This window comes from Geodermatophilus maliterrae (assembly GCF_041018925.1).
GTDB lineage: Bacteria > Actinomycetota > Actinomycetes > Mycobacteriales > Geodermatophilaceae > Geodermatophilus > Geodermatophilus maliterrae.
Map to the genome: position 1 here is coordinate 1 of NZ_JBFNXQ010000036.1, position 46,733 is coordinate 46,733.

At 75.3% G+C, this 46,733-nt stretch carries 52 protein-coding genes; 13 read left to right on the top strand and 39 right to left on the bottom strand.

Annotated features, from left to right (window positions below; all coding sequences use genetic code 11):
- The 14 genes from ABQ292_RS12755 to pyrR form a co-directional block, all read right to left on the bottom strand.
- The coding region (locus tag ABQ292_RS12755; protein WP_369206865.1) for a hypothetical protein at positions 1-189 on the bottom strand (189 nt) is incomplete at its 3' end.
- 1 nt (position 190) lies between these two features.
- Positions 191-571 carry a hypothetical protein gene (locus tag ABQ292_RS12760; protein ID WP_369206867.1) on the bottom strand — a complete coding sequence of 127 codons (381 nt, stop codon included), beginning with the start codon at positions 569-571 and terminating at the stop codon, positions 191-193.
- 58 nt (positions 572-629) lie between these two features.
- Positions 630-1,826 (bottom strand): methionine adenosyltransferase, encoded by a 1,197-nt coding sequence (gene metK, locus ABQ292_RS12765; protein WP_369206869.1) that lies wholly within the window; start codon positions 1,824-1,826, stop codon positions 630-632.
- Between the two features lie 145 nt (positions 1,827-1,971).
- Positions 1,972-3,183, bottom strand: a complete 1,212-nt coding sequence (gene coaBC / locus ABQ292_RS12770) for a bifunctional phosphopantothenoylcysteine decarboxylase/phosphopantothenate--cysteine ligase CoaBC (RefSeq protein WP_369206871.1) — start codon at positions 3,181-3,183, stop codon at positions 1,972-1,974.
- Between the two features lie 132 nt (positions 3,184-3,315).
- The gene (gene rpoZ / locus ABQ292_RS12775; RefSeq protein WP_012949163.1) at positions 3,316-3,579 is read right to left on the bottom strand and encodes a DNA-directed RNA polymerase subunit omega; all 264 of its coding nucleotides are present in this window, start codon (positions 3,577-3,579) and stop codon (positions 3,316-3,318) included.
- Positions 3,580-3,635: 56 nt separating this feature from the next.
- A complete protein-coding gene (gmk, locus tag ABQ292_RS12780; protein WP_369206875.1) occupies positions 3,636-4,241 on the bottom strand; it encodes a guanylate kinase in 606 nt (201 codons plus the stop codon).
- 56 nt (positions 4,242-4,297) lie between these two features.
- Positions 4,298-4,654, bottom strand: a complete 357-nt coding sequence (mihF, locus tag ABQ292_RS12785) for an integration host factor, actinobacterial type (protein ID WP_204690438.1) — start codon at positions 4,652-4,654, stop codon at positions 4,298-4,300.
- Between the two features lie 374 nt (positions 4,655-5,028).
- Entirely contained in the window at positions 5,029-5,907 is an 879-nt protein-coding gene (pyrF, locus tag ABQ292_RS12790; protein WP_369206877.1) for an orotidine-5'-phosphate decarboxylase, read from the bottom strand.
- A gap of 73 nt (positions 5,908-5,980) precedes the next feature.
- Positions 5,981-7,342: a beta/alpha barrel domain-containing protein gene (locus ABQ292_RS12795; protein WP_369206879.1), complete on the bottom strand. Its 1,362-nt coding sequence runs from the start codon at positions 7,340-7,342 to the stop codon at positions 5,981-5,983.
- Positions 7,339-10,632 (bottom strand): carbamoyl-phosphate synthase large subunit, encoded by a 3,294-nt coding sequence (carB, locus tag ABQ292_RS12800; protein WP_369206881.1) that lies wholly within the window; start codon positions 10,630-10,632, stop codon positions 7,339-7,341. Before carB ends, ABQ292_RS12795 begins: the two co-directional genes overlap by 4 nt.
- Positions 10,632-11,798, bottom strand: coding sequence for a glutamine-hydrolyzing carbamoyl-phosphate synthase small subunit (gene carA, locus ABQ292_RS12805; RefSeq protein ID WP_369206883.1), 1,167 nt, complete (start codon positions 11,796-11,798; stop codon positions 10,632-10,634). The genes carB and carA overlap by 1 nt, the downstream gene beginning before the upstream one ends.
- Complete coding sequence (locus ABQ292_RS12810; protein WP_369206885.1) at positions 11,795-13,084, bottom strand: dihydroorotase; 1,290 nt, start codon at positions 13,082-13,084, stop codon at positions 11,795-11,797. The genes carA and ABQ292_RS12810 overlap by 4 nt, the downstream gene beginning before the upstream one ends.
- On the bottom strand, positions 13,081-14,001 hold the full coding sequence (locus tag ABQ292_RS12815) for an aspartate carbamoyltransferase catalytic subunit (RefSeq protein WP_369206887.1): 921 nt from the start codon (positions 13,999-14,001) through the stop codon (positions 13,081-13,083). Before ABQ292_RS12815 ends, ABQ292_RS12810 begins: the two co-directional genes overlap by 4 nt.
- Positions 13,998-14,576, bottom strand: a complete 579-nt coding sequence (gene pyrR, locus ABQ292_RS12820; protein WP_369206889.1) for a bifunctional pyr operon transcriptional regulator/uracil phosphoribosyltransferase PyrR — start codon at positions 14,574-14,576, stop codon at positions 13,998-14,000. The genes ABQ292_RS12815 and pyrR overlap by 4 nt, the downstream gene beginning before the upstream one ends.
- Before the next feature lie 230 nt (positions 14,577-14,806).
- Here pyrR and bldD point away from each other — a divergent pair, with 230 nt between their 5' ends.
- Together bldD and ABQ292_RS12830 are read left to right on the top strand one after the other, a co-directional pair.
- Positions 14,807-15,346: a transcriptional regulator BldD gene (gene bldD, locus ABQ292_RS12825; RefSeq protein ID WP_369206891.1), complete on the top strand. Its 540-nt coding sequence runs from the start codon at positions 14,807-14,809 to the stop codon at positions 15,344-15,346.
- A 252-nt stretch (positions 15,347-15,598) separates the two neighbouring features.
- The gene (locus tag ABQ292_RS12830) at positions 15,599-15,748 is read left to right on the top strand and encodes a hypothetical protein (RefSeq protein WP_369206893.1); all 150 of its coding nucleotides are present in this window, start codon (positions 15,599-15,601) and stop codon (positions 15,746-15,748) included.
- A 7-nt stretch (positions 15,749-15,755) separates the two neighbouring features.
- Here ABQ292_RS12830 and nusB read toward each other — a convergent pair whose 3' ends face one another.
- The 15 genes from nusB to ABQ292_RS12905 form a co-directional block, all read right to left on the bottom strand.
- On the bottom strand, positions 15,756-16,166 hold the full coding sequence (gene nusB / locus ABQ292_RS12835; protein ID WP_369206895.1) for a transcription antitermination factor NusB: 411 nt from the start codon (positions 16,164-16,166) through the stop codon (positions 15,756-15,758).
- 21 nt (positions 16,167-16,187) lie between these two features.
- Positions 16,188-16,748, bottom strand: coding sequence for an elongation factor P (gene efp, locus ABQ292_RS12840; RefSeq protein ID WP_369206897.1), 561 nt, complete (start codon positions 16,746-16,748; stop codon positions 16,188-16,190).
- Complete coding sequence (locus tag ABQ292_RS12845) at positions 16,749-17,864, bottom strand: M24 family metallopeptidase (RefSeq protein ID WP_369206899.1); 1,116 nt, start codon at positions 17,862-17,864, stop codon at positions 16,749-16,751. It abuts the gene before it with no gap.
- Positions 17,861-18,295: a type II 3-dehydroquinate dehydratase gene (gene aroQ / locus ABQ292_RS12850; protein WP_369206901.1), complete on the bottom strand. Its 435-nt coding sequence runs from the start codon at positions 18,293-18,295 to the stop codon at positions 17,861-17,863. Before aroQ ends, ABQ292_RS12845 begins: the two co-directional genes overlap by 4 nt.
- Positions 18,292-19,353, bottom strand: a complete 1,062-nt coding sequence (gene aroB / locus ABQ292_RS12855) for a 3-dehydroquinate synthase (protein WP_369206903.1) — start codon at positions 19,351-19,353, stop codon at positions 18,292-18,294. Before aroB ends, aroQ begins: the two co-directional genes overlap by 4 nt.
- Positions 19,350-19,913 (bottom strand): shikimate kinase, encoded by a 564-nt coding sequence (locus tag ABQ292_RS12860; RefSeq protein ID WP_369206905.1) that lies wholly within the window; start codon positions 19,911-19,913, stop codon positions 19,350-19,352. The genes aroB and ABQ292_RS12860 overlap by 4 nt, the downstream gene beginning before the upstream one ends.
- Positions 19,913-21,091 carry a chorismate synthase gene (gene aroC / locus ABQ292_RS12865; RefSeq protein WP_369206907.1) on the bottom strand — a complete coding sequence of 393 codons (1,179 nt, stop codon included), beginning with the start codon at positions 21,089-21,091 and terminating at the stop codon, positions 19,913-19,915. Before aroC ends, ABQ292_RS12860 begins: the two co-directional genes overlap by 1 nt.
- Before the next feature lie 75 nt (positions 21,092-21,166).
- On the bottom strand, positions 21,167-21,832 hold the full coding sequence (locus tag ABQ292_RS12870; protein ID WP_369206909.1) for a prepilin peptidase: 666 nt from the start codon (positions 21,830-21,832) through the stop codon (positions 21,167-21,169).
- A gap of 10 nt (positions 21,833-21,842) precedes the next feature.
- Positions 21,843-22,664, bottom strand: a complete 822-nt coding sequence (locus tag ABQ292_RS12875; RefSeq protein WP_369206911.1) for a shikimate dehydrogenase — start codon at positions 22,662-22,664, stop codon at positions 21,843-21,845.
- A gap of 7 nt (positions 22,665-22,671) precedes the next feature.
- Positions 22,672-24,468, bottom strand: a complete 1,797-nt coding sequence (mltG, locus tag ABQ292_RS12880; protein WP_369206913.1) for an endolytic transglycosylase MltG — start codon at positions 24,466-24,468, stop codon at positions 22,672-22,674.
- 76 nt (positions 24,469-24,544) lie between these two features.
- Positions 24,545-25,204: a Holliday junction resolvase RuvX gene (gene ruvX / locus ABQ292_RS12885; RefSeq protein WP_369206915.1), complete on the bottom strand. Its 660-nt coding sequence runs from the start codon at positions 25,202-25,204 to the stop codon at positions 24,545-24,547.
- A 5-nt stretch (positions 25,205-25,209) separates the two neighbouring features.
- Positions 25,210-27,912, bottom strand: coding sequence for an alanine--tRNA ligase (gene alaS / locus ABQ292_RS12890; RefSeq protein WP_369206917.1), 2,703 nt, complete (start codon positions 27,910-27,912; stop codon positions 25,210-25,212).
- A gap of 60 nt (positions 27,913-27,972) precedes the next feature.
- Entirely contained in the window at positions 27,973-28,302 is a 330-nt protein-coding gene (locus ABQ292_RS12895) for a hypothetical protein (RefSeq protein WP_369206919.1), read from the bottom strand.
- Positions 28,302-28,727, bottom strand: a complete 426-nt coding sequence (locus ABQ292_RS12900; protein WP_369206921.1) for a DUF948 domain-containing protein — start codon at positions 28,725-28,727, stop codon at positions 28,302-28,304. Before ABQ292_RS12900 ends, ABQ292_RS12895 begins: the two co-directional genes overlap by 1 nt.
- A 91-nt stretch (positions 28,728-28,818) precedes the next feature.
- Entirely contained in the window at positions 28,819-30,153 is a 1,335-nt protein-coding gene (locus tag ABQ292_RS12905) for a replication-associated recombination protein A (protein WP_369206923.1), read from the bottom strand.
- Between the two features lie 36 nt (positions 30,154-30,189).
- Here ABQ292_RS12905 and ABQ292_RS12910 point away from each other — a divergent pair, with 36 nt between their 5' ends.
- Positions 30,190-31,047 (top strand): aldo/keto reductase, encoded by an 858-nt coding sequence (locus ABQ292_RS12910; RefSeq protein ID WP_369206925.1) that lies wholly within the window; start codon positions 30,190-30,192, stop codon positions 31,045-31,047.
- A 72-nt stretch (positions 31,048-31,119) separates the two neighbouring features.
- Here ABQ292_RS12910 and ABQ292_RS12915 read toward each other — a convergent pair whose 3' ends face one another.
- The 6 genes from ABQ292_RS12915 to ABQ292_RS12940 all read right to left on the bottom strand — a co-directional run bounded on the left by ABQ292_RS12915 (position 31,120) and on the right by ABQ292_RS12940 (position 36,928).
- Entirely contained in the window at positions 31,120-31,839 is a 720-nt protein-coding gene (locus ABQ292_RS12915; RefSeq protein WP_499803322.1) for a type IV toxin-antitoxin system AbiEi family antitoxin, read from the bottom strand.
- A 6-nt stretch (positions 31,840-31,845) separates the two neighbouring features.
- On the bottom strand, positions 31,846-32,004 hold the full coding sequence (locus ABQ292_RS12920; RefSeq protein ID WP_369206929.1) for a hypothetical protein: 159 nt from the start codon (positions 32,002-32,004) through the stop codon (positions 31,846-31,848).
- Positions 32,005-32,184: 180 nt separating this feature from the next.
- Positions 32,185-33,960, bottom strand: a complete 1,776-nt coding sequence (aspS, locus tag ABQ292_RS12925; protein ID WP_369206931.1) for an aspartate--tRNA ligase — start codon at positions 33,958-33,960, stop codon at positions 32,185-32,187.
- A 42-nt stretch (positions 33,961-34,002) separates the two neighbouring features.
- Positions 34,003-34,983, bottom strand: coding sequence for an aldo/keto reductase (locus ABQ292_RS12930; RefSeq protein ID WP_369206933.1), 981 nt, complete (start codon positions 34,981-34,983; stop codon positions 34,003-34,005).
- Positions 34,983-36,245, bottom strand: coding sequence for a histidine--tRNA ligase (gene hisS / locus ABQ292_RS12935; protein ID WP_369206935.1), 1,263 nt, complete (start codon positions 36,243-36,245; stop codon positions 34,983-34,985). Before hisS ends, ABQ292_RS12930 begins: the two co-directional genes overlap by 1 nt.
- Positions 36,242-36,928 carry an MBL fold metallo-hydrolase gene (locus ABQ292_RS12940; protein ID WP_369206937.1) on the bottom strand — a complete coding sequence of 229 codons (687 nt, stop codon included), beginning with the start codon at positions 36,926-36,928 and terminating at the stop codon, positions 36,242-36,244. Before ABQ292_RS12940 ends, hisS begins: the two co-directional genes overlap by 4 nt.
- 168 nt (positions 36,929-37,096) lie before the next feature.
- Between ABQ292_RS12940 and ABQ292_RS12945 the strand changes: the two genes are divergently transcribed.
- From ABQ292_RS12945 to ABQ292_RS12955, 3 genes are read left to right on the top strand one after another with little or no spacing between them, the layout of a single operon-like run.
- On the top strand, positions 37,097-37,945 hold the full coding sequence (locus tag ABQ292_RS12945; protein ID WP_369206940.1) for a peptidylprolyl isomerase: 849 nt from the start codon (positions 37,097-37,099) through the stop codon (positions 37,943-37,945).
- Positions 37,942-38,661: a peptidylprolyl isomerase gene (locus ABQ292_RS12950; protein WP_369206942.1), complete on the top strand. Its 720-nt coding sequence runs from the start codon at positions 37,942-37,944 to the stop codon at positions 38,659-38,661. Before ABQ292_RS12945 ends, ABQ292_RS12950 begins: the two co-directional genes overlap by 4 nt.
- Positions 38,658-39,302, top strand: a complete 645-nt coding sequence (locus tag ABQ292_RS12955; protein ID WP_369206944.1) for a class I SAM-dependent methyltransferase — start codon at positions 38,658-38,660, stop codon at positions 39,300-39,302. The genes ABQ292_RS12950 and ABQ292_RS12955 overlap by 4 nt, the downstream gene beginning before the upstream one ends.
- A 6-nt stretch (positions 39,303-39,308) precedes the next feature.
- Here the strand turns inward: ABQ292_RS12955 and ABQ292_RS12960 are convergent, their stop codons facing one another.
- Together ABQ292_RS12960 and ABQ292_RS12965 are read right to left on the bottom strand one after the other, a co-directional pair.
- Positions 39,309-39,818, bottom strand: a complete 510-nt coding sequence (locus ABQ292_RS12960; protein WP_369206946.1) for an Asp23/Gls24 family envelope stress response protein — start codon at positions 39,816-39,818, stop codon at positions 39,309-39,311.
- Positions 39,809-40,447, bottom strand: coding sequence for an RNA polymerase sigma factor (locus ABQ292_RS12965; RefSeq protein WP_369206966.1), 639 nt, complete (start codon positions 40,445-40,447; stop codon positions 39,809-39,811). Before ABQ292_RS12965 ends, ABQ292_RS12960 begins: the two co-directional genes overlap by 10 nt.
- Before the next feature lie 162 nt (positions 40,448-40,609).
- Here ABQ292_RS12965 and ABQ292_RS12970 point away from each other — a divergent pair, with 162 nt between their 5' ends.
- The 7 genes from ABQ292_RS12970 to ABQ292_RS13000 are packed head-to-tail and all read left to right on the top strand — an operon-like array spanning position 40,610 to position 43,533.
- Positions 40,610-41,095: an Asp23/Gls24 family envelope stress response protein gene (locus tag ABQ292_RS12970; RefSeq protein WP_369206949.1), complete on the top strand. Its 486-nt coding sequence runs from the start codon at positions 40,610-40,612 to the stop codon at positions 41,093-41,095.
- Positions 41,092-41,424, top strand: a complete 333-nt coding sequence (locus ABQ292_RS12975) for a hypothetical protein (RefSeq protein ID WP_369206951.1) — start codon at positions 41,092-41,094, stop codon at positions 41,422-41,424. The genes ABQ292_RS12970 and ABQ292_RS12975 overlap by 4 nt, the downstream gene beginning before the upstream one ends.
- Positions 41,421-41,702: a hypothetical protein gene (locus ABQ292_RS12980; RefSeq protein ID WP_369206953.1), complete on the top strand. Its 282-nt coding sequence runs from the start codon at positions 41,421-41,423 to the stop codon at positions 41,700-41,702. Before ABQ292_RS12975 ends, ABQ292_RS12980 begins: the two co-directional genes overlap by 4 nt.
- Positions 41,703-41,725: 23 nt before the next feature.
- The gene (locus ABQ292_RS12985; protein ID WP_369206955.1) at positions 41,726-41,908 is read left to right on the top strand and encodes a hypothetical protein; all 183 of its coding nucleotides are present in this window, start codon (positions 41,726-41,728) and stop codon (positions 41,906-41,908) included.
- Complete coding sequence (locus ABQ292_RS12990) at positions 41,905-42,348, top strand: Asp23/Gls24 family envelope stress response protein (protein ID WP_369206957.1); 444 nt, start codon at positions 41,905-41,907, stop codon at positions 42,346-42,348. Before ABQ292_RS12985 ends, ABQ292_RS12990 begins: the two co-directional genes overlap by 4 nt.
- A 1-nt stretch (position 42,349) precedes the next feature.
- The gene (locus ABQ292_RS12995; RefSeq protein WP_369206959.1) at positions 42,350-42,886 is read left to right on the top strand and encodes a DUF6286 domain-containing protein; all 537 of its coding nucleotides are present in this window, start codon (positions 42,350-42,352) and stop codon (positions 42,884-42,886) included.
- The gene (locus ABQ292_RS13000; protein ID WP_369206961.1) at positions 42,883-43,533 is read left to right on the top strand and encodes an alkaline shock response membrane anchor protein AmaP; all 651 of its coding nucleotides are present in this window, start codon (positions 42,883-42,885) and stop codon (positions 43,531-43,533) included. Before ABQ292_RS12995 ends, ABQ292_RS13000 begins: the two co-directional genes overlap by 4 nt.
- Here ABQ292_RS13000 and ABQ292_RS13005 read toward each other — a convergent pair.
- Together ABQ292_RS13005 and ABQ292_RS13010 are read right to left on the bottom strand one after the other, a co-directional pair.
- Positions 43,530-45,956 carry a RelA/SpoT family protein gene (locus ABQ292_RS13005; RefSeq protein WP_369206963.1) on the bottom strand — a complete coding sequence of 809 codons (2,427 nt, stop codon included), beginning with the start codon at positions 45,954-45,956 and terminating at the stop codon, positions 43,530-43,532. The two genes, ABQ292_RS13000 and ABQ292_RS13005, sit on opposite strands and share 4 nt — an antisense overlap.
- A gap of 91 nt (positions 45,957-46,047) precedes the next feature.
- Complete coding sequence (locus tag ABQ292_RS13010) at positions 46,048-46,644, bottom strand: adenine phosphoribosyltransferase (RefSeq protein WP_369206964.1); 597 nt, start codon at positions 46,642-46,644, stop codon at positions 46,048-46,050.
- Positions 46,645-46,733: the final 89 nt, after the last annotated feature.

Consider the following 46,733-nt stretch of genomic DNA (forward strand, 5'->3'; position numbering starts at 1 on the left):
CAGCGACCAGCCCGCGCTGCCGCCGAAGGAGAGCCGACGCACCCAGCCGCGCGCCTCGGCGTCGAGCAGTGCCTCGTCGACGGCGTCGCGGTCGAGCCGGAAGCGGCCGGCGACGCGCGCCGTCGTCGGGAAGCCCAGCACCCGCACGCCGTGCAGCGCCAGGTCCTCGGTGGCGGAGCGGTGCGCCATCTCAGCCCCGCCCCTCGACGCGGCCGCTCACCCGGTCGAAGCGCTGCTGCGCCGCCTGGGGGGAGGCCAGCCCGAGGGCGGCGGAGATGCGCGGCCAGGACAGGCCGCAGGCACGCGCGGTGAGCAGCAGCCCCGCCTCGAGCTGGTCGGCCTCGGCGCGGACGGCGGGCAGCAGCGCGAGGGCGGCCAGCAGCACGTCGCCGTCGGCGTCCTCTCCCCCGGCCCGCCACAGGGCGAACCGGACGAGGTCGGCCGCCGACGGCGGCTGGGCGCCGTGCAGCCACGGCGGCCGCGGGAGACCGGCGGCGCCCGCCTCGAGGAGGCGGGCACGGGCTGCCGCCTCGCGCGCCGCCCGGGCCTGGTCGTCGTCCGCAGGTGCCACGACGACCAGGCTGGGATCTCAACAGGTCGTTGTCAACGACCTGTTGAGGACTGAGGGGTCAAGCGCCGACGGCGGAGCGCAGCGCGTCGACGCGGTCGGTGCGCTCCCAGGGCAGCTCGACGTCCGTGCGGCCGAAGTGGCCGTAGGCGGCGGTCGGCCCGTAGATCGGCCGCAGCAGGTCCAGGTCGCGCACGATGGCACCCGGGCGCAGGTCGAACACCGTCATGACCGCCTTCTCGAGGACGTCGTCGGCGACGGTGCCGGTGCCGTGGGTGTCGACGAACAGGCCCACCGGGTGGGCCGCGCCGATCGCGTAGGCGACCTGCACCTCGCAGCGGCGGGCCAGTCCCGCGGCGACGACGTTCTTCGCCACCCAGCGCATCGCGTAGGCCCCCGACCGGTCGACCTTCGACGGGTCCTTGCCGGAGAACGCGCCGCCGCCGTGGCGGGCCATGCCGCCGTACGTGTCGACGATGATCTTGCGGCCGGTCAGGCCGGCGTCGCCCATCGGGCCGCCGATGACGAACTTGCCGGTCGGGTTGACCAACAGCCGGTGACCGGTGGTGGGCAGGCCGAGCGCGGCGAGCTCGGGCTCGACGACGAGCTCCTCGACGTCCGGGGTGAGCAGTTGCTCGATGGAGATGTCCTCGGCGTGCTGCGAGGAGACGACCACGGTGTCGACGCCGACCGGCCGGTCGTCCTCGTAGATCACGGTGACCTGGGTCTTGCCGTCGGGCCGCAGGTAGGGCACCGAGCCGTCCTTGCGGACCGTCGAGAGCCGCCGGGCCAGCCGGTGGGCCAGCGCGATCGGCAGCGGCATGAGCTCGGGCGTCTCGTCGGTGGCGTAGCCGAACATCAGGCCCTGGTCGCCGGCGCCCTGCCGCTCGATCTCGTCCTCGGTGTCGCCGGCGGTGCGCGCCTCGTAGCCGGTGTCGACGCCCTGGGCGATGTCGGGCGACTGGGCGCCGATGGAGACGCTGACCCCGCAGGAGGCGCCGTCGAAGCCCTTGCGCGAGGAGTCGTAGCCGATGCCGAGGATGGTCTTCCGGACGACGTCGGCGATGTCGACGTAGCCGGCGGTGGTGACCTCGCCGGCGATGTGCACCTGACCGGTGGTGATCATCGTCTCGACGGCGACCCGGCTGCGCGGGTCCTGCCCGAGCATCTGGTCGAGGATCGCGTCGCTGATCTGGTCGGCGATCTTGTCGGGGTGGCCCTCGGTCACCGACTCGGAGGTGAAGAGGCGGCGTGACACTCGGTTCTCCCTGTTTCGGTGACTGCTGCGGTGACTGCTGCGGTGACGAGGTGGCGGCCGGTGGTCCGGCCGTCGGGTCACGTTACCGGCGTGTCCCGGCGGTCGGCAGCGCGCGGGGGGTCAGGGCGGGTGGGCGGGCGGCGGCTCACGGCAGCCGCGGCAGGACGGCCTCCCACACGGCCGCGGCGACGGCGTCCTTGCTGCCGCGCGGCACCTCGGTGGCGGTGCCGTCGGCGGCGAGCACGACCGCGGCGTTGTCGGGTCGGCCGAACACGCCGCCGCCGGAGACGTCGTTGACCACCAGCAGGTCGCAGCCCTTGCGGGCGAGCTTGGCGCGGGCGTGGGCGAGCACGTCGCCGGTGTCGTCGCCGGTCTCGGCGGCGAACCCGACCACCAGCTGGCCGGGCGTGCGCTTGGTGACCAGCTCGGCGAGCACGTCGGGGTTGCGCACCAGCGGCACGCTGTCGGGCTCGCGGGCGCTGTCCTTCTTCAGCTTGGTGGCCGCGACCGACGCGGGCCGGAAGTCGGCGACCGCGGCGGTCATGACGACGACGTCGGCCTCCGGTGCCTCGGCCAGCACCGCGGTGCGCAGCTCCTCCGCCGTCCCCACCGGCACCACGCGGACGCCGAAGGGAGCCGGCGCGTCGACGTTGGCCGCCACCAGGACCACCTCGGCGCCCCGGGCGGCGGCCACCCGGGCCAGCGCCCAGCCCTGCTTGCCCGACGAGCGGTTGCCGAGGTAGCGCACCGGGTCGAGCGGCTCGCGGGTGCCGCCGGCGCTGACCACCACCCGTCGGCCGGTGAGGTCGGCGCGCAGCACGTCGCCGCCCGCGGCGAGCACGACCTGCGCCAGCGCGGCGACGTCGGTGGGCTCGGGCAGCCGGCCGGGCCCGGAGTCGGGGCCGGTCAGCCGGCCGACCGCGGGCGGCAGCACGACCGACCCGCGGCGGCGCAGCGTGGCGACGTTGTCCTGGGTGGCCGGGTGCAGCCACATCTCGGTGTGCATGGCGGGGACGAACACGACCGGGCAGTGCGCGGTCAGCAGGGTGGCGGTGAGCAGGTCGTCGGCGCGGCCCCCGGCGGCGCGGGCGAGCAGGTCCGCCGTGGCGGGCGCGACGACGACGAGGTCGGCGGTCTGCCCGATCCGCACGTGCGCGACCTCGGGGACGTGGGACCACACGTCGGTGGTGACGGGGTTGCCCGACAGCGCCTCGAAGGTGGCCGCGCCGACGAAGTGCAGCGCCGACTCGGTCGGCACGACACGCACCTCGTGCCCCGCCTCGGTCAGCGCCCGCAGCAGCAGCGCCGCCTTGTACGCGGCCACGCCGCCGCCCACGCCCAGCACGATCCGGCTCATGCGCACGATCCTCCCGCAGACACGACGACGCCCCCGGCACAGGCCAGGGGCGTCACTCGCAAGAGCCTGGAACGGCCCCGTCGCAGGGCCCCGCCGCGAGCCTGCGAGCGGCGGGGGCGACGGGGTCCTTGCTCAGTTCTCGCCGGCGGTGTGGGTGAGCAGACCCTCGTTGATCTCGCGCAGCGCGATCGAGAGGGGCTTCTCCTGGGGGGCGGTGTCGACGAGCGGGCCGACGTACTCGAGCAGGCCCTCGGAGAGCTGGCTGTAGTAGGCGTTGATCTGCCGCGCGCGCTTGGCGGCGAAGATCACCAGGCCGTACTTGCTGCTGGTGCGCTCGAGCAGCTCGTCGATCGGCGGGTTGGTGATGCCCTCGGGGGCGGGTGCGACTCCGGACACGGGCGGGCGTGCTCCTCGTTCGATCGGCGGGAGTGGTGGGGCCTCGGACGGCCCGGTCACTCGGAGGCGCCGACCGCCCTACCGGACGACGGCGCAGTCAGCAAGCCTACCAACTCGTCGGCGGCCCGGACGACGTCGTCGTTGACGACCACGACGTCGAACTCCCCCGCGGCGTCCAGCTCGGCCTGCGCGATGGCCAGCCGGCGCTCCTGCACGGCCGGCGGCTCGGAGCCGCGGCCGGCCAGCCGGCTCCTCAGCTCGGCCCACGACGGCGGCGCCAGGAAGACCAGCTGCGCCTCCGGAGCGCGCGCACGCACCTGGCGGGCGCCCTGCAGCTCGATCTCGAGGAGCGCCGGCGCCCCGGTGGCGAGTCGCTCGCGCACCGGGGCGGCCGGCGTGCCGTAACGGTTGCCGGCGTACTCGGCCCACTCCAGCAGGCCGTCCTCGGCGACCAGCCGGTCGAACTCGGCGTCGGTGAGGAAGGAGTAGTGCACCCCGTCGACCTCGCCGGGCCGGCGGGCCCGGGTGGTCACCGACACCGACACCCACACCTCCGGGTACCGGCGGCGGACCTCGGCGACGACGGTGCCCTTGCCGACCCCCGAGGGGCCGGAGAGCACCGTCAGGCGCGCCGGGGCGGGGGGCTGGGGTGCACTGGGCAACGCGTCGTCCTCGTCCGTACTGCCGGCGTCGTCGGGGTGTCGGGTGCGCCCCCGGGTCAGGCGGTCGAGTCGGCGGGCACCTGCTCGGCGACCACCTGCTCACCGCCGAACTCCGACTCGAGCGCCCGACGCTGGTTCGCACCCAGGCCGCGCACCCGGCGGGTCGGGGAGATCTCGAGCCGCTCCATGATCTTCGCAGCCCGTGCCTTGCCGACACCGGGCAGGCTCTCCAGGACCGCGGAGACCCGCATCTTGCCGATCACCTCGTCGGTCTCGCCCTGGCGGAGGACGTCACCGACCGTGGTGCCCTTGCTCTTGAGCCGCTCGCGGAGCTCGGCGCGCGCCTTGCGGGCGGCAGCGGCCTTCTCCAGCGCGGCGGCGCGCTGTTCCGGGGACAGGTCAGGGAGGGGCATGGTGCGTCCGATCGTGTCGTCGCCGGGGACGTCCCCGGCGTCTCTGTGCGCTGTCTCGAGGGGTTGTCGGTGCCCGTGGTCTCGAGCCCGGCGATCAACCTAGTAACCGGGAATCCGCAGGTCACGCCCACATCGGCGCGCCTCTTCGATCTCCCCTCGGCCACTGATCACGCAACGTGTGCCCTGGTCGTGACGCTCCGGAATCGACGCAGTTCACGAAGTATACGGAACGCATTCGTTCTCCCCTCCCGTCCCGGGACACGCCGGGACGGCGACACGCCGGAGCGCCGACGCGCGGGACCGGGGAGGGCGGGTCAGGACCCCCGTCCCGGGCCTCCGGACGGGCGCCGCCACCACCCACGGCAGGGCGCGCCTCACGCGGCCAGCTCCGCCGCCCACCGGGCGGCGGCGGCACGCAGCGCGGCCGGGTCCGGCCCGGCGGCGAGGACGTCGCGGGAGACGGTGGGGACGACGGCCCGGCCGGTGCCGAACAGCCGGCGCAGGCCGGCCGCCGAGCCGCCCTGCGCGCCGAGGCCGGGCGCGAGCACCGGCCCACCGAGGCCGTCGAGGTCGACGTCGAGGTCGGGCAGCGTCGCGCCCACCACCACGCCGAAGCTGCCGGTCGTGGCGCCCCAGCGACTCGACAGGTCCTGCACCGCGCCGAGGTCGGGCAGCGGGTCGCCGACCACCCAGCCGGGGGTGTTCCAGCCGCGGACGGCGTCGACCACGGCCTGGGCGACGGTCCGCTCGCCCACCAGCGCGTGCTGGAGCGTGCCGGCGTCGGGGTTGGAGGTCCTGGCCAGCACGAAGAGGCCACCGCCGTGCAGGCGCGCGGTGTCGACGGCCGGCTGCAGCGAGCCGGGGCCGAGGTAGGGGCTGACGGTCAGGGCGTCGACGGCCAGCGGGTGGTCGGGGCGCAGCACGTCGGCGTAGGCGTCCATCGTCGAGCCGATGTCGCCGCGCTTGGCGTCCAGGAGCACGAGCGCGCCGGCCGCGCGGGCCCGGGCGACGGCGTCCTCGAGCACGGCCAGGCCGCGCGAGCCGTGCCGCTCGTAGAAGGCGATCTGCGGCTTGAGGACGGCGACCTCGCCGGCCAGCGCGTCGACGACGGCGTCGGTGAACCGGGCCAGCCCCTCCGGGGCGTCGGGCAGTCCCCAGCGCTGCAGGAGCGGCACGTGCGGGTCGATGCCGACGCACAGCGGCCCGCGGGCGGCGACGGCCTCGGCGAGGCGCTGCCCGAACGGCGCGGTCACGGGCTCTCCTCGCCGGGGCTCGTCGATCCCGTGCCGGGGAGTGCCGTGTCCACGGGTGACCTCGCGAGCTCGGTCACCTCCGCACCGCCCGCGGCAGGGTGTCGCCGAGCGCGGCGATGCAGTCGCGGGCGAGGAACGGGTCGGCGAAGGCGCCCGAGGCCGACTGCACGGCGTCCGCGCCCGCCCCGTGCAGCGCCGCGAACGACGCCGGGTCGGTGACCCCGCCCATCGCCAGCACGGCGAAGGAGTGCCCCCCGGCCTCGCGCAGCGCGACCAGCCGGCGGGTGAGGTCGAGGGCGGGCTCGCGGACCGCGGCCCCCGAGAGCCCGGCCACCGCGCGGCCGGGGAACGTCGGCTCGCCGTCGCTGCGCACCACCCGGCTCGGCACGGTGTTGATGCCGGCCACGCCGTCGACCAGCGGGCCCAGCCGCGGCACCAGCGCGGCCAGGCGCTGCTCGTCGAGCCAGGAGAGCTTGGCCACCAGGCCGGTGCGGTCGTCCAGCGCCCGGCGCACGCCCTCGACCACGGCGAGCGTGGCCCCGGCGTCCAGGCACAGCGGCGGCTTCACGCCGTCGGCGGTCGCGGCGAGCGTGTTCGGGCAGGACAGGTTGAGCTCGACCACGGTCGCGCCGGCCTCCTCCGCGAGCGTCGCCGTCCGCGCGAAGTCGTCGACCAGGGCCGTCCCGTCGCCCTCCCCCATGACGCTGACCAGCAGCAGCTGGTCGTCGTCCACGGCCGCCAGCGACCGCTCGAGGTCGGGCATCCACTCCTCCGGCGCCGGGGAGGGGACGCCGAAGGAGTTGACCGTGCTGACGTCGGGCGAGCCGGGCTCGACCCAGTCCCACGGGTCGGAGACGACCACGTCCCCCGGCGGACGGGGCGCGAAGGTCCAGTTCGGCTGCACGTTGGGCTCGTGGGCGCGGCTGCGCACCGTCTTGTAGGTGAGCACGCTGAACCCGTTGCGGGCGTGGAAGCGCACCCACTCCTCGCCGCCGCCCAGCACGCAGGCCGGCACCCCGATCGGGAAGCCGACGTCGCGGCCGAGCACCCGCCAGCGGCGGTCGCCCGCGCGCGGCCGCTCGGGCAGCCGGGGACCGACCGGCGTCCGCAGGTTGTCGCGGTAGGAGCCCAGCACGTCGTAGGACGGCGTCCGCACCCCGCAGGCGGCGAGCACCCCGCCGTGGCCGGCGGAGAACAGCACGCGGGTCAGCAGCGGCAGGTCGGCCTCGCCGGCCTCCCCCGCGGCCAGCCGGGCGGCGAGCCCCTCGGCGGCCGCGGTCAGCGCGTCCAGCTCGGCCTGCGGCGGCCGGGCGAAGCGGGTGACGCCGGCGAGGAACGCCGCCGGCAGCCCGTCGACCAGCCCGCGGGCGACCAGTTCCTCCCGCACCCGCCCGACGACGCCCGGGGTGCCGACGCCGGGGGGACGGCTGCTCACGGGCGCGGGGTGAGCGCGGCGTGGAACTCCTGCAGGCTGCGGACGCCGAGGTCGCCGCGGCGCAGCGCCTCCACGCCCTGCACCGCCGCGGCCATGCCCTGCACCGTGGTGATGCACGGGATCCCGGCGGCGACGGCCGCCGTGCGGATCTCGTAGCCGTCCAGCCGCGGCCCGCTGTTGCCCGGTGAGCCGAAGGGCGTGTTGACGACGATGTCGACGTCGCCGGCGAGGATCCGCTCGACGCAGTTGCCGGGGCCCTCGCTGTACTTGCCGACCACCTCGCACGCCACGCCGTTGCGGCGCAGCACCTGCGCGGTGCCGGAGGTCGCCAGGACCCGGAAGCCCAGGTCGGCCAGCCGCTTGACCGGGAACACCGCGGCCCGCTTGTCGCGGTTGGCCAGCGACACGAACACGGTGCCGGAGGTGGGCAGCGAGCCGTAGGCGGCGGCCTGCGACTTGGCGAACGCGGTGCCGAAGCCGTCGTCGATGCCCATGACCTCGCCGGTCGACTTCATCTCCGGCGACAGCACCGTGTCGACGCCGTGGCCCTCGACGGTGCGGAAGCGGTGGAAGGGCAGCACCGCCTCCTTCACCGCGATCGGCGCGTCCTCGGGGAGGTCGGTGCCGTCGCCGGTCGCCGGCAGGACCCCGGCGGTGCGCAGGTCGGCGATGGAGTCCCCGACGGCGATCCGGGCGGCGGCCTTGGCCAGCTGGACGGCGGTCGCCTTGGACACGAACGGCACCGTGCGGCTGGCCCGCGGGTTGGCCTCGATGACGTGCAGGACGTCGTCCTTGATCGCGTACTGGACGTTGATCAGGCCGCGCACGCCGATGCGGGCGGCCAGCGCCTCGGTGGCGCTGCGGATCTGCGCCAGGTCGGCCGACCCCAGCGTGATCGGCGGCAGCGCGCACGCCGAGTCGCCGGAGTGGATGCCGGCCTCCTCGATGTGCTCCATGACCCCGCCGAGGTAGAGCTCGGCGCCGTCGTAGAGCGCGTCGACGTCGATCTCGACGGCGTCCTCGAGGAACCGGTCGACCAGCACGGGGTGCTCGGGGCTGACGTCGGTGGCCTTGGCGATGTAGGCCTCCAGCGAGGCCTCCTCGTAGACGATCTCCATGCCGCGCCCGCCGAGCACGTAGGACGGCCGCACCAGCACCGGGTAGCCGATGCCGGCGGCGATCTCCCGCGCCTCGGCGAAGGTCGTCGCGGTGCCGTGCTTGGGCGCGGTCAGCCCGGTGTCGGCGAGCACCCGTGAGAACGCGCCCCGGTGCTCGGCGTCGTCGATGGCCTCCGGCGAGGTGCCCAGCACCGGGACGCCGGCGTCCTTGAGCCGCTGCGCCAGGCCCAGCGGCGTCTGCCCGCCGAGGGTGCAGATGACCCCGGCGACCGGCCCGGCCGCGCGCTCGGCCTCGACCACCTCGAGGACGTCCTCGAAGGTCAGCGGCTCGAAGTACAGCCGGTCGGCGGTGTCGTAGTCGGTGGAGACGGTCTCGGGGTTGCAGTTGACCATCACGGCCTCGTAGCCCGCGTCCTGCAGCGCCATGGCCGCGTGCACGCACGAGTAGTCGAACTCGATGCCCTGCCCGATCCGGTTCGGGCCCGAGCCGAGGATGAGCACCGCCGGCTTCTCCCGCGGCTCCACCTCGGTCTCCTCGTCGTAGGACGAGTAGTGGTACGGCGTGCGAGCGGCGAACTCGGCGGCGCAGGTGTCCACGGTCTTGTAGACCGGCCGGATGCCCAGGCGGTGCCGCAGCAGCCGGACACCGTCCTCCCCGGACAGCTCCGGGCGCAGCGCGGCCACCTGCCGGTCGGACAGGCCGTGCCGCTTGGCCCGGCGCAGCACCTCCGGGGTCAGCGCCGGGGCGTCGCGCACGGCCTCCCCGACCTCGCGCACCAGCGCGATCTGGTCGACGAACCACGGGTCGAAGCCGCTGGCCCGCGCGACCTGCTCGACCGTGGCGCCGGCGGCCAGCGCCCGCTCGGCGAGGTACAGCCGGCCGTCGACCGGCGTGCGCAGCGCCTCCAGCAGCTCCTCGGCGCTGGACCCGTCCTCCGGGCCGGTCCAGAAGCCCGCGACCTTCGTCTCGGTGGACCGCATCGCCTTGCCCAGCGCCTCGGGGAAGTTGCGGCCCATCGCCATGACCTCGCCGACGCTCTTCATCGTCGTGGTCAGCCGCGGGTCGGCGCCGGGGAACTTCTCGAACGCGAACCGCGGGATCTTGACGACGACGTAGTCCAGCGCCGGCTCGAAGCTCGCGGGGGTGACGCCGGTGATGTCGTTGGTGATCTCGTCGAGGGTGTAGCCGATGGCCAGCTTCGCGGCGATCTTGGCGATGGGGAAACCGGTGGCCTTCGACGCCAGGGCGCTCGAGCGCGACACCCGCGGGTTCATCTCGATGACGACCAGCCGGCCGGTCCCCGGGTGGACGGCGAACTGGATGTTGCAGCCACCGGTGTCGACGCCGACCTCGCGCAGCACCGCCATGCCGACGTCGCGCATCCGCTGGTACTCGCGGTCGGTGAGCGTCATCGCCGGGGCGACGGTGACCGAGTCGCCGGTGTGCACGCCCATCGCGTCGACGTTCTCGATCGAGCAGATGACGACCACGTTGTCGCTGCGGTCGCGCATCAGCTCGAGCTCGTACTCCTTCCAGCCGAGCACCGACTCCTCGATGAGGACGGTGTGCACCGGGGAGTCGGCCAGGCCGTGGCCGGCCATGCGGCGCAGCATCGGCTCGTCGGTGGCGATGCCCGACCCGAGGCCGCCCATGGTGAAGCTCGGCCGGATGACCACCGGGTAGCCGACCTCGCCCGCCGTCTCCAGGGCCTCCTCGATGCTCGCGCACACCCGGGAGCGCGGGGCGTCGGCGCCGATCGAGCGGACGATGTCCTTGAACATCTGCCGGTCCTCGCCGCGGTTGATCGCGTCGACGTCGGCGCCGATCAGCCGGACCCCGTAGCGCTCGAGGACGCCGCTGTCGTACAGGCCGATGGCGATGTTGAGCGCGGTCTGCCCGCCGAGGGTGGCCAGCAGCGCGTCGGGCCGCTCCTTGGCGATGACCCGCTCGACGAACTCCGGCGTCAGCGGCTCGACGTACGTGGCGTCGGCGACGTCGGGGTCGGTCATGATCGTCGCCGGGTTGCTGTTGACCAGGCTCACCCGCAGGCCCTCGGCGCGCAGCACGCGGCAGGCCTGGGTGCCGGAGTAGTCGAACTCGGCGGCCTGCCCGATGAGGATCGGCCCGGAGCCGATCACCAGGACGTGCGCGATGTCGGTGCGCTTGGGCATCAGGCGTTCTCCCCGGTGCTGTGCTCGACCGTCGTCGGTGCGCTGACCGCCGACCCGTCGCCGCGGTGGGCGTCCATCAGGTCGACGAAGCGCTGGAACAGCGGCGCGGCGTCGTGGGGGCCGGCTGCCGACTCCGGGTGGAACTGCACGCTGAACGCCGGCGCGTCCAGCAGGCGCAGCCCCTCGACGACGTCGTCGTTGAGGCCCACGTGGCTGACCTCGACCCGGCCGTAGGGGGTGTCGGTGGACCGGTCCAGCGGCGCGTCGACGGCGAAGCCGTGGTTGTGGCTGGTCACCCGCACGGTGCCGCTGACCCGGTCGAGCACCGGCTGGTTGAGGCCGCGGTGCCCGAAGCGCAGCTTGTAGGTGCCCAGGCCCAGCGCCCGGCCGAGGACCTGGTTGCCGAAGCAGATGCCGAACAGCGGCCGGCCGGCGTCGAGCACGCCGCGCACCGCCTCGACCGCGTAGTCGGCCGCGGCCGGGTCGCCCGGGCCGTTGGACAGGAAGACGCCGTCGGGACCGGCGGCCAGCAGGTCCTGCGCGGTCGCCGTCGAGGGCAGCACGTGCGTCTCGACGCCGAGCTCGGCCAGGTGCCGCGGGGTGGCCGTCTTGATGCCCAGGTCGAGCGCGGCGATGGTGAACCGCCGCTCCCCGACCGCGGGGACGACGTAGGGCTCGGCGGTGCTGACCCGCGGCGCGAGGTCGGCACCGACCATGCCCTCGGCGGCGCGGACGCGGGTGAGCAGCGCGTCGGCGTCCGTGCTCTCGCTGCTGATCCCCCCGCGCATGGCGCCGCGCTCGCGCAGGTGACGGGTCAGCGCGCGGGTGTCCACGCCGCTGATCCCGACCACGCCCTGGGCGCGCAGCTCGTCGTCCAGGCTGCCGGTGGCCCGCCAGTTGGCCGGGCGGCGGGCGGGGTCGCGGACGACGAAGCCGGCCACCCACATGCGGCGGCTCTCGTCGTCCTCGCCGTTGACGCCGGTGTTGCCGATGTGCGGCGCGGTCATGGTGACGATCTGGCCGGCGTAGCTCGGGTCGGTGAGCGTCTCCTGGTAGCCGGTCATCCCCGTGGCGAACACCGCCTCGCCGACCGTCGTCCCGACGCTGCCGTAGGCCTCACCGCGGAACGTCCTGCCGTCCTCGAGCACGAGGATCGCCTCGGTCACTTCTGTGCCTTCCCGTCGAGCACGGTCGCCGTCCCCCGGAGGAACGTCGCGACCACCCGGCCGGGCAGCTCCCGGCCGGCGTAGGGGCTGTTGCGGCTGCGGCTGGCCAGCGCGGCCGGGTCGACGACGGCCCGGGCGGCGGGGTCCAGCAGCAGCAGGTTCGCGGGCTCGCCGGGCACCAGCGGGCGCCCGTGGCCGGTCAGTCGGCCGATCGCCGCGGGGCGCACCGACATCCGGTCGGCGACGCCGGCCCAGTCGAGCAGGCCGGGCTCCACCAGCGTCTCGACGACGACCGGGAGCGCCTGCTCCAGCCCGAGCATCCCGGGCCGGGCCTGCGCCCACTCGCTCTCCTTGTCCTCCACCGCGTGCGGCGCGTGGTCGGTGGCGACGGCGTCGATCGTGCCGTCGGCCACACCGGACCGCACGGCCGCCACGTCGGCGTCCGTCCGGAGCGGCGGGTTGACCTTGAACACCGGGTCGTAGCTGCCCGCGCAGGCCTCGGTGAGCAGCAGGTGGTGCGGCGTCACCTCGGCGGTCACCCGGACACCGCGCGACTTCGCCCACCGCAGGATCTCCACCGACCCGGCGGTGGACACGTGGCACACGTGCAGCCGCGCGCCCACGTGCTCGGCCAGCAGCACGTCGCGGGCGATGACCGCCTCCTCGGCGGCGGCCGGCCAGCCGGTCAGCCCCAGCCGCGCCGACAGGTCGCCCTCGTTCATCTGCGCGCCGACGGTCAGTCGCGGCTCCTCGGCGTGCTGGGCGACGACGCCGTCGAAGGCCTTGACGTACTCCAGCGCGCGGCGCATCAGCGCGGGGTCGGCCACGCAGTGCCCGTCGTCGGAGAAGACCCGCACCCGGGCGGCGGAGTCGGCCATCGCGCCGAGCTCGGCGAGCCGCTCGCCCTTGAGTCCGACGGTCACCGCGCCCACCGGGACGACGTCGACCAGGCCGGCCTGCTGCCCGAGCCGCCACACCTGCTCCACGACGCCCGCGGTGTCGGCGACCGGGTCGGTGTTGGCCATCGCGTGCACGGCGGTGTAGCCGCCGAGCGCCGCGGCACGGCTGCCGGTCTCGACGGTCTCGGCGTCCTCGCGGCCGGGCTCGCGCAGGTGCGTGTGCAGGTCGACCAGGCCCGGGAGCGCGACCAGCCCGCCGGCGTCGAGGACGTCGGCGCCGGTGGCGCTCAGCCGCTCCCCGACGGCGGCGATCCGGCCGTCCTGGAGCAGCAGGTCGGCGGGCTGCCCGCCGAGGACGCGCGCCCCCTTGATGATGAGCGTGGTCACGAGGAGGCGCCTCCGAGTAGCAGGTAGAGCACGGCCATGCGGACGCTGACGCCGTTGCCGACCTGCTCGACGATGGTCGAGCGGACCGAGTCGGCGACGTCGGCGGCGATCTCCATGCCGCGGTTCATGGGGCCGGGGTGCATGACGATCGCCTCGCCGGACAGCGCGGCCATGCGGTGGGCGTCGAGGCCGTAGCGGCGGCTGTACTCCCGCGCGCTGGGGAAGAACGAGGCGTTCATCCGCTCGGCCTGGACCCGCAGCATCATCACCGCGTCGGCCTTGGGCAGGACGGCGTCGAGGTCGTAGGACACCTCGACCGGCCAGGACCCGACCCCCACCGGCAGCAGCGTCGGCGGCGCGACGAGGGTGACCTCCGCGCCGAGCGTGCTCAGCAGCCAGACGTTGGAGCGGGCCACCCGGCTGTGCAGCACGTCGCCGACGATCACGACCCGGACGCCGTCGAGGCGACCCAGCCGGTGCCGGATCGTGTAGGCGTCCAGCAGCGCCTGGGTGGGGTGCTCGTGGGTGCCGTCGCCGGCGTTGACGACGCTGCCGCGGACCCAGTGGGCCAGCCGGTGCGGGGCGCCGGACGCGCCGTGCCGGACGACGATCGCGTCGCTGCCCATCGCCTCGAGGGTGAGCGCGGTGTCCTTGAGGCTCTCGCCCTTGGAGACGCTGCTGCCCTTGGCGGAGAAGTTGATGACGTCGGCGGACAGCCGCTTGGCCGCCAGCTCGAAGGAGATGCGGGTGCGGGTGGAGTCCTCGTAGAAGAGGTTGACCACCGTGCGGCCGCGCAGCGTGGGCAGCTTCTTGACCTCACGGCCGGCCAGCGCCTGGTCGATCTGCGCGGCGGTGTCGAGGACCAGCGTCGCGTCGGCCCGGTCGAGGTCCGCGGCGTCCAGCAGGTGCCGTTTCACCGGGTCTCCCCCTCCGTCACGAGCACCTCGTCGGTGCCGTCGACCTCGGCCAGGTGGACCCGCACCTGCTGCGTGCGCGCGGTGGGCACGTTCTTGCCCACGTAGTCCGCGCGGATCGGCAGCTCGCGGTGGCCGCGGTCGACCAGGACGGCGAGCTGCACCGCCCGCGGCCGGCCGAGGTCGCGCAGCGCGTCGAGGGCGGCGCGCACCGAGCGGCCGGAGAACAGCACGTCGTCGACGAGGACCACCAGCCGGCCGTCGATGCCCGCGGGCGGGAGCACGGTGTCCTCCAGCGCGCGGACGCCGCGCAGCCGCAGGTCGTCGCGGTAGAGCGTGATGTCGACGGTGCCGACGTCGACCGCCGTCCCGCTGAACGTCCCGACGCGGGCGGCCAGCCGCCGGGCCAGCGGGGCGCCGCGGGTGGGGATGCCGACCAGGACGAGGTCGGCCAGGGAGTCGCCGGCCTTCTCGATCAGCTGGTGGGCCATCCGGTCGACCACGCGGGCGACGTCGGCGGGGGCGAGCAGCACCCCGGGAGCGGACTGGCCGGGGGCAGGCTCGGGCACGCTGGCCATCAGGCCTCCTTCCCCGCCTCACGGGACGGGTCGTTAAAGGAGTGGGTGGACCGCCGCCGACCGTACTGCACCCGATGGTGTGACCGCCGTCGCGCGTCGTGGGTGCGCAGGTGGGGAGGCTGTCCGCGGATGCACGTTCCGGGGACAGCCGCTGTCGCCGTCCCGGATCAGCAAGTACGCTGCGTGACGACTAGAGGCCAGACACCACGACGGACAGTGAGCGGACACCCATGAGCACCGACTACTCGCGGGCCCTCGGTGCCCGACTTCGCGCGATCCGCAACCAGCAGGGCCTGTCCCTGCAGGGTGTGGAGGACAAGTCCCACGGACGGTGGAAGGCGGTGGTCGTCGGCTCCTACGAGCGTGGCGACCGCGCGGTGACCGTCCAGCGGCTCTCGGAGCTGGCCGTGTTCTACGGCGTGCCGGTCTCCGAGCTGCTGCCCGACCCGCGGCCGTCGTCCGCGGTCACCTCGACGACGAAGATCGTGCTGAACCTCGAGTCGCTGGGCTCGCTGCCCGCCGACGAGGCCGGCCCGCTGGCGCGCTACGCCTCGACCATCCAGGCGCAGCGCCACGACTACAACGGCAAGGTGCTGTCCATCCGCGCCGAGGACCTGAAGTCGCTGGCGATCATCTACGACATGAGCCCCGACGAGCTGACCACCCGGCTCATCGAGTGGGGTGTGCTCAACCCCGGCATGGACAACGGCGCCAACGGCCTGGACGACGAGGACGAGAACTGGGGCGACCGCCGCCGCTCCCCCCGCTGAGGGAGGACCCTCCTACCCCCACTCCTCGCAGGCCCGCGGCGGGGCCCCGCAGGGGGCCACGCGCGGTGTGTGCACGCATCGAGGTCTCGTGGGCGCCGGGACGGCGATGTGTGCACACACCGGGGTCTCGCGGCCGGCGGTGAGCCCGGTGGGTGCACGCTCGCCAGCGAGGTCACAGGTGGGGCACGGGGAACTGTCGGTGGGCGGCCCTAGCGTGGGCAGCGCCGAGAACGCGCAGCCCGAGGAGCAGTCGTGAGCACCGTCCCGCCCGTCCCGATGCCCGACCGCGACACCCTGCTGGCCGCCGACCGCCGAGCGGCGCTGCGCCGCGCACAGCGGCTCAACGCCGAGGTCCGCACGGCCGCGATGCTGGCCGCCGCCGAGGCCGGTTGCCGCGCCTGAGCCGACCTCAGGAGGAGGTGGGCACCTCGGCGTCGAGGATGGCGCCGAGTACGCCGTTGACGTAGGCCGGCGACTCGTCGGTCGACAGCGTCTTGGCCAGCTCCACGGCCTCGTCGATGACGACGGCGTCGGGCACGTCGTCGGCCCACAGCAGCTCGAAGACCGCCATGCGCAGGATCGCCCGGTCGACGTCCGGCAGCCGCTCCAGCGTCCAGCCCGAGGCGTGTCGGCCGATCAGCTCGTCGATCCGCTCGGCGTGCGCCGCCACCCCCTCGACCAGCCGGACGGCGTGGTCGGGCACCGGCGGCGAGGGGTCGGCGACCCGCTCCCGGAGCAGCTCGATCGGGTCGGCACCCCGCAGGTCGGCCTCGTAGAGGACGTCGATGGCGCGCTTGCGCGCCTTGGTGCGGGCAGCCATGTCAGAGGGTCCGGGCGAGCCTCAGTTGGCGCGGCCGAGGTACCGGCCGTCGCGGGTGTCGACCTTGAGCTTGTCGCCGGTGTTGACGAACAGCGGCACCTGGATCTGCGCGCCGGTCTCCAGCGTGGCCGGCTTCGTGCCGCCGGTGGAGCGGTCGCCCTGCAGGCCCGGGTCGGTGTGCTCGACCACGAGCTCCATGGTCACCGGCAGCTCGACGTAGAGCGGCATCCCCTCGTGGACGGCGACGACGGCCTCGGTGTTCTCCAGCAGGTAGTCCGCACCCGAGCCGACCGTCTCCGCCGACACCGGGATCTGGTCGAACGTGTCGCCGTCCATGAAGACGAAGTCGGTGCCGTCCTTGTACAGGTACGTCATGTTCCGCTTGTCGACCGTGGCGGTGTCGACCTTGGTGCCGGCGTTGAAGGTCTTGTCCACGACCTTGCCCGAGAGCACGTTCTTCAGCGTCGTCCGCACGAACGCGCCGCCCTTGCCGGGCTTGACGTGCTGGAACTCGGTGACGGCCCACAGCTGGCCGTCGAGGTTCAGGACCATGCCGTTCTTGAGGTCGTTGGTGGTAGCCATCTAGAGGACCAGCAGTTCCTTGCTCGTGAGGGTCAACAACTCGGGCGCGTCCGCCGTGACGACGAGCGTGTCCTCGATCCGGACACCGCCGTGGCCGGGGAGGTAGACCCCCGGCTCCACGGTGACGGCCATGCCGGCGGCCAGGGTACCCGCGCCCAGCGGGCCGATGCCCGGGGCCTCGTGGATCTCCAGCCCCACCCCGTGGCCGAGCCCGTGCGTGAAGTGGTCGGCGTGCCCCGCGGCGGCGATGACGTCGCGGGAGGCCGCGTCGACGGCGACGACGTCGGCGCCCACGGCCAGCGCCGCGCGCCCGGCCGCCTGCGCCGCGGCGACCAGCTCGTACACCTCGCGCTGCCAGTCCGCGGCGTGCCCGAGGACGACGGTGCGGGTCATGTCGGAGTGGTAGCCGTCGACGGTCGCGCCGAAGTCCAGCTTGAGGAGGTCGCCCGGCCGCAGCTCCGTCCCGTCGGGCCGGTGGTGCGGGATCGCCGAGTTGGCGCCGGCGGCCACGATCGTCTCGAACGACGGCGCCTCGGCGCCCAGCGCGAGCATCCGCGCGTCGAGCTCGCGGCCCACCTGCAGCTCGGTGCGCCCGGGCCGCAGCGCGCCCTCGCCGGCGAGCTCCGCCAGCGCCAGGTCGGCCACCGCGCACGCCCGGCGCAGCGACTCGACCTCCTCGGCGTCCTTGACCGCGCGCAGCGCCTCGACCGCCCGGCGCACCGACACCAGCTCGGGCACCGTCGCGCCGGCCGCGGCGTCGGCGAGCACGCGCTCGAGCTGGCCGAGGCCGTCGACGGTGACCTCGTGGCTCTCGTACCCGATCCGGCCCGCTCCCCCGCGCACGGCCTCGCGCGCCAGCGCCGCGACGGTGCCGCGGTCGACGAGCAGCTCGACGTCGGGCACCTGGGTACCGGCCTGGGTGGTGTAGCGGCCGTCGGTGCCGAACAGGTCCGGGTGGGCGCGGGACGGGTCGCTGCGCAGCAGCAGCGCGCCGTTGGAGCCGGTGAACCCGGTCAGGTAGCGCACGTTGAGCAGGTTGGTGACCAGGACGGCGTCGAGGCCCCGCTCGGACGCCGTCGCCCGCAGGCGGTCCCGCCGCTCGGCCGTGCGGCTCATCGGACGCCCTGCGCGGCCAGGTAGCGCAGCGCGAGCTCGTAGCCCTCGACGCCGAGCCCGGCGATGACGCCATCGGCGACGCCGGAGACGTAGGAGTGGTGCCGGAACTCCTCACGCCGGTGGATGTTGCTGATGTGCACCTCGACGAGCGGGGCGGTCAACATCGCCAGCGCGTCGCGCAGGACGACGGAGGTGTGCGACCAGCCGGCGGGGTTGATCACCACGGCGTCCCCGGCGTCGGCCGCGTCGTGGACCCACCCGAGCAGCTCGCCCTCGGAGTCGGTCTGGCGCACCCGGACGTCGAGGCCGAGCGACGCGGCGACCTCCTCGACCCGCGACACCAGCTGCGCGTACGTCGTCGTCCCGTACTTCTCCGGCTCGCGGGTGCCGAGCCGGCCGAGGTTGGCGCCGTTGAGCACCTGGATCGTCACGCGCGAGCTCCTCCACTGACCGCGGCCCACGCCGCGTCGAGCCAGGCCTGGTCGGGGTCGGCGAGGATCCGCGGCCTGCCGAGCCCGTCCAGGACGACGAACCGCAGCGTCGCGCCGCGGGCCTTCTTGTCCACCCGCATGACCGCCTGCAGCGTCGCCCAGTCGCCGGCGTAGCGGGTGGGCAGCCCCATCGCGGCGACCAGGTCGCGGTGCCGGTCGACGTCGGCACGGCTCAGCAGCCCGGCCTGCCCGGCCAGCTCGGCGGCGAAGACCAGCCCGACGGCGACCGCCTCGCCGTGCCGCCAACCGAAGTCCTCGACCCGCTCGATGGCGTGGGCCAGCGTGTGCCCGTAGTTGAGGAACTCGCGCACGCCCGTGTCGTGCAGGTCCTCCCCCACGGCGTCGGCCTTGACCCGCACCGCCCGCTCGATGAGCTCCCCGGTGTCGCGGCGGCCGGTCGGGTCGGCGGTGAGCAGGTCGAGGATGCCGGCGTCGGCGATGAGGCCGCACTTGACCACCTCGGCCATGCCGGAGCGGAACTCCGCCTCCGACAGGCCGCCGAGGACGTCGGTGTCGGCCAGCACGCCGGCCGGCGGGTGGAACGCGCCGACCAGGTTCTTGCCCGCGGCGGTGTTGATGCCGGTCTTCCCGCCGACGGCGGCGTCGACCATGCCGAGCACGCTGGTGGGCACCTGGACGACGCGCACGCCGCGCAGCCACGTGGCGGCGACGAAGCCGGCGAGGTCGGTGAGCGCTCCCCCGCCCACGCCGACGACGGCGTCCGAGCGGGTCAGTCCCAGCTGGCCCAGCTCGTCCCACACGCCGGCGGCGACCTCGGCGGTCTTGGCCGCCTCCCCGTCGGGGACGACGACGGCCTCGGCGGCCACCCCGGCGGTCTGCAGCGTCTCGACGGCGGCCCCGGCCAGCGCGGCCAGCGGGCGGGTGTGCACGACGGCGGCCTTCGGTGTCCCGGCCAGCACCAGGCCCAGCTCGGCCTGCGCACCGGGCCCGATGACGACGTCGTACGGCTTCTCCCCGGCGACGGTCACCCGCCTCATCGGGCCGTGCCCTCCGCTCCGGCGGGCCGCACCGCCCGGGCGCCGCTCGGCAGCGCGGCGAGGACCTCCGCGACGACCTCCTGCGGGTCGCGGCCGCCGGTGCGGACCACCACGGTGGCCACCTCCGCGTAGAGCGGCGCGCGCTGCTCGAGCAGGGTGCGCAGCATGGCCCGCGGGTTCACGCCGAGGATCGGGCGGTCGCGGGCCAGGCCCGCCCGCTTGGCCGCCGAGGGCAGGTCGACGTCGAGGTGGACGACGGTGCCGCCGTCGCGGCCGTAGCCGACCAGCAGTTCCCGGCTGGCCGCGCTGAGCACCGCGCCGCCGCCGAGGGCCAGCACGCCGGTGTGCTCGGCCAGCGCCCGGGCCACCGCCTGCTGCTCGAGCGCGCGGAAGTGCGGCTCGCCGTAGGAGACGAACAGGTCGGCGACGGTGGTGCCGGCCACGGCCTCGACGTCGGTGTCGGTGTCGCGGAACGGAGAGCCGAGCGCTGCTGCCACCGCCGTCCCGACGGTCGTCTTGCCCGACGCCGGCGGGCCCACCAGCACGAGGAGCGGCGCCATCACCGGTAGGGCAGCGCGTCGAGATAGGCCCGCGCGTTGCGGCGGGTCTCGGTCACCGAGTCGCCACCGAACTTCTCCAGCGCGGCGTCGGCGAGGGTCAGCGCGACCATCGCCTCCATGACCACGCTGCCGCGGGGCACGGCGCAGGCGTCGCTGCGCTGGTTGATCGCGACGGCGGCGTCGCCGGTGGCGACGTCGACGGTGGCCAGGGCCCGCGGCACGGTGGAGATCGGCTTCATCGCCGCGCGGACCCGCAGCACCTCGCCGTTGGTCATGCCGCCCTCGATGCCGCCGGCGCGGTCGGTGACCCGCCGCAGCCGGCCGTCCTCGGTGACGATCTCGTCGTGCGCGACCGAGCCGCGGCGGCGCGCGGTCTCCAGGCCGTCGCCGACCTCGACCGCCTTGACCGACTGCACGCCCATGAGGGCGGCGGCCAGGCGGGAGTCCAGCCGGCGGTCCCAGTGCACGTGGCTGCCCAGGCCCGGCGGCAGGCCGTGGACGACGACCTCGACGACCCCGCCGAGCGTGTCACCGTTCTTCCGGGCGTCGTCGACCTCGGCCACCATCACCTCGCTGGTGGCCGGGTCGGCGCAGCGGACCGGGTCGTCGTCGATGCGCGGGGTGTCCTGCGGGCCGGGCAGCACGCCGTCGGGCACGGCGACCGGGCCGATGGCGACGACGTGGCTGACCACCTCGACGTCCAGCGCCTGCCGGAGGAACGCCTTCGCCACCGCGCCGAGGGCGACGCGGGCGGCGGTCTCGCGGGCGCTGGCCCGCTCCAGCACCGGGCGGGCGTCGTCGAAGCCGTACTTCTGCATGCCGGCGAGGTCGGCGTGTCCCGGGCGCGGGCGGGTCAGCGGGGCGTTGCGCGCCTGATCGGCGAGCACCTCGGGGTCGACCGGGTCGGCGGACATGACCGTCTGCCACTTCGGCCACTCGGTGTTTCCCACCTGCACGGCGATCGGCCCGCCCATGGTCAGCCCGTGCCGGATGCCGCCGGTCAGCGTGACGACGTCCTGCTCGAAGGACATGCGGGCACCGCGGCCGTGGCCGAGCCGGCGGCGGGCCAGGTCGACGTCGAGGTCGGCGGTCTGGACCTGCACGCCGGCGGGCAGGCCCTCGAGGATGGCGGTGAGCTGCTGGCCGTGCGACTCACCGGCGGTCAGCCAGCGCAACATGCCTGGGATTGTGCCAGCCGGGCTGCTCGCGCCCTCCCGGGGCGGCGCCGACACGATCGCGTGGCGCGGCCCCGTTCAGGTCAGGGGTCCCTGCACCGCCAGGGCGAGCACCGCGCCGAGCAACAGCGGCGGGCCGAAGGGCAGCGCGGTGCGCCAGCCCGCGCGGCGGGTGGCCACCAGCAGCAGCGAGATGAGGGCGCCGGCCAGCAGGCCGAGGAAGACGCCGGCCAGCAGCACGCCCCACCCGGCCCAGCCGAGCACCAGCCCGAGCAGCGCGAGCAGCTTGACGTCGCCGAGACCGAGCCCGGCCGGGGCGGCCAGCGCGGCCAGCAGCGCGATGCCCCCGGCCGCGCCCGCGGCGAGCAGGGCGCGCAGCAGCGCGGGCCAGGTGCCCAGGAGCGCGGCGTCGGTGAGCAGCGCGGCCGCGCACACGGCGCCGGCCGGCAGGGTGACGCGGTCGGGCAGCCGGTGGACGGCGAGGTCGACCTGCGCGAGGACGACGCCGGCGCCGGCCGCCCAGGCCAGCGCGAGGCCGGCCGGGCGGGCGCCGGTGACCAGGACCGCACCGCACAGCAGGCCCGCCAGCAGGACGCAGCTGACCAGCACCCGGGCGGCCGTGGGCCGGGCGACGTCGTCGCGGGCGGCCAGCCGGACGGCGGCCCGGGCGAGCAGTGGCCCGACGAGGACGGCGGCCAGCACGGCGACCGCGAGCAGCACCTCGCGGGGGACGACGGGGGTCACCGGCGCGCGGTCACCCGGGGAGGGCGGCGTCCAGGGCGGCGCGCATCGGGCCGATCGGCGCCGGCTGCCCGGTCATGAGCTCGACCTGGACGGTCGCCTGCCAGAACAGCACCTCGAGGCCGCTGATGACGCAGGTGCCGGCCGCCGCCGCCTGCTCGGCCACCGGGGTGGGCCAGGGGGCGTAGAGGACGTCGAGCAGCGTCTGCCCGGCCCGCCAGCCCAGGCCGCCGAGGTCGGGGTGGGCGCCGATCGGCACCGTGCTGACGACGACGGGCGCGTCGACGGCGCCCGGGGTGAGGCGCCGGACCTCCGCGGCGACACCGAGCGCGCCGAGCACCCGGACGACGTCGGCGGCGCGGTCGGGCGCCCGGACCAGGACGTCGACGTGCTCGGCACCGAGCTCGGCCAGGGCCACCGCCGCGGCGGCCGCCGTCCCCCCGGCGCCGACGATCGCGGCGTGCGCGACCCGCTCGACCCCGCCGGTCTGCAGCGCCATGCCGACGCCGTGGACGTCGGTGTTCTCCGCCCGCCAGCCCTCGGCGGTGTGCACGAGGGTGTTGGCCGCGCCGAGCAGCCGGGGCAGCGGCTCGACGGTGTCGGCGGCCGCCACCGCCGCCTGCTTGCACGGCATGGTCACCGAGAAGCCGCGCCACTCCGGGCCGAGGCCGGCCAGCAGGACGGGCAGGTCCTCGGGGCCGAGGTCGAGCGCGTCGTAGGTCCAGCCGGGCAGGCCGAGCGCGGCGTAGGCCGCCCGGTGCAGCAGCGGCGACAGGGAGTGGGTGACCGGGCGGCCGAGGACGGCCGCCCGGCCGGTGGTCCCCGGGGCGGTCACCGGCCGGTCAGCCACCGCACCCGAGGCCGGCGTCGGCGCACCGCTGCCGCGCGGCCTGGAACTCCGCGTAGTCGCTGGTGAAGAAGTGCCGGCCGTCCTCGGACTCCAGCACGTAGTACAGGAGGTCGCCCGCGGTGGGTGCCAGCGCCGCCTCCAGGCTGGCCTCGCCCGGCGAGCTGACCGGCGTCGGCGGCAGGCCGGCCCGCGTGCGGGTGTTGTACGGGCTGTCGGTCTGCAGGTCGGTGACGGTGAGCTCGTTGCCGTTCTTCTGCAGGCCGTAGGCCAGCGTGGCGTCGATGCCGAGCGGGATGCCCTGCGTGAGCCGGTTGTAGACCACCTGCGCGACGTCGGCGCGCTCCTCGTCGAGCCGGGTCTCCGACTGGATCATCGAGGCGACGACGAGCACGTCGTAGGCCGAGCGGCCCGACGCGGCGGCGCGCTGCTCGAGCTGAAGGTCGGTGGCGACCTCGGTGAACCGGCCGACCATGCCGCGCAGCACCTCGGTGGCGGTGTCGTCGGGCTCGACGTCGTAGGTGGCCGGGAAGAGGAAGCCCTCCAGCCGGCCGTTGGCGTAGGCGGGCAGGCCCAGGGAGGCGGTGTCGGCGGCGGCCGCCTGCACCTCCTCGATCGGCAGCCCGGTGGCCTCGGCGACGCGCTGCAGGGTCGCCGCGACGGTGAACCCCTCGGGGACGGTGACCCGGGAGACCAGCCGGCTGGCGGGGTCGAGCAGGAGGTCCAGCGCCGCCTGGCCGCTCATCTGCGCGCGCAGGGAGTAGACGCCGGGCTGGATGCCCATCGAGTCGGGGTCGGCCTCGGCGGCGTCGACGAAGGGGTCGGCCGAGGCGATGACGCCCTGGTCGACGAGCGTGCGGGCGATGTCGCTGAGGGTGTCGCCACCCCCGACGCGCACCTCGACGGTGCCGGTGCCCGCGCCGGCGTAGTCCTCGGCCGCGGGGTTGACCAGGCCGATCAGCGCCCGTCCGCCGAAGACGACGCCGGCGATCACGCCGGCGAGCACGACCAGCGCGAGCAGGTTGGCCAGGGGGCTGCGCCGGCGGCGTCCCGACCGCGTGCCACGCCCGGAGCCGTCGTGGTGGTCGTCGTCGTGGTCGTCGTGATAGCCGCCGAGGACGTCGTCGTCGTGGTGGTGGACGTCGTCGTCGTCGTGGTGGTGGTCGTCGTCGTCGTCGTCGTGGTGGTGGTCGTGCTCGACCGGGGCCGGCACCGCGCGGCGGGCACGGCGGCCGCGACGGCGGCCCTCGTCGCGCCGGCCGGAGCCGATGACCTCGAGCCCGCCGGTGGCGTCCTCGTCCCAGTGCTCGTCATCGGGGTGCGCGTCGTCGGGGTGGACGGCGTCGGGGCGGGCGGCCGCGGGGTGGTCGTGCGGGTCGAGGGCCGGGTGCGCCTCGGTGGGCGCGTCGACGGCCTCGATGTGGCGGGTCTCCGCGGCGTCGGCCGGCGCGGCGTCGCGGCGCTGCAGCCGGGACCACGCGCTCGCCGGGCGGGGCGGCAGCCCGGCTCCGGGCGGGGTGGGCTGGCTGCCGCCGGGCAGCGGGCCGGTGCGGTCGTCGTCGCCGGAGGTGGAGTGCCGGCCGCTGAGGACCGGCAGCCCCCGCTCGAGCAGGCCCGCGCCCCGACCGGAGCCGCCGGGGTGGGTGGGGACGGGGCCGACCGGGAGGCGGGAGGCCGGGGGGACGTCGGTCGGCCGGCCGCGGTCCGCGGTGGCCCACAGCCGGCCGGTGCCACCGAGGGTGTCCGGCCCCGCGTGCCGCCCCCGCGCGGACGGCGGCACCGGAGCGCTCACGGGCCCACCTCGCCGGCGCTCGGCGGACCCGTGAACGGTCCCGCTGCCCCGCCCGTCCGTGCCCTCGCGAGCCCGGTCACGAGCGCCCCCGCTGGGCGTCGAGATAGGCCTGCAGGATGACCACCGCAGCGGCCTGGTCGATGACGGGGCGCTGGGCACGGCTGTCGAGCCCGTTCGCCCGCAGGGAACTGGCTGCGGTCACGGTGGAGAGCCTCTCGTCGACGAGGTGCACGGGCACGGTGCCGATGCGCCCGGCGAGTGCCCGAGAGTAGGCACGGGCCTCGCGCGCCGAGGCGCCCGACGCACCCGAGAGGTGCCTCGGCTCCCCCACGATCACCTCTGTCACCTCGTGTTCCACCACGAGCGCCGCGATCCGCTCGAGGTCGGCGCCGTCGCGGGCGCGCTCCACGGTCTCCAGCGGGCTGGCCAGCGTGCCGGTCGGGTCCGACAGCGCCACGCCGACCCGCACCGTGCCGACGTCCAGCCCCAGCCGGCGGCCCTGGCGGGTGCGCCGCGGCGGCAGCGGCAGCCCGGCGGGCAGCCCCTGCGACAGGTCGATCTCGGTCGTCTCGTGGCGGACCGGCGGGAAGGCCCCGCGCAGGTCGATCGCCTCGGTGGGGTGGTGCACCGGCTGCTGCGGCGGGGTCCGCCGCGGGCGCGACGGGGGCACCGCGGGGCGGCCCTGCACGCGCCGCTCGCCCATGTCGCCGGTCTCGTCGGGGCGCTGCTCGGGCACTCCGGTCACCTCCCTGCGGCGGTCGCGACCGCCTGTTCACCGGCCTGGAGGGCGGCGGGGATGCCGCCCGGGTCCGTCCCGCCGCCCTGGGCGACGTCGGCCTTGCCACCGCCGCGGCCACCGACCGGGGCGGTCGCGGCGCGCAGCACGTCGTTCGCCGACAGGCCGCGCTCCTGGGCGGCGGGGTTGAGCGCCGCGACGAGAGCCACCTTGCCCCCGGACTCCGAGGCGAGCAAGACAACACCCGGACGGTCGCCCAGCCGTCCCCGCACATCGAGCGCGAGGGTGCGCAGGTCGCCCCCCGCCAGCCCGGACGGCGACGCCGCGACGACGGCGACCCCGCCGACGTCGCGCGCCTGCGCGGCCAGCTGACCGGCCGCGGCCTGGCTCTGCGCGGCGCGCAGCTCGGCGATCTCCCGGTCGACCTCGCGCAGCCGGGACAGGATGCCGCCCACCCGGTCGAGCAGGCCGTCGGTCGGCGACTTGAGCAGCTCGCCGAGCTGGCGGACCAGGTCGCGCTCGCGGGCGAGGTAGCGGAACCCCTCCAGCCCGACGACCGCCTCCACGCGGCGCGAGCCCGAGCCGACCGAGGACTCCCCGGTCAGCGCCAGCGTGCCGATCTGCGCGCTGCCGGCCACGTGCGTGCCACCGCAGAGCTCGCGCGACCAGGGGCCGCCGATCTCGACGACGCGCACCTGCTCGCCGTAGGTCTCGCCGAACAGCGCCAGCGCGCCGATGGCCTGGGCCTCGGGCAGCGTCATGTAGGAGGCGCTCACCCGGTGGTCGGCGCGCACCGCGGCGTTGGCGACGTCCTCGATGTCGGAGCGCTGCTGCGTGCTGAGGGCGCCCTGCCAGGCGAAGTCCAGCCGCAGGTAGCCGGGCCGGTTGTAGGAGCCCGACTGCAGCGCCTGCGGGCCGAGCACCTGGCGCAGCGCGGCGTGCACCACGTGCGTGCCCGAGTGCGCCTGGCAGGCCGACAGCCGCCACTCGCGGTCGACCTCGGCGGTGAGCTCCGCGCCCTGGCCGAGCGCCCCCTCCAGGACCCGCACCTGGTGCACGACCAGGCCCTTGACCGGGCGCTGCACGTCGAGCACCTCGGCGCGGCCGCCGTCCCAGGTCAGCACGCCGGCGTCGGCGACCTGGCCGCCGGACTCGGCGTAGAACGGCGTCCGGTCGAGCACCACGCGCACGATCTCCCCTGCGCCGGCCTCGGCGGGACCGCCGTCGTCCCCGTCGAGCTCGGCCGCAGCCAGATCGGGAACGAGGCCGAGCACGCGGGAGTCGGTGCGCAGGGTGTCGTAGGCCCGCCAGTCGGTGGGCCCGTGCTCGGCCAGCAGCCGGCGGTAGGCCAGGACGTCGACCGAGCCGGTCCGCTTGGCGCGGGCGTCGGCGCGGGCGCGGTCGCGCTGCTGCTGCATGAGCGCGCGGAAGCCGGCCTCGTCGACGGTCACGCCCTGCTCGGCGGCCATCTCGAGGGTGACGTCGATCGGGAAGCCGTAGGTGTCGTGGAGGGAGAAGGCCTGCTCGCCCGACAGCGCCGGGGTGCCGGCGGCCTTGGCCTCGCGGACGGCGGTGTCGAACAGCGCCGTCCCGGAGGACAGCGTGCGGCGGAACGCCTCCTCCTCGGCGTAGGCCACCGAGGAGATGCGGTCGAAGTCGGTGGCCAGCTCCGGGTAGCTGGCGCTCATCGCGTCGCGCGAGACCGGCAGCAGCTCGGGCAGGGTGGCGGTGTCGACGCCGAGCAGCTTCATCGACCGGACGGCGCGGCGCAGCAGCCGGCGCAGGATGTAGCCGCGGCCCTCGTTGCCGGGCGTGACGCCGTCGCCGATGAGCATCAGGCCGCTGCGGACGTGGTCGGCGACCACCCGCAGCCGGACGTCGGCCTCGTGGTCCTTGCCGTAGGTGACGCCGGCGAGCTCGGCACCGCGGCGCAGCACCGGCGCCACCTCGTCGATCTCGTACATGTTGTCGACGCCCTGCAGCAGGTAGGCCACGCGCTCGAGGCCCATGCCGGTGTCGATGTTCTTCTTCGGCAGCTCGCCGACGACCCGGAAGTCCTCCTTGCTCCGGACGTCGGTGAGCTCGTACTGCATGAAGACGAGGTTCCAGATCTCGAGGAACCGGTCGCCGGCGGTGTCGACCAGCGGGCCGCCGTCGGGGCCGAACTCCGGACCCCGGTCGTAGTAGATCTCCGAGCACGGGCCGCCCGGGCCGTCGGCCCCGGTGTGCCAGTAGTTGTCCTTCTTGCCCAGCCGCTGGATGCGTTCGACCGGCAGCCCCGCGATGCGGTGCCAGGCGTCGGCGGCCTCGTCGTCGTCGAGGTAGACGGTCACCCAGATGCGGTCCGGGTCGAAGCCGAGACCGCCCTCGGCCACCGGCCCGGTGACCAGCTCCCACGCGTGCTGGATCGCGCCGTCCTTGAAGTAGTCGCCGAAGGAGAAGTTGCCGTTCATCTGGAAGAACGTGCCGTGGCGGGTGGTCTTGCCCACCTCCTCGATGTCGAGGGTGCGCACGCACTTCTGCACGCTGGTCGCCCGCGGGAACGGGGCGGGCTCGCGGCCGGTCAGGTACGGGATGAACGGCACCATGCCGGCGACGGTGAACAGCAGCGAGGGGTCCGGCGACACCAGCGAGGCGCTGGGGACGACGGTGTGGCCGCGCTGCTCGAAGTGCTGCAGGAAGCGGCGGCGGATCTCGGCGGTCTGCATCTGTGCTCGGGTCTCCTGCGAGAGGTGGCGGCGGTCCGCGGGAAGCGCCGCCGCCGGAGGTCAGCGGTCGGCGGCGTGGGCCCCGCGTCCGGGCAGCTGTCGTCCGGGCAACTGCTGTCCGCGCAGCTGTCGTCCCGGCAGCTGGACCTGGTCGCGCTCGGGCAGCGGCGCGTCGAGGCCGGTGCCGCTGCGCAGCTCCTCCTCGCGCATCGCCGCCGCGGCGCGCACGTCGGCACCGAAGTCGCCGATGGCGTCGGCGAGGTCGCGCAGCCCCTCGGCGATCGAGGCGCCGATGCCGGCGGGCGTCATCCGCTCGGCGGCGCGGGACAGCTTGCGGACGACGAGGGCACCGATGGTGATGCCCATGGCCAGCCAGAACAGCCGGCGCATCAGGCGGCCCGCCGGGCGGCGCGGCGCTCACGACGCGCGGACTTGTCGCGGGCGGCGGCCTCGGCGAGCGCCTGGCCCTCGCGCCGCTTCTTCGTCGCGCTGCGCACGCCGTAGCTGAAGGCGGCGACCTTGATCAGCGGGCTGCCGACGGTGGCGGCGACGACGCTGGTCAGCGCCGCGACGTTGCTCGACACGTTGGCCGCGTTGCCGGTGATGTCGTCGACCCGCTCGAGGTTGCTGTTGACGTGCGCCACCGTCGTCTGCGCCTGGCTGAGGATCGGGCCGCTCTGCTCCCGCGTCTGCCGGATCGTCAGCGTGGCCTCGTCGAGGGTGCGTCCCAGCTTGAGCAACGGGACGGCGAGCAGCACCACCAGCAGCACCAGCGCCAGGGCGGCGATCAGTCCGGCCCACTCTCCTGCGGACACGCGGCGTCTCCTCTTGCTCGTCGGCTTGCTCGTCGCTGGCCGGGGTGGTCGGCCATCCCCGGCGTGGTCACAGTAGTCGCGGGCCGATCGGTCACCGGGAGCGGCGGACGATGGCGCGCAGCTTGGCCAGCCGCGCCGCGATCGTCGCCTCGGCGCCGCGGTTCGTGGGCCGGTAGTAGTCCCGCCCGACCAGGGCGTCCGGCGGGTACTGCTGCGGCACTACGCCGTCGGGGTGGGCGTGCGGGTACACGTAGGTGCCGCCGTGGCCGAGCTTCTCCGCCCCGGCGTAGTGGGCGTCGCGCAGCCCCGGGGGCACCGGCCCGGCCAGCCCGGAGCGCACGTCGGCGACGGACTCGCCCATGGCCGTGGTGACGGCGTTGGACTTGGGCGCGGTGGCCAGGTGGACGACGGCCTGCGCCAGCGGGAAGTGGCCCTCCGGCATGCCGATGAAGGCGACGGCGTCGGCAGCGGCGACCGCGGTGAGCAGCGCCGTGGGGTCGGCCATGCCGATGTCCTCGCTGGCGGCGATGACCAGCCGGCGGGCGATGAACCGCGGGTCCTCCCCCGCCTCGACCATGCGCGCCAGGTAGTGCAGGGCGGCGTCGACGTCACTGCCGCGGATGGACTTGATCAGCGCGCTGGCGACGTCGTAGTGCTGGTCGCCCTGCCGGTCGTAGCGCACCGCGGCCTGGGCGACCGCCGTCTCCAGGGTGGCGAGGTCGATCTCGGTCTGCCCGGCCGCCAGCGCCGCCCCGGCGCCGGACTCCAGCGCGGTGAGCGACTTGCGCCCGTCGCCGCCGGCGATGCGGACCAGGTGCTCCTCGGCCTCCGCGGTGAGGGTCACCGCGCCGTCCAGGCCGCGCTCGCTGGTCAGCGCGCGGCGCAGCAGCGTGCGGACGTCGTCGTCGGACAGCGGCTGCAGGGTCAGCACCAGGCTGCGGGACAGCAGCGGGCTGACCACGGAGAAGAAGGGGTTCTCGGTGGTGGCGGCGATCAGGCTGACGATGCGGTCCTCGACGGCCGACAGCAGCGAGTCCTGCTGGGTCTTGGAGAACCGGTGCACCTCGTCGATGAACAGCACCGTGCGCCGGCCGGCGTAGGTGAGCTCGCGCTTGGCGCTCGCGATGACCGCGCGGACCTCCTTGACGCCGGCGTCGAGGGCCGACAGCTGCACGAACTGCCGCTTGGTGGCCAGCGAGATGACGTGCGCGAGCGTCGTCTTGCCGGTGCCGGGCGGGCCGTGGAGGACCAGCGACATCGGCTCGTCGGCCTCGACCAGCCGGCGCAGCGGAGCACGGGGACCGAGCAGGTGCGACTGGCCGACCACCTCGTCGAGCGAGCGTGGCCGCATGCGCACCGCCAGCGGCGCGCCCGGGTCGACGGTCCCGCCGCCGTCCTCCACCGGCTCGTCGAACAGGCTGCTCACGCTTGTCGACGCTACCCGCGGGGCACGACACCTCCCGTGCAGCAGCGACGCATCGGGGGCGTGACCGTCAGCGCCATCGGCCTGGGCGCGATGCCCCTCTCCAGCAAGACCGACCGCCCCTCCCGCGAGGACGCGATCGCCACCGTGCACGCCGCTCTCGACGCCGGCGTGACGCTGGTCGACACCGCCGACGCCTACGCCCACGACGAGGCGGAGTTCGGGCACAACGAGTCGCTGGTGGCCGAGGCGCTGGCCTCCTACGGCCCGGGCGCGCGCGACGTGCTGGTGGCCACCAAGGGCGGGCACACGCGGCGCGGCAGCGACTGGCTGCTCGACGGCTCGCCGTCCTACCTGCGGCAGGCGTGCGAGGCCTCGCTGCGGCGGCTCGGCGTCGACTCGATCGGGCTCTACCAGCTCCACCGGCCCGACCCCGACACGCCGTGGGAGGACTCGATGGGCGCGCTGCGGCAGCTCGCCGCCGACGGCCTGGTGCAGATGGTCGGCGTCTCCAACGCCGACGTCGCGCAGATCGACGTCGCCCGCTCCGTCGTCGGCCCGGCGCTGGTGAGCGTGCAGAACCAGTTCTCGCCGGGCTGGCGGTTCTCGGCCGACGAGGTGGCGCACTGCGCGGCGCACGGGCTGGCGTTCCTGCCGTGGAGCCCGTTCGGCGGGGTGAGCGCGGCGGGGTCGCTGCGGTCGACCGCGCCGGCCTTCGCGGAGGTGGCCGCCGAGCTCGGCGTGTCGGTGTACCGGGTGACCCTGGCCTGGCACCTGGCGCAGGCCGACGTCGTCGTCCCGATCCCGGGGGCGTCGCGGCCGGCGTCGATCCAGGACTCCGCCGCCGCCGCGGACCTGCAGCTGACCCCCGAGCAGCTCGCCCGCCTGGACGGCTGAGGCGGCGCCTGCCCGGTGATCATGGGCTCGTGGCCGCTCGCCGCGGCGTGTCGGCGGGTGTCGGCGGCAACGTCACGATGATCGACTCCCCGGCCGCCATCCCCGGCTGAGCAGCGCCCGCCGCGTGCGCCCGACCACGGCGGCCGGACCCGTCAGGTGCCGTCCGGCGAACCGCAGCACCAGCCACCCATCCGCGGCCATGAGCGAGTACCGGTCGACGTCGCGGCCGAACTGGAGGACGTCGGCGTGGTGACGACCCTCGTACTCGACGGCCACCCGGAACCGCGCGTAGCCGAGGTCGGCGTGCGCGACGACCCGGCCCCGTGGATCGACGATGGGTACCTGTACCTCGGGCGCGGGCAGGTCGCTCGTCGTGAGCCAGTACCGCAGCAGGCTCTCCGGCCGGGACATCGCATCGGGCGAGAGGAGGGCCGCGCACGTCCGGGCGCTGACCACACCGCGGACCCGGCCGGCGCGGGCGAGGCGCCGCTGCAGGGAGGCCGCGTCCAGGGCGCCCGCGCGGAGGAGAGCGTCCCCCGTCGCCACGAGCTCGGCCGGCGGGAGACGGGCGGCGAGGTCGAGGAAGGTCTGGGCACCGGAGGTGACCCGCAGGCCACCGGCCTCGACCACGTCCTCCGCGCGCAGGTCGCGGACGTGCACCGCGAGCCCGCGTCGCTGCGGGAGCACCGGCCGGGGCCGCAGGACGACCTCGACCTCAGGTGGAGGGTCAGTCCCCGCCCCGAGCAGGGCCGATGCGGTGCCGAGGCCGAAGGCCGCGTCCGGTGGCAGCAGGCGGGTTCAGGCACTGCAGCGGGTGGCCAGCCCGTCGTCCGCGGCCCGGGAGAGGTACAGGCCCCGCGTCAGCCGGTGCCCGTCGGCAGCGACCTGCCGGCGGCGCGCTCCGGCGCCCCGGGCCTGCGTCCACGTGTAGACCAGCGGGAGTTCGGCGTCGTCCACGCAACGACCCTGCGGAGGAACGGAGCACCCGGGGACGGACGACGCGCGACTGTGGACGGCGCCCGCACCTGTGGACCACCCGCCTCAGCCGTTGATCATCGGGTCGTTGCCGCTCACGCCGGCATGTCGGCGCGTGTCAGCGGCGATGTCCCGATGATCAACTCGTCGGCAGCAATGACCTCAGCCGGTCGGGTCGGTGGGACCCGGGGCGCCGGGCTCACCCGGCAGCGGCGGCTCGTCGGCCACCACGTCGATGCCGGCCTCCTTGCGCTGCGCCTCGGTGATCGGCGTCGGCGCTCCGGTCAGCGGGTCGTAGCCGGCGCCGGTCTTGGGGAACGAGATGACCTCGCGGATCGAGTCGACCCCGGCCAGCAGCGCGGTCAGCCGGTCCCAGCCCAGGGCGGCACCGGCGTGCGGCGGCGGGCCGTAGGCGAATGCCTCGAGGAAGAACCCGAACCGCTCCCGGGCCTCCTCGCGCGACATCCCGAGGGTCTCGAACACCCGCTCCTGCAGTGCGGCGTCGTGGATGCGGACCGAGCCGCTCATCAGCTCGTTGCCGTTGCACACCAGGTCGTAGGCGTCCGACAGCGCCGCGCCCTTGTCCTCGGGGAAGCGCTCCCGCCACTCCGGCGTGGGCGAGGTGAACGGGTGGTGCATGAAGGTCCAGTCGCCGTCCTCGGTCTGCTCGAACATCGGGAAGTCGACGACGAACAGGAACGACCACGAGCCCGGCTCGATGAGCTCCAGGCGCCGGGCGATCTCGTTGCGCGCCGCGCCGAGCAGCTCCTGGGAGGTCCGGCGGGTGCCCGCGGCGAAGAAGACGCAGTCCCCCGGCTCCGCGCCCACGGCCTCGACCAGCCCGGACCGCTCGGCCTCGGAGATGTTCTTGGCCACCGGGCCGCCGAGGGTGCCGTCCTCGGCGATCGTCACGTAGGCCAGCCCGCGCGAGCCGCGGGAACGGGCCCAGTCCTGCCAGGCGTCGAACGCCCGCCGCGGCTGCGACCCGCCGCCGGGCATGACCACCGCGCCGACGTAGGGCGCCTGGAACACGCGGAACGGCGTGTCGGCGAAGTAGGAGGTCAGCTCGGTGAGCTCGATGCCGAACCGCAGGTCGGGCTTGTCCGACCCGAACCGGTCCATCGCCTCGCGGTAGGTCATCCGCGGGATCTCGGGCACCTCGTAGGAGGCCAGCTCCCGCCAGAGCGTGCGGACGACGTCCTCGGCGATGGCGAGCACGTCGTCGCGCTCGACGAAGCTCATCTCGAAGTCGAGCTGGGTGAACTCCGGCTGCCGGTCGGCGCGGAAGTCCTCGTCCCGGAAGCAGCGGGCGATCTGGTAGTAGCGCTCCAGGCCGCTGACCATCAGCAGCTGCTTGAACAGCTGCGGCGACTGCGGCAGCGCGTACCACTTCCCCGGCTGCAGCCGCACCGGGACGACGAAGTCGCGGGCCCCCTCGGGCGTCGAGCGGGTCAGCGTCGGCGTCTCCACCTCGACGAAGCCGTGCCGCGCCATGACGCCGCGGGCCACCCGGTTGACCTCGCTGCGCAGCCGCAACACCCGGGCCGGGCCCTGCCGCCGCAGGTCGAGGTAGCGGTACCGGTAGCGGACGTCGTCTGAGGCGGCGGCGTCGGTCTCGATCGGGAACGGCAGCGGCGCGGCGGCCGACAGCACGGTCAGCTGCGCGGCCGCGACCTCGACGTCGCCGGTGGGCAGCTCGGGGTTCTCGTTGCCGGCCGGCCGCTGCCGGACCTCGCCGGTGACCTGCACGCAGAACTCGTTGCGGAGGGCGTGCGCCTCCTCCTCCCGGACGACCACCTGGACGTAACCCGAGGCGTCGCGCAGGTCGACGAAGACGACGCCGCCGTGGTCGCGCCGGCGGGCCACCCAGCCGGCGAGGGAGACGGTGGAACCGGCGTCGGACGCGCGCAGCGTCCCGGCGTCGTGGGTGCGGAGCACGGGGTACCTCTCAGTGGGCGGTGGGGTGGGCCAGGAGGCTCGTCACCAGCGGTCGTGGACGTGCGCGCGGATGCGCTCGTCGTAGAGCCGCTCGAGGTCGGCGAGCTCGGCGTCGGTCAGCGGCGGCAGGTCGGCGGCCGCGGCGTTGCCGCGGGCCTGCTCGACCGAGCGGGCGCCGGGGATGACGCAGGTGACGCCGGGCTGCTGGACGACCCACCTCAGCGCGACGGCGCTGGGCGTGCGGTCGCCGCAGATGTCGACGAACTCCCGTGCCGCGGCCACGCCGACGTCGTAGGGCACGCCGGCGAAGGTCTCGCCGACGTCGAACGCCTCGCCGTTGCGGTTGAAGTTCCGGTGGTCGTCGGCGGCGAACGTCGTCGACTCGGTGTACCGACCCGACAGCAGGCCGCTGGCCAGCGGCACGCGCGCCAGCACCCCGACGCCGGCCGCGGCGGCCTCGGGCAGCAGCTCCTCCAGCGGCTTGCGGCGGAACACGTTGAGGATCACCTGGACGGTCTGCACGCCCGGGTGCTCCAGCGCGGTCAGCCCCTCGGCCACGGTCTCCACCGACACGCCGTAGGCCGCGATCGCCTGCGCCTCGACCAGGGCGTCGAGGGCGTCGTAGACCCGCCGGTCGGAGTAGACGGCGGGGGGCGGGCAGTGCAGCTGCACGAGGTCGAGGGTGTCGACGCCGAGGTTGCGCCGCGACCGGTCGACCCAGGCACGCAGGTTCTCCGGCGTGTACTGCGCCGCCTCGAAGGGGTCGGCGCGCCGGCCGGCCTTGGTCGCCACGAACGGCCGCTCGCCCCGGTCGGCCAGCGCCTTGCGGATCCGCTCCTCCGACCGCCCGTCGCCGTAGACGTCGGCGGTGTCGAGCAGCGTCACCCCGGAGTCGAGCGCGGCGGCGAGCACCTCGCCGGCGGTCTCCTCGTCGACGTCCCCCCAGTCGCCGCCCAGCTGCCACGTGCCCAGGCCGACGACGGAGACCTCCGCGCCGGTCCGCCCCAGGGGCCTGTGCTCCATCAACCCGTCACCGCCGTCCGCAGCGCCTCGAACAACCCGTCCACCGGGACGGCGCGCTGCTCCCCGGTGCGGAGGTCCTTGAGCTGGCCGACGCCCTCGGCCAGGTCACGATCGCCGACGACGACGGCGTGCGTGGCACCCGACCGGTCGGCGGCCTTCATGGCGCCCTTGAGGCCGCGGTCGCCGTAGACGGTGTCGGCCGAGATCCCGGCCGCGCGCAGCCGCCCCACGAGCGTCACCGCCAGCCGCTTCGCCTCGGCGCCCAGCGGGACGACGAACGCCTGCACCCCGGCCGCGGCCGTGACGTCGAGCCCCTCGGCCTGCACCGCCAGCAGCGTCCGGTCGACGCCGACGGCGTACCCGATGCCCGAGACGTCGGGACCGCCGAGCGCGGCCGAGAGCCCGTCGTAGCGGCCACCACCGCCGATGGCCGACTGCGCGCCCAGACCGTGGTGCACGACCTCGAACGTCGTCTTCGTGTAGTAGTCCAGCCCCCGCACCAGCCGGGGCGCCTCGGTCCAGGGGACGCCGAGGTCGGTGAGGTGCTGGCGGACGGCGTCGTAGTGCGCCCTGGTCGAGTCCGAGAGGTGGTCGACCATCAGCGGCGCCTCGTCGAGCTGCGCCTGCACCTCGGGCCGCTTGTCGTCGAGCACCCGCAGCGGGTTGATCTCCGCGCGGCGCCGGGTCTCCTCGTCGAGGTCGAGCTCCTCCAGGTACTCGACCAGCAGCTCGCGGTACTGCGGCCGGCAGGTCGCGTCGCCCAGCGAGGTGAGCAGCAGCTCGACGTCGGTCAGCCCGAGGTCGCGGTAGCCCTGCACGCACAGCGCCACGACCTCGGCGTCCAGCGCCGGGTCGTCGACGCCGAGGGCCTCCATGTCCACCTGGGTGAAGTGCCGGTACCGGCCGGCCTGCGGCCGCTCGTAGCGGAACGCCGAGCCGACCGTCCACAGCTTCACCGGCAGCGCGCCGGTGTGCAGCCGGTGCTCGATGAACGCCCGCATCAGCCCGGCGGTGAGCTCCGGGCGCAGCGTCAGCGAGCGGCCGCCGCGGTCGGCGAAGGTGTACATCTCCTTCGTCACGACGTCGGTGGACTCCCCCACCCCGCGGCTGAAGACGGCGGTCTCCTCGAACACCGGCGTCTCGACGTAGCCGTACCCGGCCCGCCGCAGCGGCGCGGTCAGCGTGTCGCGGACGGCGAGGAAGCGCGCCGACTCCGGGGGCAGGACGTCGAAGGTCCCCTTCGGCGCGGTCAGGCCACTCACAGCCCGCGCCCCTTCGGCGCGGCCGCGCCGGCCTCGGCGAGGTAGGGGTTGGTCGCCCGCTCGCGGCCGATCGTCGTCGCCGGGCCGTGGCCGGGCAGCACGACCGTCTCGTCGTCCAGCGGCAGGACGACGTCGCGCAGCGAGGCCAGCATCGCGTCCCACGAGCCGCCGGGCAGGTCCACGCGTCCCACCGAGCCCGCGAACAGCACGTCACCGGCCAGCAGCCCCGGCGCCTCCCCGAGGTCGAGGGAGAACACGACCGAGCCCTGCGTGTGACCCGGCGCGTGCCGCACGGTCAGCTCCACGCCGGCCAGCGAGAGGACGGCGCCGTCGTCGAGCGGGCGCACCTCCGACGGGTCGGGCAGCCGCACGCCGGTGATCAGCGGGGCCAGCGCCGGGCCGTGCCAGCGCGCGGGGTCGGCGAGCATCCCGAAGTCGTCCGGGTGCAGGTACGCAGGGACGTCGTAGCCGTCGCACACCGGCAGGACGGAGAAGGTGTGGTCGAGGTGGCCGTGCGTCAGCACGACGGCGACGGGCTTGAGGCCGTCGTCGGCCAGCATCCGCGCCAGCGGCTCCACCGCGTCCATGCCGGGGTCGACCACGACGCACTCCGAGCGTGGCCCGGAGGCGACGGCGTAGCAGTTGGTGCCGAAGGCGCCGGCCGGGAACGAGCGGATGAGCACCCGTGCAGGTTACGCGGGTGATCTCGCCCCCCTCCGGTCCGGCGGCCGGGTGCGCTCAGGGAGCGCACCTAGACTCGCGGCCGACCAGCGGGGCACCGCGGCGCGGCCGGGAGCCGCCGCGGCCGGACGCCCCGCCGAGTAGTCGTCCGTCCGAGGAGTGTCCGACCCGTGCCGACCAACAAGCAGCGCCGGGTTGCCGCGCAGCGCCGCCTGCAGAAGCAGCTCGAGCGGCGTGCCGAGCTGGCCCGCAGGCGCCGCCGCAACCTGCTCGTCGTGGTGACCGTCGTCGCCGTCGTGCTCGTGGCCGGGGCGGTGGCCCTGGTCGCCGGCCTCGGGGGCGACGACGACCCCAGCGCCACCGAGGCCGCCACCAGCAGCAGCGCGGCTCCCGAGGCCACCGCGGCCCCGGCGGTGACCAACGCCGACGGCACGGTCACCTGCACCTACGCGCCCGACACCTCGGGGAACACCGACCTCGTCGACGTCGGCACGCCGCCCGACCCCGCCTCGACGCCGGCCACGGGCACCGTCCCGGTGCTGATGAGCACCAGCCAGGGCGACATCCCGCTCACCCTCGACCGCGCGAAGGCGCCGTGCGCCGCGGCCAGCTTCACGTACCTGGCCTCGCAGGAGTTCTTCGACGGGACGATCTGCCACCGCGAGGTCAACGCCGAGACCTTCGGCGTGCTGCAGTGCGGCGACCCGACCGGCACCGGCTCCGGCGGCCCCTCCTACACGTACGCGGAGGAGGTCACGCCCGAGACCACCTACCCCCGCGGCACGATCGCCATGGCGAACAGCGGTGTGCCCGGCTCGACCGCCAGCCAGTTCTTCCTCGTCTTCACCGACTCGCAGCTGCCGCCGGACTACACCGTCGTCGGCACGGTGGACGAGGCCGGGCTGGCGGTGCTCGACACCATCGCCGCGGCGGGCAACGACGGCTCCTTCGAGCCGAGCCCCGGCGGCGGCGCGCCGAACGTGCCGGTGACCATCACCACGATGACCGTCGTCGCGTGACCCGCCGGGCGTCGGCCGCCGCGCTGGCCGGGGTGCTGCTGTCGCTGGCCGCGTGCAGCAGCACCGGGGCCGGCCCGGCGGCCTCCGAGGGGGACGCCGCCGGCGACGGTGCTGCCGGCAGCGGCGGGCCGGCGGAGACGGCGACCTGCGACTGGGTGGCCGCCCGGTCGGGCAACCCCTACGCCGTGGACGTCGCCCCGCCGCCCGAGGAGGTCCCCGCGGAGGGCACCGCGGCGCTGCGGGTGGTCACCACGCTCGGCGAGCTCACGCTGACCCTCGACCGGGCCGGCGCCCCCTGCGCGGCGGCGAGCATGCTGCACCTGGCCGAGGAGGGGTTCTTCGACGACTCCCCCTGCCACCGCGAGGTCGACAGCGAGGGCCTGCAGGTCCTGCAGTGCGGCGACCCGACGGGCACCGGCGCCGGCGGGCCCACCTACGCCTTCCCCACCGACGTCGACGGCTCGGAGACCTACGGGCGCGGCACCGTCGCCATGGCCAACAGCGGGCAGGGCCTCGACGGCAGCCAGTTCTTCCTCGTCTGGGGCGACAGCACGCTGCCGCCGGACTACACCGTCGTCGGCACGGTCGACGACGCCGGCCTGGCCGTCCTGGACGTCGTCGCGGCCAACGGCAACGACGGCTCGCTCGACCCCAGCCCCGGCGGCGGCGCACCGACCGTCCCGGTCACGATCACCGCGATGACGCCGGTCCGATGAGCGCCCCCGACCCCTACGCCGGGTTCCCGGCCGGCTTCTTCACCCGTGACGACGAGCGGCCCGACGCCGACTTCTACGGCCCGCCGCGGCTGGTCACGCACATCGACGACGCCGCGGTCGCCGCCGTCGGCGACCTGTACGCCGAGCTGGGCATCGACGGGTCGGCGCGCGCACCGCGCCGGGTGCTCGACCTGATGTCCTCCTGGGTCTCGCACTTCCGGACGCCGCCGGCCGAGCTCGTGGTCCTCGGCATGAACGCCGACGAGCTGGCCGCCAACCCCGCCGCCACCGAGCGCGTCGTGCACGACCTCAACGCCGACCCGCGGCTGCCGCTGCCCGACGACGACGTCGACGCGGCCGTCTGCTGCGTGTCGATCGACTACCTGACGCGGCCGATCGAGGTGCTCACCGAGGTCGGGCGGGTGCTGCGGCCGGGCGGCACGCTGGCGATCACCTTCTCCAACCGCTGCTTCCCCACCAAGGCCGTCCGCGGCTGGCTGCTCACCGACGACGCCCAGCACGGCACCATCGTCGCGGAGCTGGTCCGCCGCACCGGCCGGTTCAGCGAGCCGGTGGTCGAGCTGCGCACCGAGCCCGGCGTCGGCGACCCGCTCTACGCCGTGGTGGCCACCGCCCGCTGAGCCGGCTCAGGTCACGTCCGCGACGGTGACGTCGACGGCGGCCACCGGCAGGCCGAACGCCTCCTCCCCCGCCGCGGCCACGCGGGCCCGCACCCGCTCGGCCAGCTCCGGCAGCGGCAGCCCGGCGCGGGCGGTCACGGTGAGGGTCACCCGCAGCACCCGCTGCTCCGCCGTCCCGTCGACGGCGACCCGGCAGGCGCCGGCACGGACGTCGCCGAGCCCGTCGACGGCGGCCCGCAGCACCCGGACCGCGGCCGCCTCGGCCACCTCGACCCGGGCTCCCGGGACGTCGGAGAGCACCAGCGCGAGCCCCGGGCGCCGCGGCTCGGCACGGACGGCGTCCATCACCCGGCGCAGCAGGGCGGGCGGCGGCGGCAGGGTGGCGTCCTCGCGGCGGGCGGCCTCGGTGGCGGTGGCGAGCAGGTCGGGGACGGGCGGGACCGGCGGCTCGGCGCCGGGGGCCGCGCCGTCGGGGACCGCAGCGCCGGGGGCCGCGCCGTCCGGGGTCAGCGCCACGGGGCCATCGCCTCCGCCAGATCAGCACGGGCCCGCGCCAGTCGTCCGCGCACGGCCGCGGAGGTGGTGCCCAGCGTCCCGGCGATCTCGTCGTAGGACCGCTCGTGCAGCTCCCGCAGCACCCAGACGGCGCGCTGCTCGGGCGTCAGCCGCCGCAGCGCGGCAGCGAGCGCGTGCACGCCCGCGGCGGCCTCGACCACCCGCTCGGGCTGCTCGCCGGGGCGCGGGTCGGGCAGCCGTTCCAGCTCCGCGTCGGGCACCGTGCGGCGGTCCCGGAGGCGGTTGAGGCAGCGGTTGGTCGTGGCGCGGTACAGCCAGCCCCCGACGGCGGCGTCGTCGCGCAGAGCCGGCAGCCGCCGCCACGCGGTCACGAACACGTCCTGCACCACGTCCTCGGCCTCCTGCCGGTCGTCGAGCAGCCGCACCGCGAGCCGGTAGAGCGGGGCCTGGTAACGCCGCACCAGGACCTCGAACGCCCGCTCGTCGCCGGCGCGTGCCCGGGCCGCGAGAGCGGCGTCGGGGACCTCGTCGTCCGAGCGGTCCCCCGCTCCCGCCGCGGTCAGCCCTCCACCTCGTGCACCGGGCCACTGTCCCAGCGCCCCGGCCGGTGGGCACCCCGGCGCCGGGATCGGACACCCCGGGCACGGTCCGTCACTCGCGGTACCGGCGCGAGCGGGTGAGGTGGGTCACGGTCCCGATCCGGGGAGATCCCATGACGAACCGGGAACGGACGTGTCCTACCCAGTGACACGTCATCCGATCCCGCACAGCGGGACCCGAGGAGGAAACCCATGAGCTCCCCGACCGCCACGTCCACCAGCACCAGCACCGCCGTGGCCACCAAGCAGAACGCCGGGACCACCAGCGGCACCCAGCTCACCACCACGCAGGGCAGGACCACGATCGCCGACACGGTGGTGTCGAAGATCGCCGGCATGGCCACCCGTGAGGTCAACGGCGTGTACCGGCTCGGTGGCGGCGTCGCCCGCGCCTTCGGTGCCATCCGTGAGCGCATCCCCGGCTCCGGTGGCCCCAACGTCTCCCAGGGCGTCTCGGTCGAGGTCGGCGAGACCCAGGCCGCCGTCGACATCGACATCGTCGCCGAGTACGGCGTCCCGATCGCCGACCTGGCGTCGGGCATCCGCCGCAACGTCATCAGCAGCCTGGAGCGGATGACCGGTCTCGAGGTCGTCGAGGTGAACATCAGCGTCAACGACGTGCACCTGCCCACCGACGACGACACCGAGCAGCAGCCGCAGCCCAGCCGCGTCGCGTGACGTCCCCGGCCGCTCCCGCCCTCGTCGACGGCGTCGACGTCGACCGGGTGGCCGCCGCGGTGACCGCCTGTCCCGCCGTGGCCCGGCTGACCGCCGGCCGCGACGGGGCGGGCAGCTACCTGCCGGGCCGGCGGGTGGCCGGCGTCGCCGTCCGGCCCGCCCCGGGCGGCCCGGCGCGGGTGGCGGTGCACGTCGTCGCCCACGCCGGCGTGCCGGTGCACGAGGTCGCCGACCAGGTCCGGACGGCGGTCGCGCCGCTGGCACCCGGCTCGCCGGTCGACGTCGCGGTCGAGGACGTGCTCGACCCCCTCGCGGACGGCACCCCGTGACGACGCCGTCCGGCGGGACCGGCCCCGACGACGCGGCGGCGCGCGAGCGCCGCCGGGCGACCCGGGCCTGGATCCGCACGCACCACCCCGACGTCGGCGGCGACCCGGCGGTGTTCGCCGCCGGGCTCGCCGCCCTCCGGGCCGGGCGCCCTCCGGACGCCGGCCCGCCGGGCGCCACCGTCCCCCGGCCGCGGGTCACGGTCGTCCGCAGCCGCGGGCCGCGCGCCTGGCTGCGCCGCCTGCTCGGGCCCCGCCGCCCCGCCCGCACCCTCCACTGAACCGTCCTCCTCAGGAGCTCCCCATGCGCCCCAGCCTCACCGGCCTGCTGGTCGGTCTCGTCCTCGGTCTCGCCGGCGCCTTCGGCGGCTTCGACGCCTTCCTGCTGGTCGCCGTCCTCGGCGCCGTCGGGTTCCTCGTCGGCCAGGTCGTCGAGGGCCGGATCGACCTGTCCTCGTACCTGACCGGCAGCGGTGGCCGGCGGTGACCGCACCCGCCTCCGCCGCGCCTCCCTCCGCCGCGCCCGTCCTCTCCGCGCGCACCCCCTCCGTGGCCACCCCCTCCGCGGCCGCCGACCCCGGCACCCGCGGCCGCCTGCACGTCGCCGACCGGGTGGTCGAGCGGATCGCCGCGCAGGCCGCCGCGGAGGTCGACCGCGCCACCGGCGCGCCCCGCCGCGTGCTGGGCCTCTCCCTCGGCTCGGCCGACGAGCGGCCGACGGTCGACGCCCACGTCGACTGGCCGGTCGCCACGGTCTCCGTCGTCATGTCCGTCGCCTGGCCGGCGCCGGTGCTGGAGGTGACCGAGCAGGTGCGCCGGCACGTCGAGGAGCAGCTGGCCACGCTGGCCGGCGTCCAGACGGCCGGCGTCGACATCCGCGTCACGGCGCTGCCCGGTCCCCGCTCCGGCGATCGGCGGGTGGACTGACGTGCGCACGTTCGACCGCGTCCTCGCCGTCCTGCTGGCCGTCGCCGGGTCGCTATTCGGCGTGCTCGTCGTCGTCGAGGTGGTGGTCGCCGCCCTCGAGCGGCCGGCCGTCGTCCTCCCCCACGGCCCGGTGGCCGGGTGGCTGCGCGAGAACCCGTGGTCGGCCGGGATCGTCATCGCGATCGCCGTCGGACTGCTGGTGCTCGGCCTGGCCCTGCTGCTCGCCGAGCTCAAGCGCCGCCGCCGCACCGAGCTGGTCCTCGTCAGCTCCGACCCCGCGGTGACCACGACGCTGTCCACCCGGAGCCTGGCCCGCGTGCTCGAGAGGGCGGCCACGGCCACCCCCGGGGTCGAGCGCGCCGAGGCGAGGGCCCGCGCCCGCCGCGCCCGGCTGTCGGTGCACGTGCCCGTCCGCGACCCCGCCGAGGTGGCCCGCATCGGCCGCGAGGCGCAGGACAACGCCACCGCCGCGCTCGAGTCGCTGCACCTGCGCGCCGCGCCGAGGCTGCGCGTCCGCACCCGACAGGAGGCCCGATGACCACCACCGAGGACCGCCCGGCCCCGTCGTCCCCGGCGCCCGCCGGCCCGGCCGCGCTGCTGCCCCGGACCCGCGCCCGCGGCGTCGTCCGCGCCAACCGCGTCGTCCTGGCGCTGGTCGGGCTGCTGATGACCGCTGCGGGGGCCGCCGCGCTCGCCGCGGCCTTCGGGCTGTTCGGCTCCCGCTTCTCCGACCGGCCGGTGATCGACGAGCCGGTGACCCGCTTCGTCGACGCCAGCCCCTGGTTCTGGGCCGCGGTCGCCGTGGCCGGCGGCCTGCTCGCCCTGCTGTGCCTGTGGTGGCTGCTGGCCCAGGGGCGGTCGGACCGGGTGGCCGAGCTGCCGCTGGCCCGCGACGCGCGGCGCGGGCACACCGACCTCGACGCCGCCGCGCTGACCGGTGCGGTGGAGGACGAGGTGGAGGGCTACCGCGGCGTCACCCGTGCCCGTGCCGGACTGTCGGGTGCCTCGACCGCACCGCTGCTCAGCCTCACCGTCACCCTCGACGGCCGGGTCGGCGCCGGCGAGCTGCACACCCGCATCGTCGACAGCGCCCTCGCGCACGCGCGGCAGGCAGTGGGCCGTCCCGACCTGCCGGCCCGCATCGAGCTGGTGCTCCCCCGCGGCGGCCGCCGCGACGTCCGCTAGGCGGTGACGCGCTCGACGTCGAAGACGCCCTCGACGTTGCGCACCGTCTGCAGCACCGCGCCGAGGTGGGCCGGGTCGGCCAGCTCGAAGGTGAACCGGCTGACCGCCACCCGGTCGCGGCTGGTCTGCACCGACGCCGAGAGGATGTTGACCCGCTCGTCGGCCAGCGCCTTGGTGACGTCGGAGAGCAGCCGGTGCCGGTCGAGCGCCTCGACCTGGATCGACACGAGGAACACCGAGCCGGGCTGGCTGGCCCACTCGACCTCCACCAGCCGCTCGGGCTTGCGCTGCAGGTCACCGGCGTTGGTGCAGTCGGTGCGGTGCACGCTCACGCCGCCGCCGCGGGTGACGAAGCCCAGGACGTCGTCGCCGGGCACCGGGGTGCAGCACTTGGCGAGCTTGGCCCAGACGTCGCTCATCCCGTGGACGACGATGCCCGGGTCGCCGCTGGCCGGGCGCCGGTGCGCCGGCGCCCGGGTGGGGATCGCCGTCTCGGCGATGTCCTCCGCCGCGCCCTCGGCACCGCCCAGCGCGGTGATCAGCTTCTCGACCACCGACGCCGCGGAGATCTGGTTCTCCCCCACCGCGGCGTACAGCGCGGTGACGTCGGCGTACCGGAGGTCCTTGGCCAGCGTGACCAGGGCGTCGCCGCCGAGCAGCCGCTGCAGCGGCAGGCCGGACTTGCGCATGGCCCGGGTCAGGGCCTCCTTGCCGGCCTCCACCGCGTCGTCGCGGCGCTCCTTGGTGAACCACTGCCGGATCTTCGTGCGCGCCCGCGACGAGCCGACGAAGCCCAGCCAGTCCTTCGACGGGCCGGCCGTCGGCGACCGCGAGGTGAAGATCTCGACGACGTCGCCGTTGGACAGCCGGCTGTCGAGGCTGACCAGGGTGCCGTTGACCCGGGCGCCGATGCAGCGGTGCCCCACCTCGGTGTGCACCGCGTAGGCGAAGTCGACCGGCGTCGACTCGCCGGGCAGGCTGATCACGTCGCCCTTGGGCGTGAAGACGAAGACCTCCTGCGGACCGAGGTCGTAGCGCAGGGTCTCGAGGAACTCGCCGGGCTCCTGGGCCTCGCGCTGCCAGTCCAGCAGCTGGCGCAGCCAGAGCATGTCGTCGGGCGAGCCGACCTTCGCCGCACCCAGTTCGCCGGGCCCGGGGCGCCCGCCGGCGCGCGCCTTCTCCTTGTACTTCCAGTGCGCGGCGATGCCGTACTCGGCGGTGCGGTGCATGTCGTGCGTGCGGATCTGCAGCTCGACGGGCTTGCCCTGCGGGCCGATCACCGTCGTGTGCAACGACTGGTACATGTTGAACTTCGGCATCGCGACGAAGTCCTTGAACCGTCCCGGCACCGGCTGCCAGTGCGCGTGCATGATGCCCAGCGCCGCGTAGCAGTCGCGGACGGTGTCGACCAGGATGCGGATGCCGACGAGGTCCCAGATGTCGGTGAAGTCCCGGCCGCGGACGATCATCTTCTGGTAGATCGAGTAGTAGTGCTTGGGCCGGCCGGTGACGACCGCCTCGATGCCGGCGGCCTTGAGCTGCTCGGTGACCGAGGCGGTGACCTCGGCCAGGTAGGTGTCCCGCGAGGGGGCGCGCTCGGCGACCAGGCGGACGATCTCGTCGTACCGCTTGGGGTAGAGCGTGGCGAAGGCGAGGTCCTCGAGCTCCCACTTGATCGTGTTCATGCCCAGGCGGTGGGCCAGCGGGGCGAGGATCTCCAGCGTCTCGCGCGCCTTCTTCTCCTGCTTGTCCGGCGGGAGGAAGCGCAGCGTGCGCATGTTGTGCAGCCGGTCGGCGAGCTTGATGACCAGCACCCGCGGGTCGCGGGCCATCGCGACGATCATCTTGCGGATCGTCTCGGCCTGGGCGGCGTCGCCCAGCTTCACCCTGTCGATCTTGGTGACGCCGTCGACGAGGTGCGCGACCTCGGGGCCGAAGTCGGCGCTGATGGCCTCCAGCGTCTTGCCGGTGTCCTCGACCGTGTCGTGCAGCAGGGCGGCGACCAGCGTGGTGGTGTCCATCCCCAACCCGGCCAGGACGGTGGCCACGGCCAGCGGGTGGGTGATGTAGGGGTCGCCGCTCTTGCGCTTCTGCGTGGCGTGCGCGGCCTCGGCGACGTCGTAGGCGCGCTGCAGCAGCACCAGGTCGGCCTTGGGGTGGCTCTGCCGGTGCAGGGCGGCCAGCGGCTCGAGCACCGGGCGGACGACCCCGCTGCGCTGCCCGGCGACGATCCGCCGGGCCAGCCGGTCACGGACCCGGCGGGGGCGCGGGGCCCCGCTCTCGTCCGGGGGCTCGCTGCCGACGTCCTCGGGACGGCGGACCACGGGCCGGCTCGGGAGCGGCGCGCGCTGGTCCGGCTGCTCGCCGGGCGGCTCCTCCGGCCGCGCGGCAGCCACGTCGGTGGCGGGCGCGTCGGGGGCCACGGCGACTCCTGCGCTGGTGAGGAGGAACTACTCCCATCATGCTAGCCGCGACCGGGCCCGTGCAGGCCGGACCGGGCAGGAGACCTCCCCCTCAGGTGGTCCAGAGGGCGTGCACGGCGTGCGGTGCGATCTGCTGGCGCCCGCCGAGCTCGGCCAGCTCGATGACCACCGACACCGCCGTCACCACCGCACCCAGCTCCTCGATCAGGGCGATGGCGGCACCGAGCGTGCCCCCGGTGGCGAGGACGTCGTCGACGAGCAGCACCCGCTGACCGCGCCACAGGGAGTCGGTGTGCATCTCGACGGTGGCCGTGCCGTACTCCAGCGCGTAGTCGGCGCTCACCCGCTCGCGCGGGAGCTTGCCGGCCTTGCGCACCGGGACGACCCCGACGCCGGCGTGCAGGGCGACCGCCGCGGCCAGCAGGAAGCCGCGGGCCTCGACCCCGACGACGACGTCGAACCCGGGGTCGCGCGGGCCGCCCTCGTCGGTGTGCGCGACCGCGGCCGCCCGGGGGTCGGCCGTCTGCGGTCCGGCCAGGCCCTCCACCATGCGGCGGAACGCCGGGCCGTCGGCGAAGACCGGCGTCAGGTCCCGGAAGACCACCCCGGGGACCGGGAAGTCCGGGATGTCGACGGCGAGGCTGGCGATCAGCCCGTCGAGCGGCTGCAGCGCCTCGGCAGCGCTCACCGGCGCTTCTTGCTGCTGGTGCTCCCGGAGCGGCCGCCGCACTCGGCGAGGTAGATCGGCCGGCGGTCCTTGTCGTCGCCGACGCTGGT

What these genes read in the sequence shown, in the direction of transcription:
- coaBC (WP_369206871.1), bottom strand. Translation starts at nt 3,183, where the DNA reads ATGAGCCGGATCGTGCTGGGCGTGGGCGGCGGCGTGGCCGCGTACAAG.
- mihF (WP_204690438.1), bottom strand. Translation starts at nt 4,654, where the DNA reads ATGCCCCTCCCTGACCTGTCCCCGGAACAGCGCGCCGCCGCGCTGGAG.
- carB (WP_369206881.1), bottom strand. Translation starts at nt 10,632, where the DNA reads ATGCCCAAGCGCACCGACATCGCGCACGTCCTGGTGATCGGCTCCGGG.
- pyrR (WP_369206889.1), bottom strand. Translation starts at nt 14,576, where the DNA reads ATGGCCAGCGTGCCCGAGCCTGCCCCCGGCCAGTCCGCTCCCGGGGTG.
- bldD (WP_369206891.1), top strand. Translation starts at nt 14,807, where the DNA reads ATGAGCACCGACTACTCGCGGGCCCTCGGTGCCCGACTTCGCGCGATC.
- nusB (WP_369206895.1), bottom strand. Translation starts at nt 16,166, where the DNA reads ATGGCTGCCCGCACCAAGGCGCGCAAGCGCGCCATCGACGTCCTCTAC.
- efp (WP_369206897.1), bottom strand. Translation starts at nt 16,748, where the DNA reads ATGGCTACCACCAACGACCTCAAGAACGGCATGGTCCTGAACCTCGAC.
- ABQ292_RS12845 (WP_369206899.1), bottom strand. Translation starts at nt 17,864, where the DNA reads ATGAGCCGCACGGCCGAGCGGCGGGACCGCCTGCGGGCGACGGCGTCC.
- aroB (WP_369206903.1), bottom strand. Translation starts at nt 19,353, where the DNA reads ATGAGGCGGGTGACCGTCGCCGGGGAGAAGCCGTACGACGTCGTCATC.
- ABQ292_RS12860 (WP_369206905.1), bottom strand. Translation starts at nt 19,913, where the DNA reads ATGGCGCCGCTCCTCGTGCTGGTGGGCCCGCCGGCGTCGGGCAAGACG.
- aroC (WP_369206907.1), bottom strand. Translation starts at nt 21,091, where the DNA reads ATGTTGCGCTGGCTGACCGCCGGTGAGTCGCACGGCCAGCAGCTCACC.
- alaS (WP_369206917.1), bottom strand. Translation starts at nt 27,912, where the DNA reads ATGCAGACCGCCGAGATCCGCCGCCGCTTCCTGCAGCACTTCGAGCAG.
- ABQ292_RS12895 (WP_369206919.1), bottom strand. Translation starts at nt 28,302, where the DNA reads ATGCGCCGGCTGTTCTGGCTGGCCATGGGCATCACCATCGGTGCCCTC.
- ABQ292_RS12930 (WP_369206933.1), bottom strand. Translation starts at nt 34,983, where the DNA reads ATGGAGCACAGGCCCCTGGGGCGGACCGGCGCGGAGGTCTCCGTCGTC.
- ABQ292_RS12955 (WP_369206944.1), top strand. Translation starts at nt 38,658, where the DNA reads ATGAGCGCCCCCGACCCCTACGCCGGGTTCCCGGCCGGCTTCTTCACC.
- ABQ292_RS12970 (WP_369206949.1), top strand. Translation starts at nt 40,610, where the DNA reads ATGAGCTCCCCGACCGCCACGTCCACCAGCACCAGCACCGCCGTGGCC.
- ABQ292_RS12985 (WP_369206955.1), top strand. Translation starts at nt 41,726, where the DNA reads ATGCGCCCCAGCCTCACCGGCCTGCTGGTCGGTCTCGTCCTCGGTCTC.
- ABQ292_RS13000 (WP_369206961.1), top strand. Translation starts at nt 42,883, where the DNA reads ATGACCACCACCGAGGACCGCCCGGCCCCGTCGTCCCCGGCGCCCGCC.